The sequence below is a fragment of the Verrucosispora sp. NA02020 genome (genome assembly GCF_013364215.1).
In the GTDB taxonomy this organism is placed as follows: Bacteria; Actinomycetota; Actinomycetes; order Mycobacteriales; family Micromonosporaceae; genus Micromonospora.
Map to the genome: position 1 here is coordinate 342,516 of NZ_CP054923.1, position 57,387 is coordinate 399,902.

Below are 57,387 nucleotides of genomic sequence, written 5' to 3' on the forward strand. Positions count from 1 at the left end.
GCGCTTGACCAGCGCTCGACCGGCGCTCGACTGGACAAAACTCGCGTACCTGTCGGTCATAGGCGTAGCCTACTGGCGGGTAAGGTACGGCAACACTCCTGAGGAGGCGGATCGTGCAGAAGGTTCGACGGGTCGCGGTCATCGGCGGCAACCGGATCCCCTTCGCCCGCTCGAACTCGCGGTACGCCAGCGCCTCGAACAGTGACATGCTCGGCGCCGCCCTGGACGGGCTGGTCGCCCGCTTCGGCCTGGCCGGGCAGCGCGTCGGCGAGGTGGTCGCCGGAGCCGTGCTCAAACACGCCAAGGACTTCAACCTGACCCGCGAGGTGGTGCTCGGTTCGAAGCTCGACCCGCGCACCCCGGCGTACGACATCCAGCAGGCCTGCGGCACCGGCCTGGAGGCCGCGATCCTGGTCGCCAACAAGATCGCCCTCGGTCAGCTCGACGTCGGCATCGCCGGCGGTGTCGACACCACCTCCGACGCCCCGCTCGCCGTCAACGAGGACATGCGGCGCACGCTGCTCCGGCTCAACTCGGCCCGGACGCTGGGCGAGCGGCTGCGGATCGCCGCCAAGCTGCGCCCGGCCCAGCCGTTCCAGCCGGAGGTCCCCCGCAACGCCGAGCCGCGTACCGGGCTCTCCATGGGCGAGCACGCCGCGCAGACCGCGCTGCGCTGGAACATCGACCGGCAGGCCCAGGACGAGCTGGCGCTGCGCTCGCACCAGCGGCTCGCCGCCGCGTACGACAAGGGGTTCTTCGACGACCTGATGACCCCCTACCTGGGGCTCACCCGCGACGGAAACCTCCGCGCCGACACCACGCTGGAGAAGCTCGGCACGCTGCGGCCGGTCTTCGGCGCCAAGGGCCCGGACGCCGAGCGGGCCACCATGACCGCCGGCAACTCCTCGCCGCTCACCGACGGCGCCTCCACCGTGCTGCTGGCCAGCGAGGAGTGGGCAGCCGCACACCAACTGCCGGTGCTGGCCTGGTTCACCTGGTCGGAGACGGCGGCGGTGGACTTCGTGCACGGCGACGAGGGCCTGCTGATGGCCCCCGCGTACGCGGTGCCCCGGATGCTGGCCCGGGCCGGGCTCACCCTCCAGGACTTCGACTACTACGAGATCCACGAGGCGTTCGCCTCGCAGGTGCTGGCCACCCTGGCCGCGTGGGAGTCGCCGGAGTTCTGCAAGGACCGGCTCGGTCTGGACGCCCCGCTCGGCACCATCGACACCGACAAGCTCAACGTGCACGGCTCCTCGCTGGCCGCCGGGCACCCGTTCGCGGCCACCGGCGGCCGGATCGTGGCCACCCTGGCCAAGCTCCTCGCCGAGAAGGGCAGCGGCCGGGGACTCATCTCGATCTGCGCGGCCGGCGGCCAGGGCGTGACGGCGATCCTGGAACGCTGACCTCCGGGTTGTCGGCCGTACCCGGTCGGGGCGGGCGGCGGCGGCATCGGGAGAATGGCGGGGTGACGACGATCCCGAACGTGCTCGCCAACCGGTACGCCTCGCCCGAGCTGGTCGCCCTCTGGTCGCCGGAGGAGAAGATCCGGCTGGAACGTCGCCTCTGGCTGGCCGTGCTCCAAGCCCAGCGGGACCTCGGCGTGCCGGTGCCCGACGGGGTGGTCGAGGCGTACGAGCGGGTGCTCGACGACGTCGACCTCGACTCGATCGCGGCCCGGGAGCGGGTCACCCGGCACGACGTGAAGGCCCGCATCGAGGAGTTCAGCGCGCTCGCCGGGTACGAGCACGTGCACAAGGGGATGACCTCGCGGGACCTCACCGAGAACGTCGAGCAGCTCCAGGTGCGTCGCTCGCTGGAGCTGATCCGGGACCGGGTGGTGGCGACGTTGGCCCGGCTCGCCTGGCACGCCCACGAGTACGCGGACGTGGTGATGGCCGGGCGCTCGCACAACGTCGCGGCGCAGGCCACCACGCTGGGCAAGCGCTTCGCGTCGGCCGCCGAGGAACTGATCATCGCGTACGAGCGACTGGAGGACCTGATCTCCTGGTACCCGCTGCGCGGGATCAAGGGGCCGGTGGGTACCGCCGCCGACCAGTTGGACCTCTTCGACGGCGACGCCGAGAAGGTGGCCGAGCTGGAGCGGCGGGTCGCCGAGCACCTCGGCTTCCAGCGGGTGCTGGACAGCGTCGGGCAGGTCTACCCCCGGTCGATCGACATGGCCGTGATCGCCGCGCTGGCGCAGGTGGCCGCCGCACCCTCCTCGCTGGCCACCACGATCCGGCTGATGGTCGGGCAGGAGTTGGCCACCGAGGGCTTCAAGCCGGGCCAGGTGGGTTCCAGCGCGATGCCGCACAAGATGAACACCCGTTCGTCGGAGCGGGTCAACGGCTTCGCCGTGATCATCCGGGGGTACCTGTCGATGGTCGGCGAGCTGGCCGGCGACCAGTGGAACGAGGGGGACGTCTCCTGCTCCGTGGTCCGCCGGGTGGCCCTGCCGGACGCCTTCTTCGCCGCCGACGGGCTGTTCCAGACGTTCCTCACCGTGCTCGACGAGTTCGGCGCGTACCCGGCGGTGATCAACCGGGAGTTGGAGCGTTTCCTTCCATTCCTGGCCACCACCAAGATCCTGGTGGCGGCGGTGCGTCGGGGCGTGGGCCGGGAGACCGCCCACGAGGCGATCAAGGAGCACGCGGTGGCCGTGGCGCTCGCCATGCGTGAGCAGGGTGCGCCCGACAACGACCTCTTCGACCGCCTCGCCGCCGACCCCCGGCTGGGCCTCACCCGCGCCGAGATCGACGCCCTGGTCGCCGACCGGGCCGCCTTCGTCGGCGCCGCCCCCGCCCAGATCCAGGCGGTGACCACCCGGATCTCCAAGATCGTCCAGTCCCACCCACACGCCGCCACCTACACCCCCCCACCAATCCTCTAACCCCCTCCCCCCTACCCGCCGACGCAGGCGTTGATCAAGAAGTTTGGGTCGCCCAGGAGTGCTCCGGAGGACCCAAACTTCTTGATCAACGCCACCGGCCGACTCAGGGCGGTGGGGTGGGTGGGTGGGTGGGGTGGATGGGTGTCAGTCGCGGGTGGGGGTTTCGGCGGCGGAGCTGAGGTTGGGAGCGCTGGCAGGCTCGGCGATGCCGCCCGGGGTCTCGGCGAAGGACGGGTCCTGGGCGGTCTCGGCCGCTACGAGGGGCTGGTCCGGCGGCATCACGTCGGGCATCTTCGGTGCCACGATCACGGCGGTGCCGTAGGCGCAGATCTCCATCCACATCTCGCCGCAGTCGCGGCTGTCGAACCGCATCCCCACGACCGCGTTCGCGCCGAGCCGTCGGGCCTCCTCCCCGAGCCGCGCCACGGAGTCGGTACGCCAGCGGGTGAGGTTGTCCGGTGCGGACGGGTCGTACGCGCCACCGCGCAGGTTCTTCACCCCCTCGCGGTAGGGGTTGCGGGTCCTGGCCATGGAGGAGACCACTTCGCCGAGGATCTGGCGGATCTCGTAGCCGGGAAGTTGGTCCGTCGTCACGACCAGCACGTTTCTGATGCTGGCAGTCGATGCGGGTCGCCAACGCGAGGGTTGTTCACCTGAACGGATGCTGCAAAACGACGCGGCGCGGACGGCGGGCGCGCAGCCCACCATCCGCGCCGACCGGGCGCTAACCGTCAGACACCGGCCACCGAGGTGATCCAGGCACGGTTGAACGCGACACTGCCGTAGTTCTGGATGTTCACCCCGTCGGCCGTCGAGGCGACGCCGACCTGCGCGCCGTTGTAGAACTGCGGACCGCCCGAGTCGCCCCGCCAGGCGTTGCCGTTGATCCGGGTGCTCCGGATCGCCTGCCCGCCGTACGCGTCGGTGACGCCGGTGCTGGTCACCCGGACCGACGCGGTCTTGAGCTGGGGGGAGGCCGCGCAGCCGCTGTAGCAGGTCCGGCCCCAGCCGTAGATCGAGTTGGTGGAGTTGACCGGCGGGTTGCTGCTGGCCAGCGTGACGTAGCTGGTGCTCACCGTGCTGGAGAGCCGCATCAGGGCCAGGTCGTAGCGGCCGTAGGTGGCGCTGACCGTGCGGGTGACGCCGCCGGAGGAGAGGTACACGCTGCCCACCCGGACGGACATGTTGCTGCCGATGCAGTGCTGGGCGGTGAGCACCCACTGGGGCGCGATGATCGTGCCGGAGCAGGTGAACGAGCCGTTGCTGAACACCGCTGCCGCCCACGGCGCGGAGGAGACGGTGCTGCCGCCGATGATGTACGGGCTGACGGGGGAGGCGACGGCGCCGGAACTGGCGCCGACGACGCCGACCATGGCTGTGGCGAAGGCCACGATCAGGGATCGGATGCGCATCGGTAGGGCTCCTTCGGGGTGTGGCGACCCGGGTTGACCGAGTCGATCTGCGCTGGCGGGAGGGGGTGAACCGCCACCGCGACGACAGTTAATCGACGTCTGACGATGTACCGTAGGGCCCGGTGAGGTGTTTCACAAGAGGTTCATCGAAACAGCCGGATGTAACAGTCGGATTCGCTGGCGTCGGGGAAGGGGGGCCGGATCGGGCCGATCAGGGCCCGTCGACCGCCTGGAGGGGGGTGAAACCTGCCCGGACCGGGCCGTCCGGCAACGAACCCGTATCGAGACTGCAACGAACCCGTATCGGTCCCGAAGGCCCCACGCGGGTACGGTCGGACACCGCCGGGACCGCGTCCGGCCGGTGCGTCTGGCGCCGTATCTGCCAGGTAGGCTGGCTGCGCTCGCCCGTTGTGGGTCGGCACCCAACTGCGTACACAGTCAGGAGTGCCCAGTGCCTCGCGTCGTCGTCGACGTCATGCTCAAGCCCGAGATCCTCGATCCTCAGGGCCAGGCCGTCGCAAACGCGCTGCCCCGGCTCGGCGTCAACGACGTCGCCTCGGTACGGATCGGCAGGCGGATCGAGATCGACTTCACCGGTGAACCGGACCTGGACCGGGCCCGGGAGATCGCCGACAAGTTGCTCGCCAACCCGGTCATCGAGGACTTCACCGTCCACCTGGTCGAGGCCGACGAAGCCGCGGACGCCCGCTCGTGACCGCCCGGGTCGGTGTGGTGACGTTCCCCGGCTCGCTCGACGACGGGGACGCGGCCCGGGCCGTCCGGATCGCCGGCGCGGAGCCGGTCCGCCTCTGGCACGGGGACGCCGAGCTGCACGGGGTGGACGCGGTCGTCCTGCCCGGCGGCTTCTCCTACGGTGACTACCTGCGGTGCGGCGCCATCGCCCGGTTCGCCCCGGTGATGGAGAAGATCGTCGACGCCGCAGCCGGTGGTCTGCCGGTGCTCGGCATCTGCAACGGCTTCCAGATCCTCTGCGAGGCGCACCTGCTGCCCGGCGCGCTCACCCGCAACCAGCACCTGCACTTCCGCAACCGGGACCAGGTCCTGCGGATCGAGGCGACCGGCACGGCCTGGACGAACGCGTTCCAGCCCGGCCAGGAGGTGCTGATCCCGGTCAAGAACGGCGAGGGTTGCTACGTCGCCGACCCGGCGACGCTCGACGCGCTGGAGGCCGAGGGTCGGGTGGTGGCCCGGTACCTCGGCGGCAACCCGAACGGGTCGCAGCGCGACATCGCCGCGATCACCAACCCCGCCGGCAATGTGGTCGGCATCATGCCGCATCCCGAGCACGCGGTGGAGGCCCTCACCGGCCCCTCCCTCGACGGCCTCGGCTTCTTCACCTCGGTGCTCAAGCACCTGGTGGGGGCGCCGGCGTGACCGTCGGCTGCGGGATCAACGGTCAGCTCACCCGCCTCCCCGGCGGCGAGCGCAACGAGGAGATGTCATGACCACGCATCCGGACCCGGTACGGGAGACCCCGGAGGCATACCCGGCCGCGCCGGTCCAGCCGAACCCGGCTGCCGCCGCGTCCCCGGTCGCCCCGCCCCGGCACGCCGCCGCGCAGGAGGCCACCGACTGGACCGGCGGGGTGGACACCGTCCCGGCCGCCGACGGCAGCCCGGACGAGCTCCAGCCCTACGCCGAGCTCGGGCTCCGCGACGACGAGTACGACCGGATCCGGCACATCCTGGGCCGCCGGCCGACCCAGTCCGAGCTGGCGATGTACTCGATCATGTGGAGCGAGCACTGCTCCTACAAGTCGAGCAAGGTGCACCTGCGCCAGTTCGGCGAGAAGGCCCCGCCCAGCGACCGGCTGCTGGCCGGCATCGGGGAGAACGCCGGTGTGGTGCAGATCTCCGACGAGCTGGCGGTGACCTTCAAGGTCGAGTCGCACAACCACCCCAGCTTCGTCGAGCCGTACCAGGGTGCCGCCACCGGCGTCGGTGGCATCGTCCGCGACATCCTGGCCATGGGTGCCCGCCCGGTGGCGGTGATGGACCCGCTGCGCTTCGGTGCCGCCGACCACCCCGACACCGCCCGGGTGCTGCCCGGCGTGGTGGCCGGAGTCGGCGGGTACGGCAACTGCCTCGGTCTGCCCAACATCGGCGGCGAGGTCGTCTTCGACCCCTGCTACCAGGGCAACCCGCTGGTCAACGCGCTCTGCCTCGGCGTCCTGCCGGTCAGTCGCCTGCAGAACAAGGCCGCCGTCGGCCCCGGCAACGTCGTGGTGCTGATGGGCGCCAAGACCGGCCGGGACGGCATCGGCGGTGTCTCCGTGCTGGCCAGCGCCACCTTCACCGAGGGCAGCGAGAAGCGCCGCCCGTCGGTGCAGGTCGGTGACCCGTTCATCGAGAAGCTGCTGATCGAGGCGTGCCTGGAGCTGTACGACGCCCAGCTCGTCGCCGGCATCCAGGACCTCGGTGGCGCCGGGCTGACCTGCGCGCTCACCGAGACCGCCGCGGCGGCCGGCACCGGCATGCGGGTCTGGCTGGAGCGGGTGCCGCTGCGCGAGCCGTCGATGGAGCCGCACGAGATCCTCGCCAGCGAGTCGCAGGAGCGGATGCTCCTGGTCGTCGAGCCGGACAAGCTCGACGCCGTGCTCAAGACCTGCGAGAAGTGGGGCGTCCTGGCCACCGCCATCGGCGAGGTCACCGCGCCGCAGCAGGACGGCCAGCCCGGCCGGCTGCTGATCACCTGGCGGGACCACCTGGTGGTCGACGTGCCGCCGGGGTCGCTGGTGGACGACGGCCCGGTCTACGCCCGCCCGATGCGGGAGCCCGCCGACCTGATCCTGCTCCAGGCCGACCGGGCCGAGACGCTGCCCCGGCCGACCGACCCGGACGCGCTGCGCGAGACCCTGCTGCGCATGATCGCCTCGCCGAATCTGGCCGACAAGACCTGGGTCACCGAGCAGTACGACCGCTACGTGCTGGGCAACACCGTGCTCGCCCAGCCGGAGGACTCGGGCGTGATCCGGATCGACGAGCAGACCGGCCTGGGCGTGGCGCTCTCGGTCGACGGGAACGGCCGGTACGCCCGGCTCGACCCGTACCACGGCGCCAAGCTGGCGCTGGCCGAGGCGTTCCGCAACGTCGCGGTCACCGGTGCGACGCCGATCGCGGTCACCGACTGCCTGAACTTCGGTTCGCCGGAGGACCCGGGCGTGATGTGGCAGTTCGCCGAGGCCGTACGCGGTCTGGCGGACGGTTGCGCCGAACTGGGCATCCCGGTCACCGGCGGCAATGTCAGCTTCTACAACCAGACCGGTGCGGCGGCAATCCACCCGACTCCGGTCGTCGGCGTGCTCGGTGTGCTGGAGAACGTGGCCGAACGGGTGGCGTCCGGCTTCGTCGCGCACCCCACCAACGAACACGACCAGCTCTTCCTGCTCGGCGAGACGCACGTCGAGCTCTCCGGCTCGGAGTGGGCCTGGGTCACCCACGAGCACCTCGGCGGCGTACCCCCGCAGGTCGACCTGACGCGCGAGAAGCAGCTCGCCGGGCTGCTGGCCGCCGCTTCCCGGGTCGGTCACCTCAGCTCCGCGCACGACCTCTCCGACGGTGGTCTCGCGCAGAGCCTGGTGGAGTCCTGCCTGCGCCACAACGTCGGCGCGCGGATCGCAGTGCCGGAACGGTTCGAGGGCGGCTCGATGCCGTTCGTCTTCCTGTTCAGCGAGTCCGCCGGTCGGGTGCTGGTCTCGGTGCCGCGCGGGCACGAGAAGGCGTTCACCGCGCTCTGCGCCGAGCACGGTGTGCCGTGGGAGCTGATCGGGGTCACCGACTCCACCGCCGCCGCACTCGAGGTGCACGGCCAGTTCCGGGTCGAGCTGGACGAGCTGCGCGAGGCGCACACCGGCACCCTGCCCAAGCTCTTCGGGGGCGTGCAGCCGTTCGAGGTGACCGCGCCGGAGGCCGTCGGGACGTCGGCCCAGGCCGACGTCGCCCCGACCGCCGACGCCGCCGAGGCGGCTCCGGTCGTCGAGGCGGCACCGACCGCCGACGCGACGCCGGAGACCGCCGACGTGGTGGACGAGGTGGCGGTGGCGGACGAGGTGCCGGCGACCGACAGCCCGGTCGTCGCATCCGAGGAGCCGACGACGGCGGGTGCCGAGGACGAGGACGAGTCGGTGGCCGAGCGGCCGGCCGAGCGGGCGACGCCGCCGGTCCGGGCTAACGCCGCCGGTGAGACCTCGACGGCCGGGAACGCGCCGGTCGACCAGGCCGGCGCCGAAGCTCCGCAGCCCGGTGCCACTGAGCAGCCTGCCGCGTCCGACGAGCGCTGAGGCGGTGGCCTCGGCCGTCTTCGCCCAACCCGGATCGGGAGCCCGGTTCGACTGGGGCCTCGCGGGAGCGGCCGAACTCGGCCGGGTCTGCGCGGCACTGGTGGTGGTGGACGTGTTGTCGTTCACCACCACCGTCGAGGTTGCCGTCGGCCGGGGGATGCGCGTGCACCCGTTCCCCTGGGGCGCCCAGGCCGCCGACTACGCACAGCGGATCGGTGCGGTGGTCGCGACCGGTCGGCGGCAGACCGCGCAACATCCGTGGTCGCTGTCGCCTGCCGCGTTGAGCCGGGCACCCTTCGTCGCCGAACTGGTGCTGCCCTCCCCGAACGGATCGGCCATCAGCGCCGCCGCCAGCGCCACCGGCCTGCCGGTGGTGGCGGCCAACCTGCGTAACGCCCGCGCCGTCGGGAGTTGGCTGCTGCGCCAGGGGTACGGCTCGACCATCGATCCGATCGGCGTGGTCGCCGCCGGTGAGCAGTGGCCGGACGGCTCGCTCAGGCCGGCGGTGGAGGACCAGCTCGGTGCGGCCTGCGTGCTGGACGCCATCTCCGGAGTGCCGGGTGGTCTGTCGGTGGAGGCGGCAATGGCACTCGCCTCGCTGGCCAGCACGCCGGATGTGCCTGCGGCGGTCCGGGGTTGCGTGTCCGGTCGCGAGCTGATCGAGGCCGGTTTCCCCGACGATGTCGAGGTCGCGGTACGGGTCGACGCCTCCGATGTGGTCCCGCTCCTGCGGCAGGGCGTCTACTCCGCCGCCTGACCGTTCCGACCGATCACTGCGGACACGTGACCGATCCACCATCGACGAAGAGCCGTGGACCTTCCGGTCCACGGCTCTTTCTCGTCGGTGCCTCCGCGTCAGCGGGATACGAGGTCCGGGTGGTCAGTCGTCCATCCAGTCCAGCCGGCGACCGCCCCGCTCCTGTCCCGGGCCGTCCGGCCGACCGCGACCGCTCTGCGCCGGATCGCTGTGGTAGCCGCCACCCTGTTGCTGCTGCTCGTAGTCGTTGTCGTAGCCACCGCGCTGGCGTGGCGGTTCCTGGCCGTAGCCGCCGCCCTGGCCGTAGCCGCCCTGCTCGTAGGCGTTGTCGTAGCCGCCGCGCTGCTGCGGTGGTTCCTGGCCGTAGCCGCCGCCCTGGCCGTAGCCACCCGGGGCGTAACCGGTGGGCTCGTTGTAGTTGTCGTAGCCGCCGCGCTGCTGCGGTGGTTCCTGGCCGTAACCGGCGCCCTGGCCGTAGCCGCCGGTCGGCTCCGCGCCGTGACCGTAGCCGCCGGTCGGCTCACCCCGGCCGTAGCCACGGGTGGCGTCGCCGCCCTGACCGTAACCGCCGGTCGGGTCTTCCTGGCCGTAGCCCCGGGGGGTGTCACCGCCGCCCTGGCCGTAACCGCCGGGCCCGCCCTGGCCGTAACCGCCGGTCGGGTCGCCCTGGCCGTAGCCTCGGGTGGCGTCGCCGCCCTGGCCGTAGCCACCGGGCTCGCCCTGGCCGTAGCCGGCACCACCGGGCTCGCCGCGACCGTAGCCACCAGGCTCGGGCTGGCCGTAACCCTGGCCGCCCTCCGGCTGGTAGACGCCGGTCGCGTACGGGTCGGCAGGCGCCGGGTAACGGGTGTCGTCGCCCTGGTAGCGGCCGGTCGGCTCGTCGTACCGCTCGCCGTAGCCGGCGGCACCACCGGCACCGGCCGGCGGGTACTCCGACCCACTGCCGCCCGCGCCGTAGTCACGACTGCCGTAGCCGCCACCCGAGGACGGGCTGGTGCCGTAGCCCCCGCCCGAGGAGGGTGCGTTGCCGTAGCCACCACCGGAGGACGGGGCGTTGCCGTAGCCCGGACCGCCGCCGTAGCCGCCGCCCTGCTCGTCGCCGTAACCGCCCGACCATGCCTGCTGCCCCGAACCGCCCGCCGCGCCGTACGGCTGCGGAGGCGCACCGTACGGGTCCGGCGGGACGTCGTCGACCACCGGCTGGTGCATCATCGTCGGCGCGTTGGCCAGGCCCGGACCGCCCACCATGGTCGGATCCGGAGCGGAGCCGACCCGGTTCACCACCCGGGTCTGGTCGTCCGCCCCGGCGAACGAGCCACGGGCTGCGGGAACCGCACCGGCCGGTGCCCCGGCGACGGGCTCACCGTCGGGATCGGGGTCCTCGTTCTCCTTGCGCTTCATCCAGAGCAGCACGATCGTGCCGACACCGATCGCCACGAAGAGCCCGCCGAGCAGGATCAGCAGCCAGTTGCCGAAGCCGCCGGAGCTCTCGTTGCCGGCCGGGGCCTGGGCGGCGGGAGCGTCGCCGGGAGGCGCGTCCGTCTCGTCGGTGGCGTCGTCCGCGAACGGGTCCTCGGTCGGCTCCGCCGACACACTCTCCGAGGGGGTGGCGCTCGGGCTGGCCGAGGTCTCGATGGCGAGGGTGATCCGTCGCCCGGTGATCTGCTGGCCGGCGTTGGCGGTGAAGCTCACCGTGGCCCGGATGTCGTCCTTGCTCGCGCCGATGTCGACCCGGCCGGGCGCGATCGGGTTGCCGCTGTTGCCGGTGAAGCGGAAGTTGCCGTTGCCGTCGCTGGTGGTGTCCCGCTGACGGCCGGCGCTGTCCACCAGCAGCACGTACGCGTTCGGCACCCCGTCACCGGAGCGCGCCACGACCTTGCCCGCGATGGAGCGCACTGTCTGCGGCGCCTGGGAGGTGGGCGCGGGGTTGGGCCCGCGCACCGTCATGTCGCGCTCGTCGCCGCCCTGGTCGCCGCCGGCCCGGGCGGAGACCCGCACCTTGCCGGAACGCTCCTGACCGGCCGCCACGTCGCCCGCGACCAGGTTGACCGTGATCGAGACCTCTTCGTTGGGCCCGACCACGCGCGCGGGGATGTTGCAGTCGCCCTGGCAGCTCAGCCCGTTGAAGACGTTGACGGAGATGTTGAACGGAGTCGGCAGCTCGTTGTTGTTCTTGACGCGGAACGTCATCGACGTCTGCTGTCCGGACTGGAGAGTGCCGTTCGGCAGGTTGGTGATCTGGACGTCCGGGTTCGCGGCGAGTGCGGGTGTGGCGGGGACGGCGAGCAGGGCACCGACAATCAGCGCCACGACCACACCGGCCCGCTTTTGCCAGGCTCGTCGGTGTGTTGACACGTCCACCGCCTTCCGGACTGACCTCCTCGTACCGGCGAGCGCCGGCCGAAGGAACATCACGGTACGAATACGCCGTCGGCAACTATGCCTTGTCGGGTCGGATCGGCGCGACCCAGGGCCATCGTGACGCGCCGGGCGACCGCGCCGTATCGTCCCGTCGTGTCCTCTCCGTACATTAAGTCCGCTGCGGTGGCCGCAGTGTTGTCGGCGCTCGACGAGGGGCGCGCGCCCGAACGGCCGGTGCTTCGTGCGGCGGTCAGGGCCCTACTGGCCACCCTCGCGGAGCGTGCCCCCGGCCGATCGGTGGAGGTGCGTGTCCCACCTTACGGTGCAGTTCAGTGCGTTCCGGGGCCACGACACACCCGCGGTACTCCGCCGAACACGGTGGAGATGGATCCGCAGACATGGGTCCTTCTCGCCACCGGACGGCTCGACTGGGAGTGGGTCGTCACGGAGGGTCGCGTACGGGCGAGTGGCGCGCGAGCGGATCTGTCCGCGTACCTGCCGCTCGAACTGGAGTGACGCGTGTGGCGCGATGACACTACGCCGCATCAGTGTGACTGTATGTGGCGACATGGATTCGCGTACACTGTCAGGCGACGACAGTGTGGTTCCGGCCGATGCAGCGCGGAGCGGCCCCGGTGGCTCCGACAGGCCAGTCCAGACCAGCAAGAGGGAGCGGCAGGTGCCCCGAGGCGACGGCCGGCTGAGCCACGACCTTGATCCCCAACGACCAGGCCCCCAGGACGCGTGTGGCGTCTTCGGTGTCTGGGCGCCGGGGGAAGAGGTCGCCAACCTGACCTACTTCGGGCTGTACGCGTTGCAGCACCGTGGGCAGGAAGCGGCCGGGATAGCGGTCAGCGACGGCTCCGGCGTGGTGGTTTACAAGGATCTCGGCCTGGTCGCCCAGGTCTTCGACGAGCCGACGTTGGCGAGCCTGCGCGGGCACGTCGCCATCGGCCACACCCGATACTCGACCACCGGTGCCTCGACCTGGGAGAACGCCCAGCCGACCATCCGGGCCACCAGCTCGGGCACCACGATCGCGCTGGCGCACAACGGCAACCTGGTCAACACCGCCGATCTCCAGCGTGAGGTCGCCGAGCGTGGCCTGGGCACCGACGGCTCGACCAACGACACCTCGCTGGTCACCATGCTGCTGGCCAGTCGCCCGGATCTCTCCGTCGAGGCCGCCGCGCTGGAGGTGCTGCCGCAGTTGCGGGGCGCGTTCAGCTTCGCCTTCATGGACGAGACCACGCTGTACGCCGCCCGGGACCCGCACGGCGTGCGTCCGCTGGTGCTCGGCCGCCTGGAGCGGGGCTGGGTGGTGGCCAGCGAGACGGCGGCGCTGGACATCGTCGGCGCGAGCGTGGTCCGCGAGGTCGAGCCCGGTGAGTTGATCGCGATCGACGCCGAGGGGCTGCGCTCCAACCGGTTCGCCGCGCCCGAGCCCAAGGGCTGTCTCTTCGAGTACGTCTACATCGCCCGCCCGGACGCCACCATCGCCGGACGCAACGTGCACTCGGCACGGGTGCAGATCGGCCGCCAGTTGGCCAAGGAGCACCCGGTCGAGGCGGACATGGTCATCCCGGTGCCCGAGTCGGGCACGCCGGCCGCCATCGGCTACGCCGAGGAGTCCGGCATCACCTACGGCGCCGGCCTGATGAAGAACCCGTACGTCGGTCGTACCTTCATCCAGCCGTCGCAGACCCTGCGTCAACTCGGCATCCGACTCAAGCTCAACCCGCTGCGCGAGAACGTACGCGGCAAGCGCCTGGTCGTGGTCGACGACTCGATCGTGCGGGGTAACACCCAGCGCGCGATCGTCCGGATGCTCCGCGAGGCCGGCGCGGTGGAGGTGCACGTCCGCATCTCCTCACCGCCGGTCTCCTGGCCCTGTTTCTACGGCATCGACTTCGCCACCCGCGCCGAGCTGCTCGCCAACGGCCTCGACAACGAGGGCATCCGGCGTTCCATCGGCGCTGACACGTTGGGCTACGTCTCGCTGCCCGGTCTGATCGCCGCGACCGAGCAGCCGAAGACCCGGCTGTGCCGGGCCTGCTTCGACGGGGAGTACCCGATCGAGTTGCCCGTCGGGAACCTGATCGGCAAGCACGTGCTCGAAGGGATCAGCCGCCGGGTCGCGAACCGCGTCGACGACGACGTCGACACCGGTGAGCAGGCCGGCACGACGCCCCGCACCGACGTGACGATGTCGGCGACCACACACCGCCCGTAGCACCATCCGGCTGCGGCGCCGGTCACCGCCGACGCGGCCGCCGAGAACCACTAAGGGGAGAACCGTGACGCACGTGTCCGAGCGCAGCGGCGCAGGAAGCAGCCCGACCGGCGGCGGCGACCGTCAGTCCTGGACGGCCGGCACCGGCCGCCCCGCTCGCAAACGTTCCGTCTCGTACGCGGACGCCGGCGTGTCGATCGAGGCGGGCGACCGCGCGGTCGAGCTGCTCAAGTCCAAGGTCAAGCAGACCCGACGGCCGGAGGTGATGGGCGACCTCGGCGGCTTCGCCGGCCTGTTCCGGCTGGACACCACGAAGTACAAGAACCCGATCCTGGCCTCCTCCACGGACGGCGTCGGCACCAAGCTGGTGATCGCGCAGCAGCTGGACATCCACGACACGGTCGGCATCGACCTGGTCGCGATGGTCGTCGACGACCTGGTGGCCTGCGGCGCCGAGCCGCTGTTCCTGCTGGACTACATCGCCACCGGTGAGGTCGTGCCGGACCGGGTCGCCGAGATCGGCGCCGGTATCGCCGACGGTTGCCGGTACGCGGGCTGCGCGCTGCTCGGTGGGGAGACCGCCGAGCACCCGGGTGTGCTCCGCCCCGACGAGTACGACATCTCGGCCACCGGCGTGGGCGTGGTGGAGGAGAGCGAACTCCTCAGCCCGGAGCGGGTCGAGGTGGGTGACGTGGTGATCGCCATGCGCTCGTCCGGCCTGCACTCCAACGGCTACTCCCTGGTCCGGCACGTGCTGCTGGGCGCCGGCCGGATGCGGCTGGACGTGGTGATTGACGACTTCGGCCGGCAGCGCACCCTCGGCGAGGAGCTGCTGACCCCGACCAAGATCTACGCGCAGGACTGCCTCAAGCTGATCGCCGAGGCGGAGGTGCGGTCGCTGGCCCACGTCACCGGCGGTGGCATCCCCGGCAACCTGGTGCGCATCCTGCCCGAGCACGTGGACGCGGTGGTCAACCGCTCCACCTGGAAGCCGCAACCGATCTTCGACCTGATCCAGTCCAAGGGGCGGATCGACGACCCGGAGATGGAGGCGACCTTCAACATGGGCGTCGGCATGTTCGCGATCGTCTCGGCCGAGGACGCCGACCGCGCGCTGGCCACGCTGACCGGTCGCGGGGTGGACGCGTGGCAGGCCGGCGAGATCATCGAGGGCACCGGTGAGGTGCAGATGATCGGACAGCACACTCGCGGCTGATCATCTGACACCGATCGTCCAACCACCTGGTCAGGGGTTCACCCAAGTGGCCGTCGCGGCCTAGCCTTAGAGGCTGCTTCGCCTTTGAGGCGCTGCTTCGGAAGCTGTGGGTGCGCCAGTGCCGTGGTGTGCCCGGTAGCCGTCAACCGGTGAGGAGGGCGATGGCTGCACGGGGACGGTCGTTGCGGGGGATGCGGGGTCTGGCCGGCGTCCCGTCGTACGTCGTGATGCAGCCCACCACCCTCTGCAATCTGGATTGCGCGTACTGCTATCTGCCGTTGCGCGCGGCGGACCGGCGGATGCCGGTGGCGGTGGCGGAGGCGGTGGCCGCCTCGGTGAACCCGTGGGCCGCCTCCGGGCGGTTCTCGGTGGTCTGGCACGGCGGGGAGCCGCTCGCGGCGGGCCGGGAGCGACTGGCGGCGCTGATGGCGCCGTTCGCCGCCGAGGTGGAACACCATGTGCAGACCAACGCCACGCTGATCGACGACGCGTGGTGCGAGTTCTTCGTGACGCACCGGATCCGCGTCAGCGTCAGCGTGGACGGGCCCCGGGCGCGTAACGGGGACCGGGTCACCCGGGCCGGTCATCCGGCGTACGACCGGATCGTGCGGGGTGTGGCGACGTTGCGCCGGCACGACCTGCCGTTCTCGGCGCTGGCCGTGGTGAACGACCCGTCGCCGGAGCGGGCGGCGGAGTTGTACGCCTACTTCCTCGACCTCGGGTGCGAGGTGCTCGGGGTCAACATCGAGGAGACCGAGGGCGTCAACACCCGTGACAACGCTCACGACGCCGCCGCGGTGACCGGTTTCTGGGCCGAGCTGGTCGCGGCCTGGCGACGCGAGCCACGGATCCACCTGCGGGAGGTCGAGTGGTCGCTGCGGTACGCCGCCGCGGTCCTGGACGGCACGGCGGACGACCTGTTGCCGGCCAGTCTCGACCCGATCCCCACCGTGGCGCACGACGGCGCGGTGGTCGTGCTCTCACCGGAGCTGGCCGGATTCACCGATCCGCGCCACGGCGACTTCAGCAGCGGGAACGTCCTGGCCACACCGTTGCACTCGATTCTCGCCGGTGCGGCCGGCACGGGCTGGGTCGGTGAGTTCCTGAGCGGGGTGGAGGCCTGCCGCTCGTCCTGCCCGTACTTCGGTTTCTGTGGCGGAGGCCACGCGGCCAACCGCTACTTCGAGCTGGGCCGTTTCGACGGTACGGAGACCGAGCACTGCCGCAACAGCAAGATCCGCCTACTGGAGGGAGTGTTGGATCATGCCCGAGACCACAGGTCACCGGGAGCCCGAGCGGGTGACGGGTAACGAGGCCGACCGGGTCACCGACCGGGTGCGGGAGGCCGCTGCCGGGCTCACCGCACTGCTCCAGGAGGCGGAGGCCGCACGACGGCTACGAGCGGAGGTGACGGGCGGCGACGGGGCGAGCGCGGTCTGCGCCTGGAACCACTTCGAGAACATCCCGACGTTCTACAACTGGAACAACCGGCCTCGCTGACCGGCCGGAGTCGAGGGCCCGCCACGTTCCCGGATTACCTCCGGGCGTGGCAGGCCCTTGAGCGTCGGGTGGTACGCCGCCGCGTGCCGGGCACATACGTGAGCACGCGGGGAGTTACCGCGTGCTCGGATGTGACCGGGGGTCAGCGGGTGGGACGGACCCAGGTGTCCGGGTCGTCCTCGGCGTGGTCCTCATCATCGTCGACGTACTCTTTGTCGTCGTCGAAATGGTGGTCCGACTTGCCGCTGCCGCCGAGTTCTCGCTGCAAGGCGGCGAGGTCGGTGTTCGGGGAGTGATACTTCAGCTCCCGGGCCACCTTTGTCTGCTTGGCCTTAGCACGGCCGCGCCCCATGGCTCGACCCCCTCGCACAGAATGCGGGGCAGCCCGAAGGCGGGCCCCGATGACGTCAGGCATCTCTCGTGGCTCTTACGGTACATGGGGATGCCACCGTTCGGCACCTCGGGTTACCGCTGACCGCCGCCGCGCGTGGCGGTCAACCGGTCGTCACCCATTGTACCCGGTAAGGAGCGATGCCGGGAACGGTCCTGACACGGGGTAAAACTCCATGAACGCGTCGTATTTTCAGTTTAGCCGGATGCGCCCGTTAAGGGCGGGAGCAACGCGGCCCGCCCTCAACGTACGGCGAGGTCACCGCAGGTGGATCGCGCGCAGCCGGCCGATGTCGGCCATCCGCCGCTCCGCCAGCCGGTCGGCCGCCACGGCGGGCGGGACACCGTCGGTGTCGGCGAGCCGGAGGATCTCCCGCGTGGTGTCGAAGATGCGGGTCGCCCGCAGCTTGGCGCGGTCGAAGTCGAAGCCCTCGATCTCGTCCGCGACCTGGATCACACCACCGGCGTTCACCACGTAGTCCGGCGCGTAGAGGATGCCCCGGTCGGCGAGCAGCTTCTCCACGCCCGAGTGGGCGAGCTGGTTGTTCGCCGCACCGGCGACCACCTTCGCCCGCAGCGCGCCGACCGTGTCGTCGTCCAGGGCGCCGCCCAGGGCGCAGGGCGCGTACACGTCGATGTCGGCGGCGGCCAGCGCGGACGCGTCCTCGACGAGCGTCACCTCGGGGTGGGTGGTCCGCGCCCAGTCCAGCGCGCGGGGGCTCACGTCGGTGGCCACCACCTCGGCGCCGTCCTCCAGCAGGTGACCGACCAGGTACTTGCCGACCTTGCCCAGGCCGGCCACACCGACCCGCCTGCCGTGCAGCGTGGGGACCCCCCAGACGTGCTCGGCCGCCGCGCGCATGCCCTGGAAGACGCCCCAGGCGGTGAGGATCGAGGAATCGCCGGCGCCGCCGTGCTCGACACTGCGGCCCGTGACGTACCGCGTCTCGCGGGCGATGACGTCCATGTCCGGCACGTACGTGCCGACGTCGCAGGCGGTGTAGTAGCGCCCGCTCAGCGACTCCACGAAGCGGCCGTACGCGCGCAGCAGCGCCTCGCTCTTGATCTGCTCGGGGTCACCCCAGATGACCGCCTTGCCGCCACCCAGGTCCAGCCCGGCGAGAGCGTTCTTGTACGCCATGCCGCGGGACAGGTCGAGCACGTCGGCGAGGGCGGCCTCCTCGCTCGCGTACGGGTAGAAGCGGGTGCCACCCAGCGCCGGGCCGAGCGCGGTGGAGTAGATCCCGATGATCGCCTTCAGGCCGGTCTGCTTGTCCTGGCAGAACACGACCTGCTCGTGGCCCGTGGATCCCGGGTCGTCGGAAGTGGCGAATACGCCCATGACTGGCTCCTGTGTCGGCGGGCGTCCTTGTGGGACGCGGACCTCGGTCGAGCCGGCGGGGATGCTGCCGGTGGTGCGAGCCTAGTATCGACGGGCGCTCCCCGGCCCCTCCCGGGCGTCCACGTCCCGCCCAGCGGGCGTACGCACCGGGCGTCCCGACGCCCGCGCCGTAGGGCGCGACGAGGGCGCCGGACCCCCGTTTCGGCTCGCCACGCGGTACCGGCCGGGTGACGCCGAGCAACGCTCGGCTTGCCGTTCGTGGGAGGATCGCGCCGTGCCGTCGCTCTTCGCCTCATACCTGCGCGTGTACGAGCCGCTGACCGCCTTCGATCGCGATCGTCAGGCGTACTGGCGGCGCTACGTCGAGCAGGGGCGGGCGGTGGCGCCGGTGGAGGGACCGGTACGGCAACGGACCTCGGTGATCGAGGCGCTCGGTGCCGGCTGGACCCGGCTGCCCGACCTGCCCGACGAGGCGTACGTGCTGGAGACGGACGAGACGCTGCTGGTGTGCCCGTGGAACCTGCGCATCCGGGTGGCCGAGGCCGCGCTGAGCGCCCGGGACGGGGTGCCGGCGGTGCTCGCCGACGCGTTCGTGCCGCCGGTGCTGGCCGGGCAGGCCAAGGCCGTGGTGGAGGACTGGCGCAGCGGGGCCCGGGTGCTGGAGCACGGCGTACCCCGGGTGCACGAGCAGATCGCCACCTGGGGGGTGCCGCTGCGCTGGTTCGTGCTCTTCGAGGCGCAGGAGCGTCACCACGTGACCGCACCGGAGCGTCGTGCGTTGCGCTTCCGGACGGAGATCTCGAAGGCCCGCCGCCGGTCGTCGCGTGCGCTGTCGGTGCTGCGCAAGTCGGTGGGGGAGGCGCCCATCACCGAGGCGGTCGAGGAGGCCGCCCGGTGGCTGGAGGAGTTCCACCCCCGCTCGGTGGTGGAACTGGACTACGGGGGTCTGGTCGAGTTGCTCTCCGACGAGACGCTCGCCGAGGACGACTCGGCGGAACTCGTCGCCACGGGACTCGCCGGACTGTCGCGTGGTGAGGCCGAGGAGGCGTCTGCGGCGTACGACAAGCTCGTTGCGCGCTGGCGGGCCGTGCAACTTCTAGAACGCTGCAACTAGTCCGCTTTTGCCCAAATTTCGGGCTGCAACATGAGGCGTGCTCGTAGTTGTTGCGTCACGAACCGTGACTATGAGTCCGAATAAGGTACTTTCTGGCGTGTAATAGTCGTATAAATCGGGCATGGTTCATCCGTCCGTCTAGGGACGTTCGGCCGTTCGGCCCATGTCGGACATCGGGGACTAGCCGGACCATGGGAGACGCGTCGGCCGGCGGGACCCCGGCCGATGTCTCTACATGTGGAGGAGTGACCGATGGCATCGCGAACGCACGAACCAGAGCCGCTACTCACACCGGCCGAGGTGGCGTCGATGTTCCGTGTCGACCCGAAGACGGTGACCCGCTGGGCGAAGGCCGGCAAGCTGAGCGCCATCCGGACCCTGGGCGGCCACCGCCGGTATCGCGAGTCCGAGGTCAGGGCGCTGTTGCAGGGGCAGATCCCGCAGCAGCGTCAGGGGGACTGACCGGCTGGTAGATAGCAGAGACACCACGAAGGGCGACGGATTCTCGAATCCGTCGCCCTTCGACATGTCCCGACCCGGCGGCCGGGTCGGCGTACCGGCCTCAGCCGGTCAGCTCGACCCGGATCCCCACCGTGCCGCCGGTGCCCCGGCGGAGTCGGCTGCCGAGCAGCGTCAGCCGCCCGATCACTCGGTACTTCTGCTTGATCAGCCCCCGGATGCGATCGGTCGCTCCGGGGTCGTAGAGGCTCGCCCGGGCGGGCACCGCCTCGCCATGGGGTCGACCGCGCACGTCGCACGGCGCCACCGTGACATCCCCACTGCGCCGGATCCGCTTCACCTTGCCGGCATCCGCCGCAGACCACACCGCCAGGGCGTCGCCGTCGCGTACCGCCCAGACCGGGGTCGGCACCGCGCGGCCGTCCTTGCGGAAGGTCGTAAGGAGTATGTACTTCTCCGCCGAGAGGCGGTCCAACGTGGTCACGCCGCCCAGGATACGGGCGTCGCGCGCGACTGAGCAGCCCGTTAGCGTTAAGGACGTGACGGGGGAACCACGGATCGGTGACGTCTTCGGAGAACTGCTGCGCGACGCGCTGGCGGTGGCGACCGGGGTCGGTCCCCGGCCGCTGGCCGGCGGGCGGCTGCCCCGACCGGTCATCGAGATCATCGAACGGGACGACGGGCTGGTCAACGGCGCGCCCGCCGCCCACTACCTGGCCGGGCCGCAGGAGTGGCAACCACACGACCACCGGGCCGTGGACCGGGTGCGGGGCGCGACACTGGACGTCGGCGTCGGCGGCGGCCGGATCGCGCTGCTGTTGCAGGAGCGCGGCGTACCCGTGACCGGGCTGGACGTCTCGCCCGGCGCGCTCGCGGTGTGCCGTCGTCGGGGCGTACGCGATCTGGTGCACGGCACGGTCGACGAGCACTGCGCCGACGGGCGGCGCTACGACACGTTCCTGTTGCTCGGCAACAACCTGGGCCTGTTCGAGGGTCGGGAGCGCGCACCCGCCTTCCTGGCGGCCCTGGCCGCGATGGCCAACCCCGGGGCGCAGGTGATCGCGCACGGCACCGACCCGTACGGCACCACCGATCCGCTGCACAGCCGCTACCACGAGCGCAACCGTCGACGGGGCCGCCTCGGCGGGCAGCTCCGGCTGCGGCTGCGCTACCGCGAACTCGGTACGCCCTGGTTCGACTACCTGGTCTGCTCGCCGGGCGAACTCGCCGACCTGGTCCGGGGCACCGCCTGGCGACTGACCGACGTGGACGACCGGGACGCCCCGTACTACCTCGCCACCCTGCGCCTGAGCTGAGCGCCGAGGGCCGCCTGAGCTGAGCGCCTGGGTGCCGCCGGATGTTAGGAAGGGTCCCCTGCTATGCCTTAGGCGTTAGCAGGGGACCCTTCCTTGATCCGAAGGCTTAGACCTGGACGGTCGGGGGGAGCTGCTCGGGCGGCAGGCCGCCGTCGCCGTCGACGACCTCGTCGGGCTGACCGTCCTCGTCGATGTCGACCATCGTGACGTCCACCTTGCCGTCGCCGTCGGTGTCGAACTGGAACAGGTCGGCCTTGCCGTCACCGTCGGTGTCGACCACCCAGACGTCGGTACGGCCGTCGTTGTTGGTGTCGGCGCGCAGCAACTCGATGCGCTCGTCGCCGCGCGTCTCGACGGTCTCCTGGGTGCCCGAGTCGCCCGTGGTCTCCGGTGCCTGGCTCATCTGTTCGTCCTTCCCTTTGGCTGTCGGCGGTCTGTACCCGATCCCGTCCGCCCCCACGCATCGGGCCCGGTCGGTGCTGCATAGGGTCGCAGCATGACTGAGCGGAGCGTACGGGCCGGTTGCGGCGTTGCGGCGATCCCGCGCGTCGACGGCGTCGGAGAGCGTGTCGTCGTCACCCTGCGGTGGTGGCACCATGACTGAACGATTCGTGGTGGTGGGTGCCGGCACCATGGGCCTCGGCATCGCGTACGTGGCGGCCGGCGCCGGCCACACGGTGGAACTGGTCGAGGTGGACCGGGAACGCGGTGCGGAGGCAATGATCCGGCTCGCCGAGCTGTGGGACCGGGGCGTCCGGCGCGGCAAGTTGACCGTGGGGCAGGCCGCCGCGAACCAGGAACGCGTCACCCTGCGGGCGGGCCTGGCCGAGGTGGCTGCGGAGCCACAGGTGATCGTGGAGGCGGTGCCGGAACGGCGCGACCTGAAGCGGGCCGTGCTGGCCGAGGCGGAGGCGCTGCACCCGGCCCTGTTGGGCAGCAACACCTCCAGCATCCCGATCGCCGAGCTGGCCCAGGGACTGCGCCGGCCCGAGCGCTTCTGCGGGCTGCACTTCTTCAACCCGGTCTGGGCGATGGCGCTGCTGGAGATCGTGGTCGGCGCGGCCACCGCGCCGGAGACCACCGCCGCCGCCGTCACGCTCGCCACCCGGCTGGGCAAGGACCCCGTGGTGGTACGCGACATGCCGGGCTTCGCCACCTCCCGGCTCGGGGTGGCCCTCGGTCTGGAGGCGATCCGGATGGTCGCCGACGGGGTGGCCGACCCGGCCGACATCGACAAGGCCATGGTGCTCGGCTACCGGCACCCGGTCGGGCCACTGGAGCTGACCGACCTGGTGGGTCTGGACGTACGCCTCGACATCGCCCGCACCCTCCAGGCCGCGTACGGGGACCGGTTCGCGCCGCCACCGCTGCTGACCGAGATGGTGGCGGCCGGTCGGCTGGGCAAGAAGTCGGGGCAGGGCTTCTATCACTGGGTCGACGGTGTGCGTACGGACGGCACGGCGCGGCCTGAGACGGGCGAGGGGACGCCGGGCGCGGCTTCCGCCGACCGGACGGGCGCGGTCCGATGAGCGGCGGGCTGCGGGTCGAGGAACGCCCGGACCGGCTGGTGGTCACACTGGACCGGCCGGAGAAGCGCAACGCCATCGACGCCGACCTGATCGCCGCGCTGCACGAGGTCTGCGCCGACCTGGAGGCCCGTCCCCGGATGCTGTTGCTGACCGGCGGCACCGACGGGATCTTCGCCGGTGGGGCGGACATCGGTCAGCTACGCGAGCGGGGCCGCCTGGATGCGCTGGCCGCGATCAACTCGGCCGCCTTCGCCCGGATCCGGGCGCTGCCGATGCCGACCGTGGCGGCCGTCGACGGTCCTGCGCTGGGCGGTGGCGCCGAGCTCGCGTACGCCTGCGATCTGCGGGTCTGCACCGAGCGGGCGGTCTTCGGCCAGCCGGAGGTGCGGCTCGGCATCCTGGCCGGTGCCGGCGCGACGCACCGGCTGCCGGCGCTGGTCGGTGAGGCTCGGGCCAAGGAACTGCTGTTCACCGGTCGCCGGGTGGACGCGGCGGAGGCGTCCCGGATCGGACTGGTCAACCGGGTGGTGGCGGGGCCGGAGGAGTTGCTGCCGGCGGCCCACGCGCTGATCGACGAGATGGCGAAGGGCTCGGCGCTGGCGCTGCGGCTGACCAAGCTCGCCGTGGACGCACCGCCCGCCGCCCATCCGCACCTGGACCTGGTCAGCCAGGCGGTGCTCTTCGAGGACGACGAGAAGTACCGCCGGATGACGGATTTCCTGGACCGGCGTCGCGGTCGCTGAGACCGACCGCAGAGACCACGACGGCCGCACCGGAACCCTCCGGTGCGGCCGTCGCTGTCGGATCGGTCAGCGGCCCAGCGCGGCCAGCGGCACGTCGGCGTCCGCCAGCGCCCGGATCACCGCGGCCGACTCGCTGAAGCCGATGAGAAGTACGGCGTCGGCACCGAAATCCTTGATCTGCTTGGCACCGTCACTGAAGTTGATCGGTGCGGCGTCGGCACCCTCGCCCGGCTCGTAGCCGAGCAGCGTCACCTTGTCGCCGCCGAACCCGGCCCGCTCCAGTTCGGCCCGGACGGCCTCTTGGAGGCCCTCGCCGTAGGCGTCCTTACGGGCCACGATGGCGATCTTCTGCGGCCCGTCGCGGAGGATCACGTCGGCCAACGCCCGACCCTGGAGGCTGTCCGGCGGCGCGGTACGGAAGTAGAGGCCCTTGTCCTCCGCGTCGGTCAGCGACGCGGCGGTGTTCGACGGGGAGAAGAGGATGCGGCCGGCCGCCACCACGTCCGGCAGGACGGCGGCTGAGATACCGGAGGCGCCGGCCCCGATGATCACGTGCACCCCGGCACCGACGTGGCTGGCGACCGTCCGCTTGGCGACCGTCGGGTCCGTGCCGTCGTCGCCGTCGATCCAGACCACGTCCTCGTCGAGCACACCGCCGGCCGCGTTGATCTCCTTGATCGCCAGGCCCACACCGGCTGCGATCGGCGGGTACGCCAGGGCCAGGTCGCCGGTCTTGGGCAGCAGACCGCCGAGGACGAGCGGCGCGCCGCTGGGCTGCTGGCTGCCACGCGGCGGCGCCTTCGTGCTCGCCGCCGACTCGTCCCCGGCGCCGACGAACTCCGTCTTGGCGTCGTTGAGCTGCTGGTTGTCGAAGTGCAGGGTGGCGTAACTGGCGGTGGCGGGCTCACCGGCGTCGGTGAACCCGGCGCGGGTGATCGACACGCTGCGGTACTCGATGTCGTCGCCGTCGCGGGCCAGCCGCAGGCACTGGGCGGGGGTCTCGCAGCGGGTGCCCTCGTTGGTGACGCCGACGATCTGCCGGGCGATGGCCGCCGGGTTGGTGCTGCCGGCGAGTTCCGTCGCGAGCGCGCTGATCACCACCGCGTCGTACGCCTCGGCGGCGTAGAGGAAGTCGTTCAGCCCCGGGTCCATGGACCGGAGCCGGTTCTTGAAGTCCTCCGGCAGCGGAGTCAGGGGAGTGGTGCCCTTCATGCCGTCGACGAGGTTGGCGCGATCCTGCAACTCTTCCGGGTACGAGTTGAGCATGTTGCCGTCCGTACCGTAGAGGCGCACCTGGTCGGCGCCCGCCTCCTCGGTCTGGTCGTTCCCGCATGCGCTGGTGGCGAGCAGGAGGGTGGCGCAGGTGGCCATGATGGCCGCCCGCAAGCCGCGTGACATGTGCATCGTCGTCCTTCCTACGGCGAAGGTCCGCTGCGCAGACTAACGTGCCGTGACGCACGGCGGGACCGTGGAGGCGTGTCTATCCGCAGGTCGCCCTCCCTAATTACGGAGAGTTACCATCGGTGGTCGCTTGACCGGGCCCCCTACCGTGCGGTGGGTGACCGACTCGCCACAGCAGACGTACGACGACGCCTCCGCCATCCTCAGTTCGGCGCTCGACGGCGACTCCGACGGTGTGGTCGGGACATTCGACGCGGTGGTGGACCGGGCCGGCCTCGTCGGGGCGTACGACGTGGCGTGGTGCCTGGCCGCGACGATGGTCGGTGATCCGGTGCCGCCCGGCGCCTGCGCGCTCGACTTCCCCGAAATCGACCAGGCCGAGTACGACGCCCGCTGGGTGGCCCGTTTCGTCAGCGCGTACGCCAACTCGGACCTGGACACCGCCCGTGCCCTGTTCGGTGCGGCGGTCGCCGACGGGCTGCTGCCGGAGTGCCTGCTGACCCTCGCCGGTTCGACGGTGGCCACCCTGCGGCACCGGTCCGCCTGAGCCGCAGCGCCCGGCGGCACCGGTCCGCCTGAGCGACAACGGCAGCCCGTTCAGGTGCCGGACTGGACCACCGTGGTGGCGTACCGGGACAGCAGCTCGTGCCAGCCGGCGGTCAGCGCCTGCCGGTAGCCCTCCGCGGCCTGGCCGTGCCGGTCGAAGTGCCGGTGCGCGACCTCGACCAGGGTGCCGGAGCCTTCCGGCGTGAACAGCACCTCGACCTCGCTGGCCTGCGCCGGATCGGGCACCGGGGCGCGGTCCGCCCCGATCTGCCAGGTGAACACCAGCCGCCGGGGCGGATCCCAGGTCAGCACCCGGCCCCAGTCGCTGCGGAAGCCGTAGGGGCCGATCTCATAGAGCATGCCGCCGGCCTGCAGCTCCATGCCAAGCTCGGCCAGGGCCTCCGGGCCGGACCAGGTGTACTCCATCACCCACCAGTCGGCGAGCCTGCTGGTGAACACCGCGTAGGCCTGCTCGGGGGCGGCCGGGACGACCAGGGCGCTGTGGATCGTGAACCGCTCGTGATCCTGTCGGATGTCGATCGGATCAGTAATCCCCTGTCCCATAGGCCCGGACCATACCGGCTCATGCCCGCGTGCGCAGCTTCCCGCAAGGCCGAGACCTGCCGGAAGATCCGCTTACGGGTCGATTCCGGTCCGCCACGGACATCGGCGGATGGCGGCCTCCGGAGCGGGTATCCGCGGCGCGATGCCGCCGGGGTGGTCCAGGGCGGTGGGGCGGAGCGGAGAGCATGGGCGAACAGCCGCAGGCGTCGGTACCCGGGTCCGGACAACCGCACGAGCCGCGCCTCGGGACGGGGCACCGGGACCGTCCCGGCGCAGGCGGCGGCGAGCCGGCACGGGTGGAGCCGGACGTCCTGTTGGACGTGCCGAGGGTGTCGGTCGACTCGCTCCGGCTCTCCGTCGACGGATTGGAAGCCGACCTCTCCCTGCGGGCCCGGGTGGCCGGTCTGCTGGAGGTCGACGCCGGTGCCCGCATCCGCCTGGAGGGTGTGGACCTGGACGTCACCGGGGTGCAGGCCCAGGCTCTGCTCAAGGTACGCCTGGAGAAGCTGGTCACGATCCTCGACCGCGCGCTCACCACGATCGACCACCACCCCCAGGTGATCGACGCGTCCCGCCGGTCGAGAGATGCGAGGGACGAGCACCCCGGCCCCCCGCCGACCAGACCCACTGACAGTTCGCTGGGCGGGTACGCCACGGACCGTACGGGTGGATCACCGGCCGGTCGGGGTGCGGGGCGCGAGGGCCAGGCCGTCGGTCGGACCGCCGACGGGGTCGGTGAGGTGCCGGAACCCGGGATCGGACCACCGGGCGGAGCCACCGACGACCTCGGACAACAGGTGGGGGCGATCGGGGCGGTGGCCGGCAGGGCACGTGGCGACGCCGGTGCCGGCCCGGACCGGACGAGGCCACGCGACATCCAGCGGGACGGGCAGCGGGAAAGGTCGCAGGACGGGCCGCGTCACACCCCGCCGGGCGGGGCCGGGACGGAGCCGGGAGCGGGCACCACCGAGTCGAACGGACCCGAGCCGTCGGCGGCCCGGCAGTTGGCCGAGCAGACCGGGGAGAGCATCCTGCAGGCGGGGCGCAGCGTGTGGGACGCCATCCAGAGCGGATTGGCACAACGTCGCCAGGACGGCTGAGCGGCGTTACCGGGGAAAGCAAAACACCGACCGGCGTTTCCGCTGGTCGGCGTTGCTGTAGCCCGGCGAAAGGCTATGTGGCCAGGGGCGGGGTCGAACCGCCGACCTTCCGATTTTCAGTCGGACGCTCGTACCAACTGAGCTACCTGGCCGTGGTGCTCGGCTCATGCTACCCGTCCCACCGGGTCCCCGTCGGGAGGGTCACATGCCCCGATACGCAGAACGCCGCGCGAGGTGCGCGGCGTCAGCGCTTGCGGTCCTGACGGGACTTGAACCCGCGACCTCCGCCTTGACAGGGCGGCGAGCACTCCAACTGCTCCACAGGACCTAGCTGGTGTTGCATTCGACCGAAGTCGAACCGTGCCCCCAACGGGATTCGAACCCGTGCTACCGCCTTGAAAGGGCGGCGTCCTGGGCCGCTAGACGATGAGGGCGGCCCCGCTATCATTGCACATTCGCAACGTGAGCGGACTTGCTCCCATCCGGCCCCGCCGGAGGCTTGGAAAGCATACGTGATGTCTCACCGGTCGGCCAAACCGGTGTGGCTACCGCCGCAACGTCTCGTAAAAGTGCAGCTCAGAACGGGTCTATCCGAGCTTGGTGATGCCGAGGTCGCGCTTCAGGGCGGCGATCACCCTGGTGCAGGCGGCGAGCGTGGCGGCCCGATTGCCGCCTCCGTCGTGCAGCAGCACCACCGCGCCGGGCTTGGCGCTGCGCTTCACCCGCTTCTCGATCGTGGCGGCGGTCGGCTTGGCCCAGTCCTGCGGGTCCACCGTCCAGTGCAGCGACCGCATGTCCAGCTTCTTGGCGACCCGCACCACCTCGGCGGTCCACCGGCCGCCGGGCTGGCGGTAGAACGGGATCTCCGCGTCGGGCACCGCCCGCCGGATCTCCTTGTTCGTCCGGACCAGGTCGGCGCGGATCTCGGCGACCGGCCGCCGGGCGAGGTCGAGGTCGTGGTTCCAGCTGTGGTTGCAGAGCTGGTGCCCCTCCCGGACGATCCGCCGGAGCAGGTCGGGATGCTTGCGGACCTGGGCGCCGACCACACAGAAGGTGGCGGTGACGCCCGCCTTCTTCAGGCGGTCGAGCACCTTGGGCGTCCAGGTCGGATCGGGTCCGTCGTCGAAGGTGAGAGCCACCCCCTCGGCCCCGGTGGTGCGGACCAGCCCGGCCGGCAGCTTGGCCGGCAGGGCCCGCAGTGGGGGCTTGGGCGGGGCCAGCGTCGGTGACGGCGAGGGCTCCGGGGGCAGGGCGGCCGACGGAGGAGGGCTGGACGGGGTGGTCGCCTGGGGCGACTCGCCGCCACCGCCGCAGCCGGTCACCAGGAGGACCAGGCTCGTGACACACGCGAGCAGGACACGGGTACGCATCGTTCGCTCCCGAGAGGGGTTCGGGTTCGACGGACTGCCCGACGCTAGTTCACCCGATTTGAGTAGACAAACGCCGGGTCAGGACGCCACCGCTTTCCGTGCCGACCTAATGCCGTGAACCCCTATGGAAGCCTGCAAAGGCCCCGAAATTTCTCTCAGGATGCGGCCGAACGGTCGAGCGAGTCGCGTACGGCGACGATGAGCGAGACCGCTTCGGTCAGGTCGATCGGCCGGACCACCCCGGCCGGCAGACTCTCGGCCCGCCACCCCGGTCCCGCCGCGAGGACCAGCAGCGGTCGACGCGGAACGGTCAGCAAGGCGCTGAGCTGGGTGGCATCGGCCGTGGCCCGGGTGTGCGACCAGACCACCACGGCGGCCGGTCCGGTCCGGTCGATCGCGTCCAGCAGCGCCCTCACCGGGACCCGGGCGCCGAGCATCCGGTGCGCGACACCGGCCTCGGCCAGCGCGGCGGCCAGCGCCTCCAGGGGCAGGCTGTGCTGCTCCTCGTCGGCGCAGGACAGCAGGATGCGCGGCGGCCCGAGGACGGGACGGGTGGCCGCCGCCAAGGCGAACGCCGCCGAGACACAGCGCGACAGCAGATGCTCCACCTCGATCAACACGTCTGTCGCGGCGTGCCGTTGCCCGATGCCGGCGAGCACCGGGCGCAGCAGCCTGTCCCAGGTGCCGATCACACCCTCGGTGGCCAGGCTGCGTGAGATCGCCTCGTTGATCGCGACCGCGTCCAGCCGCATCGCGGCACGCGCCAGGCCGCGCGCTGCCGGACCGGCGCGGCCCACCGGAATGGTGTTGCCTCCGCCGTCCCGCGCGGTCCTCGACCGGGCGACACCACCCGCCGCCGTGGCGGGAGCCTGCCGGGCCCATCGCGCCGCCTCCGCCGGACTGAGCCCCTCGCCGGTGAGCCGTCGCATGACCTCCAGCCGGGCGAGGTCGGCCGTCGTGTAGCGGCGGTGGTGTCCGGGTACGTGCTCGCTGGGCCCGAGGCCGTAGCGCTGGTGCCAGGTGCGCAGCGTGGTCACCGCGACGCCGAGTCGTCGGGCGACCGCCCCCGCGCTCAGTGCCTCATCGGCCACCCGGCCGCTCCGGCCCGTCGCCGGCCGGGGCCGAGGGGTGGAGCAGACGGTCCACCACGCCGACCAGCCACGGCGCGTACGCGTCGGGGTCACGGTCGAGCTCGGCGGCCAGTGCCGCAGGGTCGACCCAGCGCAGCTCGGCGACCTCCGCAGGCTCGGGACTCAGTGGTGTGTCCGGCGAGAACTCGCCACGCAGGACGTGGTCGTACTCGACTTCGACCCGACCCGTGGACGGGTCCTCGGCGCGGTACACGTGCACGCCGACCTCGGTCAGCACCACCGGGCCGACGCCGAGTTCCTCGTGTAGCCGGCGGTTGGCGGACTCGGCCACGTCCTCACCGGGCTGCGGGTGACCACAGCACGTGTTGGCCCAGCGCAGCGGGAACCGTGTCTTCGCCGCAGCCCGACGCTGGAGGAGGATCCGGCCGTCCGGCGAGACGAGCAGCACGGAGAAGGCACGGTGCAGTTGACCGGGGGTCTGGTGGGCGGCGGACACGGTGGCCGACCCGATCCGCCGGCCCGAATCGTCGACCAGCTCGACCAGGTGGGCTTCCCGCGACAGTGACATCAGAGCCATCCTTCGTTCAGCGGCCACGGCCGGTGATGCGACCGGCGGCCAGCTTGCCCGAGATGAGCACCATGGGAACCCCGACGCCGGGCTGCGTGCCCGAGCCGACGAACACCACGTTGGACAGCGACGGGTGCAGGTTCGACGGGCGGAACGGACCGGTCTGGAACAGGGTGTGCGCGGCGGCGAACGGCGTGCCGGCGGCCATGCCCTGCTCCGCCCACTCGGCCGGGGTGACCGCCCGGAGCACCTCGATGCCGTCGCCGAAGCCGACGTAGCCGCGTTCCTCAAGGGTGGCGACGAGCTGGTCGGAGTAGCGGGCGGTGAGGTCGCCGCGCCACTCGAAGGGTGCCCGCTCCAGGTTCGGCACCGGGGCGAGCACGTAGTAGGTGTGCCGTCCGGCAGGCGCGACCGCCGGGTCCGTCCGGCTCGGGTTGGTGACCAGCAGGGACGGGTCGCTCATCAGCTCACCGCGTCGGATGACCTCGTCGAACGTGCCCTTCCAGGAGCGCCCGAAGTGGATGTTGTGGTGCGCGATGCGCCGGTAGCCCTGGGTCGAGCCGACGTGCAGCACGACGCAGGACGGCGAGTAGGTCAGGCGGCGTTGCCGGGTCGCCGGCAGCAGGTCGCGGTAGGCCACCGGCAGGTCGGGGTTGAGGACCACCACGTCGGCGGGGACGAACTCGCCGTCGGCGGTCAGCACGCCGGTGGCCCGGCCGTGGGCGGTCTCCACCCGGGTCACCGTGGTGCCGTACCGGATCTTGACGCCGTGCTTCTCGGCGGCGCCGGCCAGCCCGCGCGAAACCGCGTGGATGCCGCCGCGCGGGAAGAAGACCCCGGCGACCGAGTCGAGGTACGCGATGACCGCGTAGATGGCCAGCGCGTCGTGCGGGGCGAGGCCGGCGTACATCGCCTGGAAGGAGAAGATGCGCCGGGTACGCGGGTCGCGGAAGAACTGGTCGATCTTGGTCTGGAGCCGCCGGAAGGCGCCGGTGGCGACCAGCTTGAGCAGGTTGGCGGTGAGCAGGTCGGTGGGGGCGTCGAGGTTGCGCTCGATGAAGTCGGCCCGCTCCAACCGCCACAGGTTCCGTGCGAAGTCGACGAACCGCAGGTAGCCGTCGGCCTCGCGGGGCCCGCAGACCCGGGAGATCTCCGCCGCCATCCGGGCGGTGTCGGTCAGCACGTCGAGCGTGGAGCCGTCCGGGTAGTAGGCGCGGTACGCCGGGTCGAGCGGCATCAGGTCGACCCAGTCGGACAGCTCCTCGCCCACCGCGCCGAGCGCCTCGGCGATCAGGTCGGGCATGGTGAGCACGGTGGGGCCGGTGTCGAACTCGTAGCCGTCCACGCTGAGCCGTCCGGCCCGTCCACCCGGCACCGGCTCACGTTCCAGCAGGGTCACCTGCCGCCCGCTGCCCGCCAGGTGCAGTGCGCAGGCCAGGCCGCCGAGGCCCGCTCCGACGACCACGACCTGATCCGTACGCCCGTCCACGGTTCGCACCGAGAACCTCCCCATCATGCTCTCCGGTGGGTGGCCACAGTCGCGAGACCGGCCAACGCCACCCGTGCCGTCTCGTCCACGGCGACGGTGTCGAGCGCCGCCAGGGCCTGGTCGACCCGCTCGTCGATCATCCGCTCGATCCGGTCCACCGCGCCGGTGTCCACCACCACCTCAGCCAGCCGGGCGACCTGGGGGGTGCTGACCGGGTCGCCGGTGCCGTCCAGTTCCCGCAGCTGCGTCGGAGTGGCCATCTCCCGCGCCAGCACGAGCAGCGCGGTCGGCTTGCCGGTGCGCAGGTCGTCGCCGGCCGGCTTGCCGGTGGTGGCCGGGTCGCCGTAGACGCCGAGCAGGTCGTCGCGGAGCTGGAACGCCTCGCCGACGCAGAGGCCGTAGGCGGTGTACGCCGCGGTCAGGCGGCCGTCGCCGGTCACGCCGGCCAGGCTGGCGCCGAAGAGCAGCGGACGCTGGACCGTGTAGCTGGCGGTCTTGTAGCGGGCCACCCGCAGGGCCCGGTCGACCGACCAGCTCGCCGGGTCGGCCTCGCCGAGGATGTCGAGGTACTGCCCGGCGACCGTCTCCACCCGCATCCGGTCGTACCCGCGGCGGACCGCGAGCAGCCGGTCCGGGGGCAGGACGGTGCGCGAGAGCAACTGGTCGGCCCAGACCATGCAGAGGTCGCCGATCAGCACCGCGACGGCCTCCCCGAAGCGGCCGGAGTCGCCGTTGCGGCCGGCGGCGGCGTGCTGGGCGGCGACCGCCATGTGTGCGGTGGGTCGGCCGCGACGGGTGGCGGACGCGTCCATCACGTCGTCGTGCACCAGCGCGAAGGTGTGCAGCAGTTCCAGGGTGGCCAGTGCGGGCAGCACCGGGGCCAGCGGTTCGTCGCCGCCCACCGCGCCGCGCCATCCCCAGTAGGCGAACGTCGGTCGGACCCGCTTGCCGCCGACGAGGACGTAGTCACGTGCCGTTGCGGCGAAACCACCCATCGCCGCGTCGATTTCGGCAAGCGCGTCGACCTCGGCGTTCAGGAAGTCGGTGAGGGTCTCATCGACGGCGGCGACGAGATCCCGGGTGTAAGCGGCCAGAACGGCCCGGATCGGATCGTCGTTCCCGACCGGCTGCTCAGGCCCCACGCGAAGCAGGTTACCGGTAAGTCGGTCGCTGGCCATGCGGCTGAGCGTACCCTAAGGTTTCAAGTTGCGTCGATTGGTGCGTCGATTTTCGAGGAGGGCTCGTGGAGACGGATCTCAGTGCCGCCTACGAGAGGTGCCGTGAGCTGCACAAACGCCACGGGCGTACCTACTATCTCGCCACCCGGCTACTACCCGCATGGAAACGGCGTCATGTGCACGCCTTATATGGATTCACTCGGTACGCGGACGAGATCGTCGACCAGACAGAGGAGCTGCCACCGCCGGCGCGTGCCGCCCGGCTGGACGACTGGGGCGGCCGGTTCATCGCCGGACTGCACGGCGAGCAGGTCGACGACCCGCTGCTCCCGGCGGTGCTGCACACCATCGCCGTGTTCGACCTGGACCGGGAGGACTTCGCCGCGTTCCTCAAGAGCATGGCGATGGACCTGACCGTGACCTCCTACCGCACCTACGCCCACCTGCTGGACTACATGGAGGGCTCGGCGGCGGTCATCGGCACCATGATGCTGCCCATCCTGGGCAGTTCCGCCCCGGCGGCGGCCCGGGAGCCGGCCCGTCAACTGGGCTTCGCGTTCCAGCTCACCAACTTCGTCCGGGACGTCGCCGAGGACCTGGACCGGGGGCGGACGTACCTGCCGGAGGAGGACCTGGCGGCCTTCGGCCTGACCCACGAGGACCTGCTGGCCTGCCGTGCGGCGGGACGGGCCACCGAACCGGTCCGCGAGTTGATCCGGCACGAGGTGGATCGCGCCCAGACCCACTACGCCGCCGCGGCACCCGGAGTGCTCCTGCTCGACCCCGCCTCGCAGGCGTGCATCCGCACCGCGTACGCGCTGTACGGCGGGATCCTCGACGAGGTCGCCGCCCAGGACTACGACGTGTTCGTCCGGCGGGCCACCGTGCCCCGGCGACGCCGGATGGCGGTCGCCTCGCGTGCCCTGCTCACCCCGGCCGGCACGCCGGTCGAGCTGCCCGGGCCTCGGCTGCGGTGAGCGTGCGTACCGCCGTCGTGCTGTTCACCCGCGACCTGCGGGTGCACGACCACCCTGCGCTGGCGACGACCTGTGCCGCCTTCGACCGGGTGGTGCCGTTGTACGTCCTGGACCCGGCGTTGGCCGGACTGTCGCCCAACCGCACCCGCTTCCTGCACCAGAGTCTCGCCGACCTGCGCGACGCGCTGCGGCGGCTCGGCGGCGACCTGGTGCTGCGGCACGGCGACCCGGTGGCCGAGACGGTCCGGCTGGCCGGGGAGGTGGGCGCCGAGGCGGTGGCGCTCTCGGCCGACGTCTCCCGGTACGCCACCCGGCGGGCCGACCGGCTGCGCGCCGAGTGCGACCGGCACCGGTTGCACCTGCGCTTCTTCCCGGGTCTGACGGTGGTGGAGCCGGGGGCCACGACGCCGAGCAGCGGCGACCACTACCGGGTGTTCAGCCCGTACCACCGGGCCTGGAGCGGGCAGCGGTGGCGCGACGAACTGGCCGCGCCGTCCCGGGTGTCGCTGCCGGGCGGGGTTTCGGTGGGCCGCCTGCCGGCGCTGCCCGACGGCGAGTCACCGGACGCGGCGGTGGGTGGCGAGACGGAGGCGCGGAGTCGCCTCGACCGGTGGATGCCGCACCTGGCCGAGTACGGCGACCGGCACGACGACATGGCCGGTGACGCGACCTCCCGGATCAGCCCCTACCTGCGGTTCGGCTGCGTGTCGCCGCTGACCGTGGCGAACCGGGCCGGCGACCCCGCGTCGCCCTTCGTCCGCCAGGTCTGTTGGCGGGACTTCTACTACCAGGTCACCGCCGCCTTTCCGGACATCTCCCGGAAGGTCTACCGGCGTGGCGCCACCGAGCAGTGGCGGTACGACGACGGCGCGGTCGCGGACTGGACGGTGGGCCGCACCGGCGTACCGATCGTGGACGCCGGGATGCGGCAGTTGCGGGCGGAGGGCTGGCTGCACAACCGGGCCCGCCTGATCACCGCCGGCTACCTGACCAAGTCGCTCGGCCTGGACTGGCGCGCCGGACTGGCGTTCTACTTCCGGTGGCTGCTCGACGGGGACGTGGCCAACAACTCGGGCAACTGGCAGTGGGTGGCCGGCACCGGCAACGACACCAGGCCGTACCGGGGGTTCAACCCGATCCGGCAGGCCGAACGGTACGACCCGGAGGGCGCGTACGTGCGGCGCTGGGTGCCGGAACTGGCGGCGGTGTCCGGCAAGGCGGTGCACCAGCCGTGGCGGCTGCCCGAGGCGCTCCGCCGGAGCCTGGACTACCCGCCGCCCACGGCGGCGCGCGGGGTCGATCCGGTCTGGCTGCGCTGAGACGGTCCGCGTGGCCGGGTGGTCGGCGGGCGGACGGTGCGCGATGCTGACGGCATGGCGGAGCCGGAAGTGGTGGACGTGGTCGTGCTCGGGCTCGGTGTCGGCGGCGAGGAGGTGGCCGGGCGACTCGCCGAGGCCGGTCTCACCGTGGTCGGCATCGATCGGAACCTGGTGGGTGGGGAGTGCCCGTACTGGGGCTGCATCCCGAGCAAGATGATGATCCGGGCGGCGAACGCGCTGGCCGAGGCGCGGCGGGTCGACGGGCTGGCCGGCACCGCCGAGGTCCGGCCGGACTGGGCGCCGGTGGCGCAACGGATCCGCCAGGAGGCCACCGACGACTGGGACGACCGGGCCGCCGTGGAGCGGTTCACCGGCAAGGGCGGACGCTTCGTCCGGGGCAGTGGCCGCCTCGACGGACCGGGGCGGGTGCGCGTCGGCGACCAGGTCTTCCAGGCCCGGCACGGGATCGTGCTGGGCACCGGCACCGCGCCGTCGGTGCCGCCGATCGACGGGTTGGCCGGTACGCCGTACTGGACGAACCGGGAGGCCGTCGAGGTCGAGGAGCTGCCCGAGTCGGTGCTGGTGCTGGGCGGCGGGGCGATCGGCCTGGAGTTGTCCCAGGTGTTCGCCCGCTTCGGCGTACGCGTCACCGTGGTCGAGGCGTTCGACCGGGTGCTCGCGGTGGAGGAGCCGGAGGCGTCCGAGGTGGCCGCCGCCGCGCTGCGCGCCGACGGGGTCGAGATCCACACCGGGGTACGCGCGACCCGGGTCACGCACGGCCCGGACGGGTTCACCCTGCACGGCGCGGACGGCGCGGAGTTCACCGCCGAACGGCTGCTGGTGGTGACCGGCCGCCGCGCCCACCTCGACGAGTTGGGGCTGGACACGGTGGGTGTCGACGCGAGCCGGCGGTACCTGGCCGTGGACGACCGGCTGCACGTGACCGACGGGATCTGGGCGGTCGGCGACGTGACCGGCGAGGGCGCCTTCACCCACATCGCCATGTACCAGGCGTCCATCGTGGTCGCCGACCTGCTCGACCACGTGCGGCGGACGGACGGCGGCGCGGATCCGAGTGGCACCTCCAGTGTGGTCGGTGGCGCGGTCGGCGTGGCCGGCTCGTTGGCGGCCACCGGGTCGAGCGGCGGGGCCGGGTCGGTGCCCCGCGCCGACTACCGGGCCCTGCCCCGGGTGACCTTCACCGACCCGGAGATCGGCGCGGTCGGCCTCACCGAGCAGCAGGCCCGGGAACGCGGCGTCAACGTGCAGGTCGGTTTCACCCCACTCGCCTCGTCCACCCGGGGCTGGATCCACCGCACCGAGGGGGCCGGGTTCATCAAGGTGGTCGCCGACGCCGACCAGGGGGTGCTGGTCGGCGCCACCTCGGCCGGTCCGGCCGGCGGCGAGGTCCTCTCCGGTCTGGCGGTGGCGGTGCACGCGGCGGTGCCGGTGGCGCAGCTCCGGCACATGATCTACGCGTACCCGACCTTCCACCGTGCGGTGTCCGAGGCGTTGCGTGATCTGAGTTCGTGATCTGACGTCACCCGTCAGTCCGCGACAAGTGGCTGTTCTGTTTTTGCAGTCTCAGGACGTAGGATTGCGGCCGTGACGAAACGGTTGACCGAGGTGGCCCGCAAGGCGGGCGTCAGCGAAGCCACCGTGAGTCGGGTGCTCAACGGCCGCGGTGGCGTGGCCGAGGCGACCCGGACCGCGGTGCTCACCGCCCTGGACGTGCTCGGCTACGAGCGCCCGAGCAAGCTGCGTGGCGAACGGGCCCGGCTGGTGGGCCTGGTGCTGCCCGAGTTGCAGAACCCGATCTTCCCGGCGCTCGCCGAGGTGGTCACCGGTTCGTTGGCGCAACGCGGGTTCACCCCCGCGCTCTGTGCCCGGACGATCGGCGGGGTCTCCGAGTCGGCGTACGTGGAGATGCTCCTCGACCACCAGGTCTCCGGGGTCATCTTCGCCGGTGGCTCGTACGCGTTGGCCGACGCCTCGCACGAGCACTACCGCCGGCTGACCGATCGGGGCCTGCCGGTGGTGCTGGTCAACGCCGGCGTCGACGAGTTGGGCTTCCCCCGCGTCTCCACCGACGACGCGGTGGCGGTGGAGCAGGCGTACGGCCACCTGCGCTCGCTCGGGCACGAGCGGATCGGCCTGGTGCTCGGCCCGGAGGACCACGTGCCGTCGCGACGCAAGCTGGACGCCCTGGGGCGGGTCGCCGGCTGGGCCGACGACACCGAGTTCGTCGCGCGGTCCAGCTTCTCCATGGAGGGCGCCCGGGTCGCCGCGAGCAAACTGGTCGACCGTGGCGTGACCGGGGTGATCTGTGCCAGCGACGTGCTGGCCCTGGGCGCGATCCGCGCGGTCCGTCGGCTCGGCCGCTCGGTGCCGGGTGACGTCTCGGTGGTCGGCTTCGACGACTCCGCGTTCATGACCTGCACCGACCCGCCGCTGACCACGGTGCGCCAGCCGATCGAGACCATGGGGCAGGCCGCCGTGGACCTGCTGGTGACCCAGATCGAGGGTGGCGGCGTGTTCACCGACGAACTGCTCTTCGAGCCGGAGCTGGTGGTGCGCGGGTCGACCGCGCCCGCGCCCGGCCGCTGATCCCGCCCGCCGTCCCGGTTCGTCGGTCCCGGCCGACACCTGCCCTTCGCTGACCCCCATCCCGCGCGACCCGAGAGGCCGCCGACCGCTGCTCGCGGTCGGCGGCCTTCGTCGTGATCCCGAGCGAGGCCCATGTCTTTGTCTCTCGGCATAGTGTCGCTAAATTTCATCATCAGATCGAAACCTTGCTGAGAAGAGTCGCCCTCGCTACAGTGACTCCACTCACACCCGGCCCCCGGTCAGTCACACGGGGTCAGGACACCGATCAGCAGCAGGCATCGCGGCGGTGGCGATCACCGCGGTTCAGCGAACTTCACGGCGACACTTCGTTTTCCCGAAGGGATGGACAGATGTCCGTACCGCAGTACCGGAAGGCTGCGGCGTTGGCGCTCGTGGCCGGGCTCAGCCTCACGGCGTGCTCCACCAAGAGCGGCGACACCAGCGACGACGCGAGCGGCAAGGTCACCATCACCGTCGACTGCCAGCCGGTCGGCGCGCAGAAGGAGCTGCTCCAGAACTGGAACGAGGACGTCGCCGAGTTCCAGCGGCAGAACCCCGACATCGTGGTCAAGAGCGTCAGCGTCGGCGAGCAGTGCAACAACCCGCCGGACTTCACCGCCCGCCTGGCCGGCGGCACGGTGACCGACGTGTTCTACGGGTACATGACCGATCTCCAGCAGGTGCTCGACTCCGGCCAGGCGATGGACATCACCGAGTACGCCACCGCCGAGACGGTCCCGACCTGGGACAGCGTCGACCCGGCGCTCAAGGAGGTCTTCACCGACGGGGGGAGGCTCTACGCCGTACCGGTGAAGAACTACTCGATGGGCCTGGTCTACAACAAGGTGCTGTTCCAGCAGGCCGGGCTCGACGTGAACAACCCGCCGAAGACATGGGGCGAGGTCCGGGAGGCGGCCAGGAAGATCTCCGCGCTGGGCAGCGGGATCGCCGGCTACGCCGAGTACAGCGCCGGCAACACCGGCGGTTGGCACTTCACCGCGTTGCTCTACTCCCAGGGCGGCCAGGTGCTGACCGAGGACGGCGGCAAGGCCGCCTTCAACAGCCCGCAGGGCCGCCAGGTCCTGCAGAACCTCAAGGACATGCGGTACGGCGACGACAGCATGGGCGACCGTCAGCTGCTCCAGTGGGGTGACCTGTTGACCAACGCCGGTGCGGGCAAGGTCGGCATGTTCGTCGGCGCACCCGACACCACCCAGGCGATCGTCAGCCAGTTCCAGGGCAAGTTCGAGGACTGGGCGATGGCACCGCTGCCCGGCCAGGACGGCAGGGCGTCGGGCACGCTCGGCGGCGGCGAGGGTTACTTCTTCAAGAAGGACCTCACCCCGGAGCAGGTCGAAGCCGGTCTCAAGTGGATCGCTTACCAGAAGCTGACGCCGGGCAAGGGGCAGCTCGACTACGCCCGGGCCAAGCCGCAGAACTACCCGGTCGGTCTGCCGCAGCCGCTGCTGTTCAGCAACGGCAGCGACGCCCAGAAGCAGGAACTCGACCTGCGGAAGGCGAACGCGAACGTGGACACCGCGAACTTCGCCCTCTTCGAGGCGAACCCGGTCCCGATCAAGGGCGAGCCGCGCAACGCACAGGCGATCTACGCCGTCCTGGACGCCGCGATGTCCGGGGTGCTCACCAACCGCAACGCCGACATCGACGCGCTGCTCAAGACGGCCGAGGAGAAGGTCAACCAACTCCTCGCCGCGCAGGGCTGACCCGCACGGGTGGGGACCGGCCCGCCGGCCCCCACCCGCACCACCGCCGTACCACCCAGGTCGTCCCACCCCACCAGGAGTTGCCTTGGCGATCACCGCTGCCCCGGCCGCCACCCGAGCCCCGGGGCGAACCCCCTCACCGGCCCCGGCCGGGCCGCCTCGGTCCAGCCTCGGCCGCAAGGTCCGGGACAACCTCACCGGGCACGCGTTCCTGATCGGTGCGGTGCTCTGCTTCGCGGTCTTCTCCTGGTACCCGATGGTCCGGGGCGTGGTGATGAGCTTCCAGCGCACCCGGCGCGGCGAGACCACCTGGGTCGGCTGGGACAACTACCTGCGCATCCTCGACGACCCCAGCTTCGCCACGGCCTGGCAGAACACCTTCTACTTCACCGGTCTCGCGCTCGTCCTCGGGTACGCGGTGCCGTTCTTCGTGGCGATCCTGCTCAACGAGTTCCGGCACGCCCGGGGATATCTGCGGATCCTGGTCTACCTGCCGGTGATGCTGCCCCCCGCCTCGGCCCTGTTCCTGTTCAAGTTCTACGCGTACGACCCCGGCGACGCCGGTCTGTTCAACGCGATCCTCAAGGGACTGGGCCTGCCCACCTCGCAGTGGATGCAGTCCCCGGAGATGACCGTGCCGGCCATGGTCATCGCGTCGACCTGGATGAACATGGGCAGCGCGGTGCTGATCTATCTGGCCGCCCTGCAGAACATCCCCGGTGAGCTGTACGAGGCCGCCGAACTCGACGGCGCGGGGATCTGGCGACGCATCCGGCACGTCACCATCCCGCAGACCCGGCTGATCCTCGCCCTGCTGGCGATGCTCCAGATCGTCGCCACCATGCAGCTCTTCATCGAGCCGCTGATCCTGGCCAACGGCGCGGGCGCGGAGGACTCGGCGACCTCGGTCGCGTACCTCATCTATCAGCACGGGTTCTTCCAGAACGACCTCAACGGTGCCGCCGCACTCGGCGTGATCATGCTCGTCGTGCTGGCCGGCTTCTCCGCCGTCTACCTGCGGCTGACCGCGAAACAGGACTAGGACACCGACGCCATGGCACAGGACTCCGGCACCCGTACCCTCATCTCGCAGGCGCAGCTCCGGCGCGGCCCCGGCCGGGCGATCTACTGGACGTTGCTCGTCGTCGTGGTCGTCGGCTTCACGCTGGTCTTCCTCGGGCCGCTGTACTGGATGGTCACCGGTGCGCTCAAGTCCGGTCAGGAGATCGCGCAGACCCCGCCGTCGCTGTTCCCGCAGGACCCGCAGTGGCGCAACTACGTCGACGCGTGGCACCACCTGGCCCTGGCCAAGCTGCTGTTCAACACGTTCTACTACGCGGCCGGCGCGGTGCTGTTCCAGCTCGTCTTCGACACCGCCGCGGCGTACTCGCTGTCGAAGCTGCGGCCGGTGCTCGGCTCCGCGATCCTCGGCCTGATGCTGGCCACGCTGATGATCCCGGCGATGGTCCTGATCGTCCCGCAGTACGTGACCGTGATCGACCTGCCGATCCTGAACGTCAGCCTGCTCGACTCGCCGTTCGCGATCTGGCTGCCGCTGGTCGCCAACGCCTTCAACATCTTCCTGCTCAAGCGGTTCTTCGACTCGATCCCGGAGGACCTGATGTCGGCCGCCCTGATGGACGGGGCGACGCCGCTGCGCACCCTCTGGTCGATCGTCCTGCCGATGTCCCGCCCGATCCTCGGCGTGGTCTCGATCTTCGCGGTGACCGCGGTCTGGAAGGACTTCCTCTGGCCGAAGCTGGTGATGCCCTCGCCGGAGACCCGGACGGTCAGCGTCGGCATCTACGCCTTCGCCGGCGGTACGCCGATGAACGTGGTGATCGCCGCCTCGGTGATCGCCGCGATACCGACGGTGGTCATCTTCCTGATCTTCCAACGGAACATCATGTCCGGCCTGACCACCGGCGGACTCAAGGGCTAGCCCCCAAACGCAGAAAGCAGGTGCTCGTGTCCCCAGCAGACAGCGGTCCGTGGTGGCGAGGCGCGGTGATCTACCAGGTGTACCCCCGGAGCTTCGCCGACGGCAACGGTGACGGCATCGGCGACGTGGCCGGCATCCGCTCCCGGCTGGGCTACCTCGCCACGCTCGGGGTCGACGCGATCTGGTTCAGCCCCTGGTATCCCTCGCCGATGGCCGACGCCGGCTACGACGTGGCCGACTACCGCGACATCGACCCGGTCTTCGGCACGCTGGGCGAGGTGGAGGCGTTGATCGCCGAGGCGCACGCGGTCGGTATCCGGACCATCGTCGACGTGGTGCCGAACCACTGCTCCGACGCGCATCCCTGGTTCCGGGCCGCGCTGGCCGGGGGGCCGGACGCCCCCGAGCGGGAGCTGTTCTGGTTCCGCCCGGGACGAGGCCCCGACGGTGACCAGCGCCCCACCGACTGGGTCGGCGAGTTCGGCGGCCCCACCTGGACCCGGACCACAGACCCGGACGGTCGTCCCGGTGACTGGTACCTGCACCTGTTCGCTCCGGAGCAGCCGGACTTCAACTGGGACCACCCCCAGGTCCGCGCCGAGTTCGAGGACGTCCTGCGCTTCTGGTTCGACCGGGGAGTGGACGGCATCCGGATCGACTCCGCCGGACTGCTGGTCAAGGACGCCACGTTGCCCGAGGTGACGGCAGACCGGCCGCACCCGTTCCACGACCTCGACGGGGTGCACGAGATATACCGGGACTGGCGACGGATCGCGGACGCGTACCCGGGGGAGCGGGCGTTGATCGGGGAGGTGTGGCTGCCCGACCGGCAGCGGTTCGCCGCCTACCTGCGGCCCGACGAACTGCACGCGGCCTTCAACTTCGACTTCCTCGGCTGCGCCTGGGACGCCGCCGCGCTGCGGGAGAGCATCGACGGCACGCTGCACGCCCACGCGCCGGTCGGCGCGCCGGCCACCTGGGTCCTCTCCAACCACGACGTCACCCGGCACGTCACCCGGTACGGCCGGGCGGACACCACGTTCAGCTTCGCCGCCAAACGCGAGGGCATCCCGACCGACCTGGAACTGGGCACCCGGCGGGCCCGCGCCGCCGCGCTGCTGTCCCTGTCGCTACCGGGTGCCGCCTACGTCTACCAGGGCGAGGAACTGGGTCTCTGGGAGGTCGAGGACATCCCGTACGAGCTGCGCCAGGACCCGATGTGGGAGCGGTCCGGGCGGATCGACCCGGGTCGGGACGGGTGCCGCGTACCCCTGCCGTGGTCGGGGGAGTCGCCGCCGTTCGGCTTCGGTCCGGACGGTGCGCAGGCCACGCCGTGGCTGCCGCAACCGGCCGACTGGAAGGACCGCACCGCCGACGCGCAGGCCGGTGACGACCGGTCGATGTTGGAGCTGTACCGGGCCGCCATCGCCGTCCGCCGCGCCGAACCGGCGCTCGGCGACGGGCCGATGGCCTGGCTGCCCGCCCCGGACGGGGTGCTGGCGTTCCGGCGGGACCCCGGTTTCGCCTGCGCGGTGAACCTCTCCACGGTGGCGGTACCGCTACCGCCGCACACCGGTCGGCTGCTCGCCAGCGGGCCGCTCGACGACGACCTGCTGCCGCCGGACACCGCCGTCTGGCTGCGGACCGCACCCGAATCCGCCTAGTTCCGCGCCCGGTGTCGGCGGCTCCGTCCCGCCGCCGGCACCGGGCGCGTCCGGAACCGACGAGGAGGTGACGGCAGCACCGGCACCATCACCACGGGGGACCTGGCCACCTGAGGAAAGGGAGAGCGCCGCTCATGGCCGACCACACCGTCTCGCACCACCCCCATCCACCCGGCCACCGGCTCCGCACCACGCTGGCCGCCCTCACCGGCACCGCCCTCGCCGCCGCCTCGATCTCGGTCGTCACCCTCGCCGGGACCGCGACCCCGGCACGCGCCGCCGGGCTCAGCCCGTTCGACATCGTCGGTCGGGGCGCCACCGTCGCGTTCGTCGAGCTCGAGGCCGAGTACGCCGCGCACACCGGCACCCGGATCGGCCCGGACCGCCGTTACGGCACCTTGCCGTCGGAGGCCAGCGGCCGGGAGGCGGTCACCCTCGACGCGGTCGGGGAGTACGTCGAGTTCACTCTCACCGCACCCGCGAACGCGGTGACGTTCCGCTACAGCCTCCCCGACAACGCCGCCGGCACCGGCCGGGACGCCACGATCGACCTGCGGGCCAACGGCAGCCTGGTCAAACCGGTGCCGGTGACCTCGAAGTACGGCTGGTACTACGGCGGTTACCCGTTCAACAACAACCCCGGTGACGTCAACCCGCACCACTTCTACGACGAGGCGCGGACGCTCTTCGGCACCACCTACCCGACCGGTACGAAGATCAGGCTCCAGGTCTCGTCGACCGCGCAGTCCCCGACGTTCACCATCGACCTGGCCGACTTCGAGCTGGTCGCCGCGCCGATCACCAAGCCGGCGAACGTGCTCGACGTGGTCACCGACTTCGGTGCCGACCCGACCGGCGCGACCGACTCCACCGCCCGCTTCCAGGCCGCCGTCGACGCCGGGAAGGCCCAGGGGCGTACGGTCTGGATCCCGCCGGGCACCTTCACGCTCTGGGACCACGTGGTGGTCGACGGGGTGACCCTGCGCGGGGCGGGGCCGTGGCACTCGGTGCTCGGCGGCCGACACCCCACCGACCGGAAGCGGGCCGCCGGCGTCTACGGCAAGTACGTCTCCGGCGGCGGATACCGGGGCGAGATCCGGCCGCACGAGGCGGGCGGGCCCAGCCGCAACGTGGAGCTGCGCGACTTCGCCATCATCGGTGACATCCGGGAACGCGTCGACGACGACCAGGTCAACGCCATCGGTGGGGCGATGTCGGACTCGGTGGTGGACAACCTGTGGCTCCAGCACACCAAGGTCGGCGCGTGGATGGACGGGCCGATGGACAACTTCACCCTCCGCAACAGCCGGATCCTGGACCAGACCGCCGACGGGGTGAACTTCCACTGGGGAGTCACCAACTCGACGGTCACCAACACGTTCGTCCGCAACACCGGTGACGACGCGCTGGCGATGTGGGCGGACACCGTGCCGAACGTGGGCAACTCCTTCACCCGCAACACCATCGGCGTGACCGTTCTCGCCAACCACCTGGTCACGTACGGCGGTCGGGACATCCGCATAACCGACAACGTCACCGCCGACTCGGTCACCAACGGTGGTGGCATCCACGTGGCGAACCGGTACACCGGAGTGCAGGGTGCGACCGCGGTGGCCGGCACGATCACCGTGGCGCGCAACACGCTGATCCGGAACGGCAACTCCGACTACAACTGGCGGTTCGGGGTCGGCGCGATCTGGTTCTCCGCGTTGAACGAGCCGCTCCAGGGCGCGTCGATCCAGGTCAGCGACACCGACATCCTGGACAGCTCGTATGCGGCGCTGCACTGGATCGAGGGCGTCAGCAGCGGCATCAGCTTCACCAACGTCCGCATCGACGGCACCGGCACGTACGCGCTCCAGGTGCAGGCGCCCAGCCAGGTCTCCTTCACCAACGTACGGGCCACCGGCATCGCCCAGCCCAACCCGATCCACAACTGTGTGGGCAGCGGCTTCCAGATCAGCCAGGGTGCCGGCAACTCCGGCTGGTACACCGCCAACCCGTACTGCGGTCCGTGGCCGGAACCGCAGTGGGGCGGCGGCCCGACGAGCCCGCCACCGACCACCCCACCGCCGACCACCCCACCGCCGACCACCCCACCTCCCACCACGCCGCCCCCGACCACGCCGCCGCCGGGCGGGAACCTGGCCCAGGGACGGCCGGTCGTCGCGTCCAGCCACAATCAGACCTACCAGGCGGGCAACGCGGTCGACGGCAACGCGGGCACGTACTGGGAGAGCGGCGGCACCGCGTTCCCGCAGACGCTCACCGTCGATCTCGGCGCGGCCCGTGCCGTCGACCGGGTCGTGCTCAGGCTGCCGGCCGGCTGGGAGCGGCGGACGCAGGCGCTGTCGGTGTCGGGCTCGATCGACGGCAGCTCGTGGACCACGCTCGCCGCCTCGGCGGGACGGGTCTTCGACCCGGCCACCGGCAACAACGTGTCGATCGGTCTGCCTTCCGGTGACCGCCGGTTCGTCCGGCTGAGCATCACCGGCAACACCGGCTGGCCGGCGGCGCAGATCGCCGAGTTCGAGGTGTACGGCGGCAGCACCCCGCCGCCGACCACCCCACCGCCCACCACCGCGCCACCGACCGGCAACCTGGCCCAGGGACGGCCGGTAGTGGCGACCAGCCACGTCGACGTGTACGCGGCGGGTAACGCGGTCGACGGCAACGCGGGCACGTACTGGGAGAGCGCCAACAACGCGTTCCCGCAGACGCTCACCGTCGACCTCGGCACCGCCCGTCCGGTGGGTCGGGTGGTGCTCAGGCTGCCACCGTCACCGGCCTGGCAGACGCGTACCCAGACGGTGTCGGTGCTCGGTTCCACCGACGGCACCACCTGGACCACGCTCGCCGCCTCGGCGGGCCGCACCTTCGACCCGGCCACCGGCAACAGCGTGTCGATCAGCCTCACCACCGGTGACCGCCGGTTCGTCCGGCTCAGCGTCACCGGCAACACCGGCTGGCCGGCGGCGCAGATCGCCGAGTTCGAGGTCCACGCCACCTGACCCGTGGGTGGGCCCCGCACGCCGAGGCGGGGCCCACCCACGCCGTAAGAGCGCCACCCGGTAACGCCTCTCCACATCCCCGGAAGAAGGTGTCGATCCCCCATGTCCAGACTCCGTACCCGGCTGTCCGCCGTGCTCGTCGCGGTCGGCCTCGTCCTCACCGCGGCCCCCGCACCGCCGGCCGCCGCAGCCGGTGGGCCCAACCTGGCCGCCGGCCGTCCGGCCACCGCCAGCAGCGTCAACGGCTCGTTCGTCGCGGCCAACGTCACCGACGGCAACGCCGGCACCTACTGGGAGAGCGGTGGTGCCCTCCCGCAGTGGGTGCAGGTCGACCTGGGCTCCGCCCACTCCGTCGACCAGGTCAAACTGAAACTGCCGGCCGGCTGGGAGTCCCGCACCCAGACGCTGTCGGTGCAGGGCAGCACCACCGGCAGCGCCTTCGCCACGATCGCCGGTTCGGCCGGCCGCACCTTCAGCCCGGCCGGTGGCAACACGGTCACCCTCGACTTCCCGGCCACCACCACCCGGTACGTGCGGATCGCGATCACCGCGAACACCGGCTGGTCCGCCGCGCAACTCGCCGAGTTGGAGGTGTACGGCGCAGTGGCCTCGTCGGCCAACCTGGCGGCCGGTCGGAGCATGTCCGCCAGCGGCCACGCCGACGTCTACGTCGCCGGCAACGCCAACGACGGCAACCAGAGCAGCTACTGGGAGAGCCCGAACAACGCCCTCCCGCAGTGGATCCAGGTGGACCTGGGCGCCACGGTCACCGTCGACCGGCTGGTGCTCAAACTGCCCGCCGGGTGGGGCGCGCGCACTCAGACGGCGACCGTGCAGGGCAGCACCACCGGTACGAACTTCACCACCCTGGTCGCCTCCACCGGGTACGCCTTCAACCCGGCCAGCGGCAACACGGTGAGCATCACCGTCGGCTCGGCCGCCACCCGCTACGTCCGGTTGCTGGTCACCGCGAACACCGGCTGGTCGGCGGGGCAACTGGCCGAGATCGAGGTGTACGGCCCGGCCACCGGTGACACCCAGCCGCCGTCCGCGCCGACGAACCTGGCGTTCACCGAGCCGGGCAGTGGGCAGGTGCGGTTGACGTGGTCGGCGTCGACGGACAACGTCGGGGTGACCGGGTACGACGTGTATGCCAACGGTGCGTTGCGGGCGAGTGTGTCGGGTACGACGTTGGCGTTCTCGGACACGCAGCCGGCGAGTGCCACGGTGTCGTACGTGGTACGGGCCAGGGACGCGGCGGGCAACGTCTCGGCGAACAGCAACACCGTCACCCGTACCGGCAGTTCCGGCGACACCCAGGCACCCACCGCGCCGACGAACCTGGCGTTCACCGAGCCGGGCAGTGGGCAGGTGCGGTTGACGTGGTCGGCGTCGACGGACAACGTCGGGGTGACCGGGTACGACGTGTATGCCAACGGTGCGTTGCGGGCGAGTGTGTCGGGTACGACGTTGGCGTTCTCGGACACGCAGCCGGCGAGTGCCACGGTGTCGTACGTGGTACGGGCCAGGGACGCGGCGGGCAACATCTCCGCGAACAGCAACACCGTCACCCGTACCGGCAGCACGCCCGGCGGCACCGACCTGGCCGCCGGCAAGCCGGCCACCGCCTCGTCGATGGTGCACGTCTTCGCCGCGGCCAACGCCGTCGACGGCGACGTCACCACCTACTGGGAGGGGGCACCGGGCGCGTACCCGGGCACGTTGACGGTCGCGCTCGGCGCCAACGCCAGCGTCAGCGCGATCGTGGTGAAGCTGAACCCGGACCCGGCGTGGGGTCCGCGCACCCAGACCTTCTCGGTGCTCGGCCGGGAGCAGTCCGCCTCCGGCTTCAGCACGCTGGTCGGCTCGGCGACCTACTCGTTCAGCCCGGCGGGCAGCAACACGGTCACCATCCCGGTCTCGGCGACCGCCGCCGACGTGCGACTCTCCTTCACCGCCAACACCGGGTCGTCGAACGGGCAGGTCGCCGAACTCCAGGTGATCGGCACCCCGGCACCGAACCCGGACCTCACCGTCACCACGGTGACCTCCGCCCCGGCCAACCCGGTGGAGACCGATCAGCTCACGCTCACCGCCACCGTCCGCAACGCGGGCACCCTGGCCGCCGGCGCGACCACGGTCGACTTCGCCCTGGACGGGACGAAGGTGGGCCAGGCGGCCGTCGGCGCGCTCGCCGCCGGTGCGTCGACGAGCGTGTCGACCACCGTCTCGGCCCGGAACGCGGGCAGTTACCAGCTCAGCGCCACGGTCGACCCGGCGAACACGATCATCGAGCAGAACGAGGGCAACAACGCGTACACGAACCCGACCCGGCTGACGGTCGGCCCGGTGGCCAGCTCCGACCTGGTCGCCTCGGCGGTCACCTGGTCACCGGGTACACCCGGCGCGGGTGCCACCGTCCGCTTCTCGGTGACCCTGCGCAACCAGGGCACCGTCGCCTCGGCGAGCGGGTCGCACGGCATCACGCTGACCGTGCTGAACGACGCCGGCACGGCGGTGCGGACGCTCACCGGATCGACGGGCGGCGGCATCGGCGCGGGTGTCACGGCGAGCCCGGTCGACCTGGGCACCTGGACGGCGGCCAACGGCCGGTACACCGTCCGGGTGGTGATCGCCGCCGACGCCAACGAACTGCCGGTGAAGCGGGCCAACAACACCAGCGAACGTCCGCTGTTCGTGGGACGCGGCGCCAACCTGCCGTACGACCACTACGAGGCCGAGGAGGGCTCGGTCGGCGGCGGAGCCCAGGTGATCGGGCCGAACCGGACCATCGGCGACCTGGCCGGAGAGGCGTCCGGCCGGCGGGCGGTGACCCTCAACACCACCGGCGCGTACGTCGAGTGGACCACCAAGGCGCCGGCCAACGCCCTGGTCACCCGCTTCTCCATCCCGGACGCCCCGAACGGAGGCGGGATCACCTCGACGTTGAACATCTATGTCAACGGGGTGCTGCACAAGCCGATCAGCCTCACCTCGAAGCACATCTGGCTGTACGGCGCCGAGGCCAGCCCGAGCGACTCGCCGAGCGCGGGCCCGCCCCGGCACCTCTACGACGAGGCGAACGTGCTGCTCAACTCCACCATCCCGGCCGGCAGCCGGATCCGGTTGCAGAAGGACCCGGCGAACACCACCACGTACGCCGTCGACTTCGTCGACCTGGAGCAGGTGACTCCCCGGGAGAACCCGGACCCGGCGCGGTACCGGGTGCCGAACGGGTTCAGCCACGCCGACGTGCAGAGCGCGTTGGACGCGGTCCGGATGGACACCACCGGCAACCTGGTCGGTGTCTACCTGCCCGCCGGCACGTACGAGACCGCCCAGAAGTTCCAGGTGTACGGCAAGGCGGTGAAGGTGGTCGGCGCCGGCATGTGGTTCACCCGGTTCCAGACGCCGTCGTCGCAGCAGAACACCGACGCCGGGTTCCGGGTGGAGCCGAGCGCCAGCGGGTCGACCTTCTCCCACCTGGCGTTCTTCGGCAACTACACGGTCCGGCAGGACGGGCCCGGCAAGGTCTGGGGTGAACTCAAGGACGTCGACGACCTCACCCTGGACAACGTCTGGGTCGAGCACACGGTCTGCGCGTACTGGGGGGTGAGCGTCAGCGGCCTGAAGATCACCGACAGCCGCTTCCGGAACACCTTCGCCGACGCGGTGAACCTGACCAACGGCAGCACCGACAACCTGGTCAGCAACTCGGAGGGCAGGTCCAACGGCGACGACGCCTTCGCGCTCTTCTCCGCGACCGACCAGGGCGCGTCGACCGGCAACCACGGCAACGTGTTCGAGAACCTGACCGCCACGTTGACCTGGCGGGCGGCCGGGATCGCCGTGTACGGCGGCTACGACAACGTGTTCCGCAACCTCTACATCGCGGACATGCTGACGTACTCGGGCATCACCATCAGTTCACTGGACTTCGGATATCCGTTCGTCGGATTCGGGTCCAGCCCACCGACCCGTTTCGAGAACATCTCGTTGGTCCGGGCCGGTGGTCATTTCTGGGGTGCGCAGACCTTCCCGGCGATCTGGGTGTTCTCCGCGTCCAAGGAGTTCCGGGGCATCCGCGTCAGCGACGTGGACATCGTCGACCCGACCTACTCCGGCATCATGTTCCAGACCAAGTACACCGGCAGTCAACCGGAGAACCCGATCACCGACACGGTCTTCACCAACGTGTCGATCAGCGGTGCCCGGCGCAGCGGTGACGCCTTCGACGCCAAGTCGGGCTTCGGGATCTGGGTCAACGAGATGCCCGAGGCGGGTCAGGGCCCGGCAGTCGGCTCGGTCACCTTCACCAACCTGCGGTTGAGCGACAACTGGCAGGACATCCGCAACACCACGTCCACCTTCACCATCAACCGCAACTGACCCACACTCCGCCCTCACGTCGATAGCCGGCCCTGACGTCGATCATGGAGTTGTGGCACTCCCGATAGCCCACAAGAAGGGCAAAGAGTCCGCCACAACTCTTTGATCGCGGGGGTCCGTCGGAGACGGCGTGACACGGTCGCCGACGGTTCGTCCCCGACGACCGGTTTGCGCCCGCGTACGGCGGGAAGTCGGTACGGGTGCGAGCGTTGTTGACGAAGATCGAGCAAGCGTCCGGGCTGGACCGGTTCGGTGACCGGTTGCAGCGAGCGGTGCAGGGCACCCTGCGCGGGCAGCGGGTCCGGGACCTGCTGCACGGTGTCTGGCTGGGTCATCCGCTGCACCCGGCGATGGTGCAGGTGCCGGTGGGCTCGTGGGTCAGTGCGGCGATCCTGGACCTGATGCCGGGCCAGCGTCGAGCCGCCACCACGCTCACCACCATCGGCACGGTGAGCGCGTTGCCGGCGGCCGTCGCCGGGCTCAACGACTGGGCCGCGCTCTCCCGTGACCAGCGTCGGGTCGGCCTGGTGCACGCCGCCTCGAACACCGTCGCGCTGGTCCTCTACTCCGGCTCGGTGGCCGCGCGGTTCTCCGGCCGCCACCAACTCGGCCGGACCCTCGGCTGGCTCGGGCTCGGTGCCGCCGGTGCCGGCGCGTACCTGGGGGGACACCTGGCGTACAAGCAGGGTGCCCAGGTCAACGTGAGCGTCTCCGACCTGCACCTGATCAGCGACGGTTGGCACTCGGTCGCCGAGATGGCCACGCTGCCGCAGCGGCAACTGGTGACCCGCAAGGTGGACGACGTCTCGGTGATCCTCTATCGGCACGGCGACGACGTCACGGTGATGCTCGAACGCTGCCCGCACCAGAGCGGCCCGCTCGGCGAGGGCGAGGTCACCGAGATCGACGGCCACGCCTGCGTGGTGTGTCCGTGGCACGGCAGCACCTTCCGCCTCAACGGCGGCGAGGTGGTGCACGGCCCGTCCGGCAACGACCAGCAGACCCTGCCGACCCGGGTGGTCGCGGGCCGGGTGGAGGCCCGGCTGCCGTGAGGCGACGGCCCCGGTCAGTCCTTGCGGTGACGGCCGACCGGCAGTTCGGCGGGCGGACCGCTCCGGACCGGCTGCCGGGTGGCGGCCACCGGCACCGGGCGACGCCGTAGGCCGAGCACCGCACCGATCTGGGCCCCCACGATGCTGGCCACGGCGAGCACCGCCGAGATGGCGAGCGGACGGTTCACCCGGTCCGGTTCACCGGCCCGTGCCGCGCCCACCGTCACCACCGGCGGATGCCCCTCCGGTGCCTCGTCGTGCGGTGCCGGCCGTCCCTGCGGCGTGGCGGCGGGAGAGGGCGGCGTGGGCGCGGCGGACTCCGGCTGCTCCACATCCGGCTTCGACGGCGTCGGCCTCGACGGCGTCGGACGCGACTGCTCGGGAGCGGGACGGGCCTGCGCACCGACCAGCCGGCCGGTCGCGTGCGGCCGGGCACCCTGGTCGTCCGCGTTGGCCGGCAGCGTGATCAGTTGGCCGGGGCGGATCCGGTCCGGGTCCCGCAGCTTGTTGAGCGCGGCCAACTCCCGGTAGTCCTCGAAGTCGTCCAGGTAACGGTCGGCGACCTTGCCGAGGTAGTCGCCCTTCGCCACCTTGTATACCGGCGCGTCGGCGGTCGCGCGTTCCGTCCCCGAGGACACCGGCTCGTACGCCGTGGGCGGCCCGGCGAGCGTCGCGGTGGCCGCCGCCGGCGCCGAGTAGGCGGGGGCGGTGTAGGCCGTGGTGGCGGCCGTGGCCGCCGGGCTGGCGGCGATGATCAACGCGACCGAGCCGACCAGGGCCGCCGCCGCCCGCTGCTGCCGACCCATCCCGGGCAGCCGGGGCGCCGGGCGGCGCAGCGACTGCGCGCCCAACTCCACGAGCACCGACAGCGCGAAGCTGGCCCAGCCGAACCAGCCGACGATCGCCAACGCCCGCAGGAAGAGTTGCCCGTCGTCCCGGCTGGTCAGCGTGGTGCCGATCTCCGCGAGTGTGGGCACGTGGTCCGGCAGAGGGTTGCCGGCGAACGCCACCAACGCGATCGGACCGCCGACCAGCAGACCGATCAGCACCACCAGTGCGCCGAATCCGGTCAGCACCCGACCGACCCGCCGTACGGCGGTGCCACCCGATGCGGCCATGGCTACCTTCCTTCCCTAGGGAGCCCCGGTCAGCGCCCGCGCGGTCGCCTCACCGGAGACGGTGACGGTGTTGGAGAAGCCGAAGAGGCCGAGCATCGCCCGGCGGTAGGTGACGGACACCCGTACCCGGATGACGGTCTCGCCGTCGACCACCGGGAAGGTCACGTCGTGGCCGGTGGCCCCGGCGGCGGCGAGGTAGTCCGCGACGGCCGCGCGGGCCTCGGTCTGGTCGATGCGCTTCGGGCCGCCCTCGATGGCGGTCGCCCGGTCGATGGCCTGGCCACCGGTCCGGGCCGCCTCGGCGGCCAGGTTCTCGGCGCGTTGCAGTGTGCGGAGCTGACCGGCGCCGTCGAACGCCATGCCGATGATGCCGAGCACGCCGATCATCGCCACGGCGAGGAAGATGCTCACCCGCCCGGCGTCCCCGCGCCCGGCCGTCATCCCCGGCTCCGGTAACGGTCCAACGGCGAGGTGAACGAGGCGGTGACCCGGTTTCCGCTCGGCATCCTCAGGACGGAGATCCTGATGTCCTGGTAGGAGACGGTACAAGCGATCTGCACGGTGACCGTGGCGTCCTGCCCGACGGAGCTGCTGAAGGCTTGACCGAAGGTGGTGGACCGTCCGTCGACCGATCCGCTGAAGGTCACCTGCGGCTCGCCGGAGCAGGCCAACCCCCTCCAGTCGAGCTGGCTGCGGACCGCGTCGAGGGCCTCGGTGCGGGCGGTGCGGGCGTCGCGGGAGATGGAGGCCGCGCGGGCGGCGTCGTGTGCCGCCGCCTCCAGTGCCTCGCTGGCCACCGCGGTACGCCCGGCGACTCCGGCCAGCACCATCATGGCCAGGAACGCGGGTGCCAGGACGGCCACCTCGATCGAGACCGAGCCCCGGCTCATGGTGCGGTCCATCGTTCCGCCGTCCCGTGTGCGGTCTCTTCGATGGAGAAGCTGACTCCCGGCACCACCGACAGAGAGCGGCCGGTCACCGTGCACGTCACGTCGGTGGCCGAGGTGACGCAGCTCGGCCCTGGTTCGTCCCAGTCGACCAGCCAGCCACCGGCCTGGGTGAGGAAGCGCGCGGCGCGTTCCTCGCCGGCCCCGGCCGGAGCCTGGTGAAGCCGCTGTGCGTTGACTCCGCTCTGTGCCGCGTTGAGCGCGGTGGACCTGGCGACAAAGACGGCGGCCACCTGGATCGAGCCGAACAGCAGGATCAGGATCGCCGGTAGCGCCACCGCCAACTCCACCGGGTTGCCGCCGCGTTCGCCGTCACCGGGCAGCCGAGGGTGCCGGATGGCCGTGACCATCCGGCACCCGGCGTAGCGGCGGCGGCGCATCGTCACGGTGCCGGCGGCCCGGGGATGCGGCCCATCCAGTTGTTGGCGGCGGTCAGGGCCGCTGCCGTGACCGCCAACGCCACCGTCACCAGGCCGAAGATGATCACGGCGGTCGGTACGGGGCTGTCGCCACGGTCCCCCCGCAGGTACACAAGCCGCGCCCGCAGCGCGGTCTGTACGTGGGTCAGCCGCACGCCCAGCGCGGCGTTCAGTTCGGTGAGGACGGACATCGGGGGCTCCTTCGGTTGAGGTCGAGTGCTAAAGGCGGGCGAGGAAGGGATAGATGGCGAAGCCGAGCAGGACGAAGACCAGCAGCGCGCCGGGAATGTCGAGCCGGCTGGTCACTCCCTCGGCCCGGGCCAGGTTGTCGGTGCGGATCTGGTCGCGCAGCGAGTCGGCGCGGCTGCGCAGGGTCTCGTGCACCTGGGCGCCCTCGCTGCCGGACGAGCGCATGATCGCGCCGACGTCGCCCAGCTCGGGGATGCCGATCCGGTCGGAGAGGCCGCGGAGTTCGTCCCAGGGCGAGTGCATCTGCATCTGGGCCATGCGCAGTGCCTCGGAGATCCGGTCGAAGACCCAGCCCTCACAGATGGCGGCGGCCCGCTCCAACGACTGCACCGGGCCGTGCGCGGCGGAGAGCTGCAACGCGACCAGATCCAGGTAGGTACAGACCGCCTGCCGGAACTCGTCCCGGGCCGCCTCCGCGCGGGCGATCATCGACCGGTGCGCGACCAGCGCGCAGAGCACTGCCAGACCGAGGCTGCCCAGCACCGGTACGGTCAGCGGCAGCGAGACGCCCACGGCCAACAGCGTGAAGCCGAGCAGGGCCGGTGCGGCGAGCCCGATCAACGCGGACAGCAGCATGGAGAGGGCGTACTGCTCGGGGGTGCGGTCGAGCAGGGCCAGTTGCCGGTGCGGCGGGCGCAGCCAGCGGGCCAGCCCGGTCAGCCAGTCCAGCCGGCGGTCGGCCGGACCGAGCCGGGTCGCGCCCGGCGGCTGGTGCAGTCGCCGCAGAGCCGGACCGAGCGCCGGGGTCGCCGGCACCAGCTCGCGCACGATCAGGTACACGCCCAGCCCGACCACGGCACCGCTGAGCACCGCGATGGTGAGGTGCAGGTTCACGCCACCACCTCCCGGGGATCGGGGGCGGGCAGGAAGCGGGCCGGTCGCGGCGGCTGACTCATCGAGCGCACCCAGGCCAGCAGGCCGACGAAGGCAGCGCCGAGCACCGCCATCACCACCTGGCCGAACGGCGTGTCGTACGGCTGCACGTATTCGCGGTTGAGCAGCCCGTACCCGATGGTGGCCAGGGTCATCCCGGTCAGGAAGCGGACCGCGAACCGGGGTTGGGTGCGCTTGGCCTCGATCTCGCGTCTGGTGGCGACCTCGGCGGACGCCGCCGCGGCGATCGAGCCGAGGACGTCGCCGAGGCGTTCGCCCCGGTCGGTGAGGTGCAGGATGAGCGCCGCCACCACCTGGTCGCAGACCGGGTCGCCGATGTCGTCGGCGAACGCCAGCAGGGCGGAGCGGGCCAGCCACCCGGCCTGGAGCCGGGCGGCGAGCAGGCGTATCTCCTCCTGGATCTCCTCCGGTGCGGTGCCGACGGTGCCGATGATCGCCTGCTGGAGACCCTGCCCGGTGGAGGAGACGTCCTTGAGGCGGCGGGTCCACTCGCCGACCGCCTCGATCCGCGCGATCGCCCGCCGTTCCGCCCGGCCGACCGAGAAGAGCCACGGCGTACCGGGCACCGCCACGGCGACCAGCAGCCCGACCACCGGTAGCCCGGTCACCAGGAAGGCCAGCGCGCCCGCGACCACCGCGCCGATCAGCAACGCCTGATGGGTCTGCTGTTCGCGCAGCGTGGTGCCGGAGCCACGCCACAGCCGGCTGAGTCCCGGGCCCGCGCCGGGTGCCGGGCCGGGCGGGCGACGCGTGCCGACCAGCGCGACGACCGTGAGCACCAGCCCGGCCACACAGGCCGCCCCGGAGACCACCGCGATGAGTTGGATGTTGTCGAGCACGGGTCACCGCCGCCCGAGTCGGGTCTGCTTGGGGCGTCGCCACGCGCCCTGGCCGGCCTCGATCCAGCGGCTGAGCAGCCGGGCGTCGTAGCCCACCCGCAGCAGTTGGCCGCGGACCCGTTCCGGCAGGTGCCGGGGGACGGCCCGGCCGTCCGGGCCCGGTCCGAACACCTGGGTGGTGGTGATGCGGCTGCTCTCGCCGACGCCGAGCACCTCCTCGACGTGCGACACGAACCGGTGCTTGCGGCCACCGATCCCGGTCTCGTCCTCCACGTTGACATAGACGATGAGGTCGAGGGCGTTGCCGGCCATCCGGCGGGCCTGGTCGACGGTCATCTCGCGGCCGTGCGCCAGCGCCAACTCGATGATCCGCTCGCTCACCCCAGCGGGGGTACGCGCGTGGATCGTGCACATCGACCCCCGGCTGGTGGTCATCGCCTGGAGCATCGGCACGATCTCCCGGGACCGCACCTCGCCGACGATGATCCGCAGCACACCCATCCGGAGCGAGACCGGGATCAGGTCGGCGATGCTCACCTCGCCCGCCGGGCGGCCGTCCGGCCCGCGTTCGCCGTGCCCCTCCCGCGCCTCGAAGCTCATCACCGCACGGTGCCGCTGACCGCGCCGGGCCGGTAGCAACTCCCGGCTCTCCTCCAGCAGCACGTACGGCTCGTCCTGCGGGATCTCGCTCATCAGCGCCCGGATGACCGTGGTCTTACCGGCACCGGCCAGCCCGGCGACCATGATGTTCAGTCCGGCGCGCATGGACGCGCGGAGGAAGTCCCGCAGCAGCGGGTCGACCATCTCGTCCAGGTCACCCCGCGCCCCGGTCAGGTCGTCCAGGGTCACGTCGAGCGTGTTGTGCTTGCGGATGACCGCGTACGGGCGGTGGCTGACCAGGAACACGGCGGCCAACCGGCTGCCGTCGGGCAGTTGAAGGTCCAGGGTGGGCTTCGAGGTGGAGAGCGAACGCTCGGTGGCACCGGCCCGGCGGGCGGCCGCCTGGAGGATCTCCACCAGCTCGTCGTCGCTGTCCGCGATCGGGTCGGTCCAGTCCACGCCGCCGCCGTGCCGGGTGACGCGCACCTGGTCGCAGCCGAGGATGTGGACCTCCTCGATGCTGTCGTCGACGAGCAGCGTCTGGAGCCGACCGAGCCCGGCCAGCTCGGCGGTGACCTGGTCGAGCAGCAGCCGCTCCTCGCCCGCGGCCATCGGCGTACCGGCCCGGCGCACCGAGTCGGCGTACTCGGCGACCAGTTCGACCGCGAGCCGGGCCCGCTCGGTGTCCTCCTCGTCGACGCTGAACTCCCGGCCGCGCTGCCAGCGGGTGAGCCGCTCGCTCAGCTCCCGGCGCAACTCGCGGA

General features: G+C 71.5%; 52 protein-coding genes and 3 tRNA genes (2 of these 55 running past the window's edge). 29 read left to right on the forward strand and 26 right to left on the reverse strand.

What is annotated here, in order from left to right:
- A protein-coding gene (locus tag HUT12_RS01575; RefSeq protein ID WP_176092262.1) for a 3-oxoacyl-ACP reductase crosses the window boundary here: on the reverse strand, positions 1-60 show its start. It extends 1,311 nt beyond the left edge of the window; the window shows 60 of its 1,371 coding nt (coding positions 1-60); the start codon lies at positions 58-60; the stop codon falls past the left edge of the window.
- Between the two features lie 53 nt (positions 61-113).
- Here HUT12_RS01575 and HUT12_RS01580 point away from each other — a divergent pair, with 53 nt between their 5' ends.
- A complete protein-coding gene (locus tag HUT12_RS01580) occupies positions 114-1,406 on the forward strand; it encodes an acetyl-CoA C-acetyltransferase (protein ID WP_131056420.1) in 1,293 nt (430 codons plus the stop codon).
- A gap of 62 nt (positions 1,407-1,468) precedes the next feature.
- Entirely contained in the window at positions 1,469-2,893 is a 1,425-nt protein-coding gene (gene purB, locus HUT12_RS01585) for an adenylosuccinate lyase (protein WP_131056418.1), read from the forward strand.
- A 144-nt stretch (positions 2,894-3,037) separates the two neighbouring features.
- Here the strand turns inward: purB and HUT12_RS01590 are convergent, their stop codons facing one another.
- Positions 3,038-3,601 carry a YbjQ family protein gene (locus HUT12_RS01590; protein ID WP_131051410.1) on the reverse strand — a complete coding sequence of 188 codons (564 nt, stop codon included), beginning with the start codon at positions 3,599-3,601 and terminating at the stop codon, positions 3,038-3,040.
- 23 nt (positions 3,602-3,624) lie between these two features.
- Positions 3,625-4,305, reverse strand: coding sequence for a DUF1986 domain-containing protein (locus HUT12_RS01595; protein ID WP_131051411.1), 681 nt, complete (start codon positions 4,303-4,305; stop codon positions 3,625-3,627).
- 451 nt (positions 4,306-4,756) lie between these two features.
- Here HUT12_RS01595 and purS point away from each other — a divergent pair, with 451 nt between their 5' ends.
- From purS to HUT12_RS01615, 4 genes are all read left to right on the forward strand, one after another.
- On the forward strand, positions 4,757-5,020 hold the full coding sequence (gene purS / locus HUT12_RS01600; protein WP_131051412.1) for a phosphoribosylformylglycinamidine synthase subunit PurS: 264 nt from the start codon (positions 4,757-4,759) through the stop codon (positions 5,018-5,020).
- Complete coding sequence (gene purQ / locus HUT12_RS01605; RefSeq protein WP_131051413.1) at positions 5,017-5,700, forward strand: phosphoribosylformylglycinamidine synthase subunit PurQ; 684 nt, start codon at positions 5,017-5,019, stop codon at positions 5,698-5,700. Before purS ends, purQ begins: the two co-directional genes overlap by 4 nt.
- A 67-nt stretch (positions 5,701-5,767) precedes the next feature.
- Positions 5,768-8,605 carry a phosphoribosylformylglycinamidine synthase subunit PurL gene (purL, locus tag HUT12_RS01610; RefSeq protein WP_131051414.1) on the forward strand — a complete coding sequence of 946 codons (2,838 nt, stop codon included), beginning with the start codon at positions 5,768-5,770 and terminating at the stop codon, positions 8,603-8,605.
- A gap of 4 nt (positions 8,606-8,609) precedes the next feature.
- Positions 8,610-9,362, forward strand: coding sequence for a 2-phosphosulfolactate phosphatase (locus tag HUT12_RS01615; RefSeq protein ID WP_131051445.1), 753 nt, complete (start codon positions 8,610-8,612; stop codon positions 9,360-9,362).
- 123 nt (positions 9,363-9,485) lie between these two features.
- On the opposite strand, the gene HUT12_RS01620 is transcribed toward HUT12_RS01615, so the two are convergent.
- Positions 9,486-11,672, reverse strand: a complete 2,187-nt coding sequence (locus HUT12_RS01620; protein WP_343232747.1) for a carboxypeptidase regulatory-like domain-containing protein — start codon at positions 11,670-11,672, stop codon at positions 9,486-9,488.
- Between the two features lie 204 nt (positions 11,673-11,876).
- Between HUT12_RS01620 and HUT12_RS01625 the strand changes: the two genes are divergently transcribed.
- From HUT12_RS01625 to amcA, 5 genes are all read left to right on the forward strand, one after another.
- Positions 11,877-12,239: a sterol carrier family protein gene (locus HUT12_RS01625; RefSeq protein ID WP_131051416.1), complete on the forward strand. Its 363-nt coding sequence runs from the start codon at positions 11,877-11,879 to the stop codon at positions 12,237-12,239.
- 163 nt (positions 12,240-12,402) lie between these two features.
- Entirely contained in the window at positions 12,403-13,956 is a 1,554-nt protein-coding gene (gene purF / locus HUT12_RS01630; protein WP_236145569.1) for an amidophosphoribosyltransferase, read from the forward strand.
- Positions 13,957-14,020: 64 nt separating this feature from the next.
- Positions 14,021-15,172: a phosphoribosylformylglycinamidine cyclo-ligase gene (gene purM, locus HUT12_RS01635; protein ID WP_131051417.1), complete on the forward strand. Its 1,152-nt coding sequence runs from the start codon at positions 14,021-14,023 to the stop codon at positions 15,170-15,172.
- 191 nt (positions 15,173-15,363) lie between these two features.
- Complete coding sequence (gene amcB / locus HUT12_RS01640) at positions 15,364-16,482, forward strand: cyclophane-forming radical SAM peptide maturase AmcB (protein ID WP_303393511.1); 1,119 nt, start codon at positions 15,364-15,366, stop codon at positions 16,480-16,482.
- Positions 16,436-16,672: a multiple cyclophane-containing RiPP AmcA gene (gene amcA / locus HUT12_RS01645; protein ID WP_176092264.1), complete on the forward strand. Its 237-nt coding sequence runs from the start codon at positions 16,436-16,438 to the stop codon at positions 16,670-16,672. The genes amcB and amcA overlap by 47 nt, the downstream gene beginning before the upstream one ends.
- A gap of 142 nt (positions 16,673-16,814) precedes the next feature.
- Here amcA and HUT12_RS01650 read toward each other — a convergent pair whose 3' ends face one another.
- Entirely contained in the window at positions 16,815-17,024 is a 210-nt protein-coding gene (locus tag HUT12_RS01650; RefSeq protein ID WP_131051420.1) for a DUF3073 domain-containing protein, read from the reverse strand.
- Positions 17,025-17,321: 297 nt separating this feature from the next.
- A complete protein-coding gene (locus HUT12_RS01655; RefSeq protein WP_131051421.1) occupies positions 17,322-18,404 on the reverse strand; it encodes a Glu/Leu/Phe/Val dehydrogenase in 1,083 nt (360 codons plus the stop codon).
- Positions 18,405-18,678: 274 nt separating this feature from the next.
- Here HUT12_RS01655 and HUT12_RS01660 point away from each other — a divergent pair, with 274 nt between their 5' ends.
- The gene (locus HUT12_RS01660) at positions 18,679-19,518 is read left to right on the forward strand and encodes a hypothetical protein (protein ID WP_131051422.1); all 840 of its coding nucleotides are present in this window, start codon (positions 18,679-18,681) and stop codon (positions 19,516-19,518) included.
- A 252-nt stretch (positions 19,519-19,770) separates the two neighbouring features.
- Positions 19,771-19,980, forward strand: a complete 210-nt coding sequence (locus HUT12_RS01665) for a BldC family transcriptional regulator (protein WP_007073996.1) — start codon at positions 19,771-19,773, stop codon at positions 19,978-19,980.
- A gap of 100 nt (positions 19,981-20,080) precedes the next feature.
- Here the strand turns inward: HUT12_RS01665 and HUT12_RS01670 are convergent, their stop codons facing one another.
- Positions 20,081-20,461, reverse strand: coding sequence for a PPOX class F420-dependent oxidoreductase (locus HUT12_RS01670; RefSeq protein ID WP_117229983.1), 381 nt, complete (start codon positions 20,459-20,461; stop codon positions 20,081-20,083).
- A 55-nt stretch (positions 20,462-20,516) separates the two neighbouring features.
- Here HUT12_RS01670 and HUT12_RS01675 point away from each other — a divergent pair, with 55 nt between their 5' ends.
- A complete protein-coding gene (locus HUT12_RS01675) occupies positions 20,517-21,293 on the forward strand; it encodes a bifunctional 2-polyprenyl-6-hydroxyphenol methylase/3-demethylubiquinol 3-O-methyltransferase UbiG (protein WP_176092265.1) in 777 nt (258 codons plus the stop codon).
- 106 nt (positions 21,294-21,399) lie between these two features.
- Here the strand turns inward: HUT12_RS01675 and HUT12_RS01680 are convergent, their stop codons facing one another.
- Positions 21,400-21,696 carry a hypothetical protein gene (locus HUT12_RS01680; protein ID WP_131051424.1) on the reverse strand — a complete coding sequence of 99 codons (297 nt, stop codon included), beginning with the start codon at positions 21,694-21,696 and terminating at the stop codon, positions 21,400-21,402.
- A 193-nt stretch (positions 21,697-21,889) separates the two neighbouring features.
- On the opposite strand from HUT12_RS01680, the gene HUT12_RS01685 reads away from it, so the two are divergent.
- Both HUT12_RS01685 and HUT12_RS01690 read left to right on the forward strand, forming a co-directional pair.
- Positions 21,890-22,822 carry a 3-hydroxyacyl-CoA dehydrogenase family protein gene (locus tag HUT12_RS01685; RefSeq protein ID WP_176092266.1) on the forward strand — a complete coding sequence of 311 codons (933 nt, stop codon included), beginning with the start codon at positions 21,890-21,892 and terminating at the stop codon, positions 22,820-22,822.
- Entirely contained in the window at positions 22,819-23,565 is a 747-nt protein-coding gene (locus HUT12_RS01690; protein ID WP_131051426.1) for an enoyl-CoA hydratase/isomerase family protein, read from the forward strand. The genes HUT12_RS01685 and HUT12_RS01690 overlap by 4 nt, the downstream gene beginning before the upstream one ends.
- A 66-nt stretch (positions 23,566-23,631) precedes the next feature.
- Here HUT12_RS01690 and HUT12_RS01695 read toward each other — a convergent pair whose 3' ends face one another.
- Positions 23,632-24,969: an ABC transporter substrate-binding protein gene (locus HUT12_RS01695; RefSeq protein ID WP_131051427.1), complete on the reverse strand. Its 1,338-nt coding sequence runs from the start codon at positions 24,967-24,969 to the stop codon at positions 23,632-23,634.
- Positions 24,970-25,123: 154 nt separating this feature from the next.
- On the opposite strand from HUT12_RS01695, the gene HUT12_RS01700 reads away from it, so the two are divergent.
- Positions 25,124-25,513, forward strand: coding sequence for a hypothetical protein (locus HUT12_RS01700; protein ID WP_131051428.1), 390 nt, complete (start codon positions 25,124-25,126; stop codon positions 25,511-25,513).
- 50 nt (positions 25,514-25,563) lie between these two features.
- Here HUT12_RS01700 and HUT12_RS01705 read toward each other — a convergent pair whose 3' ends face one another.
- Positions 25,564-26,076, reverse strand: a complete 513-nt coding sequence (locus tag HUT12_RS01705) for an SRPBCC family protein (RefSeq protein ID WP_131051429.1) — start codon at positions 26,074-26,076, stop codon at positions 25,564-25,566.
- A gap of 185 nt (positions 26,077-26,261) precedes the next feature.
- Between HUT12_RS01705 and HUT12_RS01710 the strand changes: the two genes are divergently transcribed.
- Positions 26,262-27,176 carry a hypothetical protein gene (locus HUT12_RS01710; RefSeq protein WP_176092267.1) on the forward strand — a complete coding sequence of 305 codons (915 nt, stop codon included), beginning with the start codon at positions 26,262-26,264 and terminating at the stop codon, positions 27,174-27,176.
- Positions 27,177-27,254: 78 nt separating this feature from the next.
- Here HUT12_RS01710 and HUT12_RS01715 read toward each other — a convergent pair.
- From HUT12_RS01715 to HUT12_RS01750, 8 genes are all read right to left on the reverse strand, one after another.
- Positions 27,255-27,328: transfer RNA gene (locus HUT12_RS01715), tRNA-Phe, on the reverse strand.
- 102 nt (positions 27,329-27,430) lie between these two features.
- Positions 27,431-27,504: transfer RNA gene (locus HUT12_RS01720), tRNA-Asp, on the reverse strand.
- A gap of 33 nt (positions 27,505-27,537) precedes the next feature.
- Positions 27,538-27,610: transfer RNA gene (locus tag HUT12_RS01725), tRNA-Glu, on the reverse strand.
- 153 nt (positions 27,611-27,763) lie between these two features.
- Positions 27,764-28,546: a polysaccharide deacetylase family protein gene (locus tag HUT12_RS01730; RefSeq protein ID WP_131051431.1), complete on the reverse strand. Its 783-nt coding sequence runs from the start codon at positions 28,544-28,546 to the stop codon at positions 27,764-27,766.
- Positions 28,547-28,701: 155 nt separating this feature from the next.
- A complete protein-coding gene (locus HUT12_RS01735; protein WP_131051432.1) occupies positions 28,702-29,637 on the reverse strand; it encodes a MerR family transcriptional regulator in 936 nt (311 codons plus the stop codon).
- Entirely contained in the window at positions 29,627-30,205 is a 579-nt protein-coding gene (gene idi / locus HUT12_RS01740; RefSeq protein ID WP_131051433.1) for an isopentenyl-diphosphate Delta-isomerase, read from the reverse strand. Before idi ends, HUT12_RS01735 begins: the two co-directional genes overlap by 11 nt.
- A gap of 16 nt (positions 30,206-30,221) precedes the next feature.
- A complete protein-coding gene (gene crtI / locus HUT12_RS01745; RefSeq protein WP_176092268.1) occupies positions 30,222-31,703 on the reverse strand; it encodes a phytoene desaturase family protein in 1,482 nt (493 codons plus the stop codon).
- 14 nt (positions 31,704-31,717) lie between these two features.
- Positions 31,718-32,872, reverse strand: coding sequence for a polyprenyl synthetase family protein (locus HUT12_RS01750; protein WP_131051435.1), 1,155 nt, complete (start codon positions 32,870-32,872; stop codon positions 31,718-31,720).
- 65 nt (positions 32,873-32,937) lie between these two features.
- On the opposite strand from HUT12_RS01750, the gene HUT12_RS01755 reads away from it, so the two are divergent.
- From HUT12_RS01755 to HUT12_RS01805, 11 genes are all read left to right on the forward strand, one after another.
- A complete protein-coding gene (locus HUT12_RS01755) occupies positions 32,938-33,849 on the forward strand; it encodes a phytoene/squalene synthase family protein (RefSeq protein ID WP_131051436.1) in 912 nt (303 codons plus the stop codon).
- Complete coding sequence (locus tag HUT12_RS01760; protein ID WP_176092269.1) at positions 33,846-35,168, forward strand: deoxyribodipyrimidine photo-lyase; 1,323 nt, start codon at positions 33,846-33,848, stop codon at positions 35,166-35,168. The genes HUT12_RS01755 and HUT12_RS01760 overlap by 4 nt, the downstream gene beginning before the upstream one ends.
- A 54-nt stretch (positions 35,169-35,222) precedes the next feature.
- Positions 35,223-36,701: an NAD(P)/FAD-dependent oxidoreductase gene (locus tag HUT12_RS01765; RefSeq protein WP_131051438.1), complete on the forward strand. Its 1,479-nt coding sequence runs from the start codon at positions 35,223-35,225 to the stop codon at positions 36,699-36,701.
- Positions 36,702-36,773: 72 nt separating this feature from the next.
- Complete coding sequence (locus HUT12_RS01770) at positions 36,774-37,775, forward strand: LacI family DNA-binding transcriptional regulator (protein ID WP_176092270.1); 1,002 nt, start codon at positions 36,774-36,776, stop codon at positions 37,773-37,775.
- 350 nt (positions 37,776-38,125) lie between these two features.
- Positions 38,126-39,499, forward strand: coding sequence for an ABC transporter substrate-binding protein (locus tag HUT12_RS01775; RefSeq protein ID WP_131051440.1), 1,374 nt, complete (start codon positions 38,126-38,128; stop codon positions 39,497-39,499).
- Positions 39,500-39,584: 85 nt separating this feature from the next.
- Positions 39,585-40,541 carry a carbohydrate ABC transporter permease gene (locus HUT12_RS01780; RefSeq protein ID WP_131051441.1) on the forward strand — a complete coding sequence of 319 codons (957 nt, stop codon included), beginning with the start codon at positions 39,585-39,587 and terminating at the stop codon, positions 40,539-40,541.
- Between the two features lie 12 nt (positions 40,542-40,553).
- Positions 40,554-41,441 carry a carbohydrate ABC transporter permease gene (locus HUT12_RS01785; protein ID WP_176092271.1) on the forward strand — a complete coding sequence of 296 codons (888 nt, stop codon included), beginning with the start codon at positions 40,554-40,556 and terminating at the stop codon, positions 41,439-41,441.
- A 26-nt stretch (positions 41,442-41,467) separates the two neighbouring features.
- Positions 41,468-43,105, forward strand: coding sequence for a glycoside hydrolase family 13 protein (locus tag HUT12_RS01790; protein WP_176092272.1), 1,638 nt, complete (start codon positions 41,468-41,470; stop codon positions 43,103-43,105).
- Between the two features lie 134 nt (positions 43,106-43,239).
- Positions 43,240-46,116 carry a discoidin domain-containing protein gene (locus HUT12_RS01795; protein ID WP_176092273.1) on the forward strand — a complete coding sequence of 959 codons (2,877 nt, stop codon included), beginning with the start codon at positions 43,240-43,242 and terminating at the stop codon, positions 46,114-46,116.
- 102 nt (positions 46,117-46,218) lie between these two features.
- Complete coding sequence (locus tag HUT12_RS01800) at positions 46,219-50,505, forward strand: discoidin domain-containing protein (RefSeq protein ID WP_176092317.1); 4,287 nt, start codon at positions 46,219-46,221, stop codon at positions 50,503-50,505.
- Between the two features lie 200 nt (positions 50,506-50,705).
- On the forward strand, positions 50,706-51,557 hold the full coding sequence (locus tag HUT12_RS01805) for a Rieske (2Fe-2S) protein (protein WP_131054667.1): 852 nt from the start codon (positions 50,706-50,708) through the stop codon (positions 51,555-51,557).
- 14 nt (positions 51,558-51,571) lie between these two features.
- Here HUT12_RS01805 and HUT12_RS01810 read toward each other — a convergent pair whose 3' ends face one another.
- The 8 genes in view from HUT12_RS01810 to HUT12_RS01845 are tightly spaced (at most 32 nt apart) and all read right to left on the reverse strand, a layout consistent with a single transcriptional unit that may run on beyond the window.
- A complete protein-coding gene (locus HUT12_RS01810; RefSeq protein ID WP_176092275.1) occupies positions 51,572-52,675 on the reverse strand; it encodes a LysM peptidoglycan-binding domain-containing protein in 1,104 nt (367 codons plus the stop codon).
- A gap of 15 nt (positions 52,676-52,690) precedes the next feature.
- A complete protein-coding gene (locus HUT12_RS01815; RefSeq protein WP_131054669.1) occupies positions 52,691-53,116 on the reverse strand; it encodes a pilus assembly protein TadG-related protein in 426 nt (141 codons plus the stop codon).
- Entirely contained in the window at positions 53,113-53,577 is a 465-nt protein-coding gene (locus HUT12_RS01820; RefSeq protein ID WP_131054670.1) for a TadE/TadG family type IV pilus assembly protein, read from the reverse strand. The genes HUT12_RS01815 and HUT12_RS01820 overlap by 4 nt, the downstream gene beginning before the upstream one ends.
- Complete coding sequence (locus HUT12_RS01825; protein WP_131054671.1) at positions 53,562-53,972, reverse strand: TadE/TadG family type IV pilus assembly protein; 411 nt, start codon at positions 53,970-53,972, stop codon at positions 53,562-53,564. Before HUT12_RS01825 ends, HUT12_RS01820 begins: the two co-directional genes overlap by 16 nt.
- A gap of 32 nt (positions 53,973-54,004) precedes the next feature.
- A complete protein-coding gene (locus HUT12_RS01830; protein WP_131054672.1) occupies positions 54,005-54,232 on the reverse strand; it encodes a hypothetical protein in 228 nt (75 codons plus the stop codon).
- A 28-nt stretch (positions 54,233-54,260) separates the two neighbouring features.
- On the reverse strand, positions 54,261-55,124 hold the full coding sequence (locus HUT12_RS01835; RefSeq protein WP_176092276.1) for a type II secretion system F family protein: 864 nt from the start codon (positions 55,122-55,124) through the stop codon (positions 54,261-54,263).
- The gene (locus tag HUT12_RS01840; protein WP_131057675.1) at positions 55,121-56,023 is read right to left on the reverse strand and encodes a type II secretion system F family protein; all 903 of its coding nucleotides are present in this window, start codon (positions 56,021-56,023) and stop codon (positions 55,121-55,123) included. The genes HUT12_RS01835 and HUT12_RS01840 overlap by 4 nt, the downstream gene beginning before the upstream one ends.
- Positions 56,024-56,026: 3 nt before the next feature.
- On the reverse strand, positions 56,027-57,387 hold the 3' portion of the coding sequence (locus HUT12_RS01845; RefSeq protein ID WP_176092277.1) for a CpaF family protein. It continues 169 nt past the right edge of the window; only the last 1,361 of its 1,530 coding nucleotides appear in the window; the start codon falls outside the window, past its right edge; the stop codon is at positions 56,027-56,029.

Bases quoted from the DNA above. Each gene is read 5' to 3' on its own strand.
- HUT12_RS01705 (WP_131051429.1), bottom strand. From the start codon at position 26,076: ATGGGACAGGGGATTACTGATCCGATCGACATCCGACAGGATCACGAG.
- purL (WP_131051414.1), top strand. From the start codon at position 5,768: ATGACCACGCATCCGGACCCGGTACGGGAGACCCCGGAGGCATACCCG.
- HUT12_RS01680 (WP_131051424.1), bottom strand. From the start codon at position 21,696: ATGAGCCAGGCACCGGAGACCACGGGCGACTCGGGCACCCAGGAGACC.
- HUT12_RS01710 (WP_176092267.1), top strand. From the start codon at position 26,262: ATGGGCGAACAGCCGCAGGCGTCGGTACCCGGGTCCGGACAACCGCAC.
- HUT12_RS01815 (WP_131054669.1), bottom strand. From the start codon at position 53,116: ATGACGGCCGGGCGCGGGGACGCCGGGCGGGTGAGCATCTTCCTCGCC.
- idi (WP_131051433.1), bottom strand. From the start codon at position 30,205: ATGTCACTGTCGCGGGAAGCCCACCTGGTCGAGCTGGTCGACGATTCG.
- HUT12_RS01820 (WP_131054670.1), bottom strand. From the start codon at position 53,577: ATGGACCGCACCATGAGCCGGGGCTCGGTCTCGATCGAGGTGGCCGTC.
- HUT12_RS01650 (WP_131051420.1), bottom strand. From the start codon at position 17,024: ATGGGGCGCGGCCGTGCTAAGGCCAAGCAGACAAAGGTGGCCCGGGAG.
- amcB (WP_303393511.1), top strand. From the start codon at position 15,364: ATGCGGGGTCTGGCCGGCGTCCCGTCGTACGTCGTGATGCAGCCCACC.
- HUT12_RS01695 (WP_131051427.1), bottom strand. From the start codon at position 24,969: ATGCACATGTCACGCGGCTTGCGGGCGGCCATCATGGCCACCTGCGCC.
- HUT12_RS01765 (WP_131051438.1), top strand. From the start codon at position 35,223: ATGGCGGAGCCGGAAGTGGTGGACGTGGTCGTGCTCGGGCTCGGTGTC.
- HUT12_RS01590 (WP_131051410.1), bottom strand. From the start codon at position 3,601: ATGGTGGGCTGCGCGCCCGCCGTCCGCGCCGCGTCGTTTTGCAGCATC.
- HUT12_RS01795 (WP_176092273.1), top strand. From the start codon at position 43,240: ATGGCCGACCACACCGTCTCGCACCACCCCCATCCACCCGGCCACCGG.
- HUT12_RS01690 (WP_131051426.1), top strand. From the start codon at position 22,819: ATGAGCGGCGGGCTGCGGGTCGAGGAACGCCCGGACCGGCTGGTGGTC.
- HUT12_RS01800 (WP_176092317.1), top strand. From the start codon at position 46,219: ATGTCCAGACTCCGTACCCGGCTGTCCGCCGTGCTCGTCGCGGTCGGC.
- amcA (WP_176092264.1), top strand. From the start codon at position 16,436: ATGCCCGAGACCACAGGTCACCGGGAGCCCGAGCGGGTGACGGGTAAC.
- HUT12_RS01595 (WP_131051411.1), bottom strand. From the start codon at position 4,305: ATGCGCATCCGATCCCTGATCGTGGCCTTCGCCACAGCCATGGTCGGC.
- HUT12_RS01830 (WP_131054672.1), bottom strand. From the start codon at position 54,232: ATGTCCGTCCTCACCGAACTGAACGCCGCGCTGGGCGTGCGGCTGACC.
- HUT12_RS01750 (WP_131051435.1), bottom strand. From the start codon at position 32,872: ATGGCCAGCGACCGACTTACCGGTAACCTGCTTCGCGTGGGGCCTGAG.
- HUT12_RS01775 (WP_131051440.1), top strand. From the start codon at position 38,126: ATGTCCGTACCGCAGTACCGGAAGGCTGCGGCGTTGGCGCTCGTGGCC.
- HUT12_RS01730 (WP_131051431.1), bottom strand. From the start codon at position 28,546: ATGCGTACCCGTGTCCTGCTCGCGTGTGTCACGAGCCTGGTCCTCCTG.
- HUT12_RS01685 (WP_176092266.1), top strand. From the start codon at position 21,890: ATGACTGAACGATTCGTGGTGGTGGGTGCCGGCACCATGGGCCTCGGC.
- HUT12_RS01655 (WP_131051421.1), bottom strand. From the start codon at position 18,404: ATGGGCGTATTCGCCACTTCCGACGACCCGGGATCCACGGGCCACGAG.
- HUT12_RS01665 (WP_007073996.1), top strand. From the start codon at position 19,771: ATGGCATCGCGAACGCACGAACCAGAGCCGCTACTCACACCGGCCGAG.
- HUT12_RS01810 (WP_176092275.1), bottom strand. From the start codon at position 52,675: ATGGCCGCATCGGGTGGCACCGCCGTACGGCGGGTCGGTCGGGTGCTG.
- HUT12_RS01825 (WP_131054671.1), bottom strand. From the start codon at position 53,972: ATGGTCACGGCCATCCGGCACCCTCGGCTGCCCGGTGACGGCGAACGC.
- HUT12_RS01785 (WP_176092271.1), top strand. From the start codon at position 40,554: ATGGCACAGGACTCCGGCACCCGTACCCTCATCTCGCAGGCGCAGCTC.